The sequence below is a fragment of the Pseudoduganella sp. SL102 genome, assembly GCF_027856995.1.
Taxonomy (GTDB): domain Bacteria; phylum Pseudomonadota; class Gammaproteobacteria; order Burkholderiales; family Burkholderiaceae_D; genus Rugamonas; species Rugamonas albidiflava.
In genome coordinates, this window is record NZ_CP115554.1 from 5,853,767 (window position 1) to 5,911,437 (window position 57,671).

The window sequence follows — 57,671 nt, forward strand, 5'->3', positions numbered from 1 at the left end:
TGTGCGAAGGTATTGGCGACGGCCTGTCGTTCCAGACGCTGCTGGGCGTGACGGGTTCCGGCAAGACTTACACGATGGCCAACGTGATCGCCCGCATGGGCCGTCCAGCGATCGTGTTCGCGCCGAACAAGACGCTGGCGGCCCAGCTCTACAGCGAGTTCCGCGAGTTCTTCCCGCAGAATGCCGTCGAGTACTTCGTGTCGTACTACGATTACTACCAGCCGGAAGCCTACGTGCCGCAGCGCGACCTGTTCATCGAGAAGGATTCGTCGATCAACGAGCACATCGAGCAGATGCGGCTGTCGTGCACCAAGTCGCTGATGGAGCGGCGCGACGTGGTCATCGTGGCCACCGTGTCGGCCATCTACGGTATCGGTAATCCGAACGAATACCACCAGATGATCCTGACCCTGCGCGCCAAGGACAAGGTCAGCCAGCGCGACATCATCGCCCGCCTGATCCAGATGCAGTACACGCGCAATGAAGTGGACTTCGGCCGCGGCACGTTCCGCGTGCGCGGCGATACGATCGACATCTTCCCCGCCGAACACGCCGAACTGGCGGTGCGCCTGGAAATGTGGGACGACGAACTGGAGTCCATCCAGCTGTTCGACCCGCTTACGGGCCGCGTGCGCCAGAAGATCCCCCGCTTCACCGTCTACCCCGGCTCGCACTACGTGACGCCCCGTTCGACGGTGCTGCGGGCGATCGAAAGCATCAAGGCCGAATTGCGCGACCGGCTGGAATTCTTCCGCAAGGAAGGCAAGCTGATCGAAGAGCAGCGGCTGGAGCAGCGCACCCGCTTCGACCTGGAAATGATGGCCGAGATCGGCTTCACGAAAGGCATCGAGAACTATTCGCGGCACCTGTCCGGCGCGATGCCGGGCCAGCCGCCGCCAACCCTGATCGATTACCTGCCGCAGGACGCGCTGATGTTCATGGACGAGTCGCACGTGCTGGTCGGCCAGCTCTCGGCCATGTACAACGGCGACCGTTCGCGCAAGACAAACCTGGTCGACTATGGCTTCCGCCTGCCGTCCGCGCTGGACAACCGGCCGCTGAAGTTCGAGGAATTCGAGGGCAAGATGCGGCAGACGATCTTCGTTTCCGCCACGCCGGCCGAGTACGAGCAGAAGCATGCCGACCAGGTGGTGGAACAGGTGGTGCGCCCCACCGGCCTGGTCGACCCGCAGGTAATCGTGCGGCCGGCGCGCACGCAGGTGGACGACCTGCTCTCCGAGATCAACGACCGCATCGTAAAGAACGAACGGGTGCTGGTGACCACGCTGACCAAGCGGATGTCCGAGCAGTTGACGGAATACCTGTCCGACCACGGCATCAAGGTGCGCTACCTGCACAGCGATATCGAAACGGTCGAGCGCGTGGAAATCCTGCGCGACCTGCGTATCGGCACGTTCGACGTGGTGGTCGGCATCAACCTGCTGCGCGAAGGCCTGGACTTGCCGGAAGTGTCGCTGGTGGCGATCCTGGATGCCGACAAGGAAGGCTTCCTGCGCTCCGAACGTTCGCTGATCCAGACCATCGGCCGCGCCGCCCGCAACCTGAACGGGGTGGCGCTGCTGTACGCGGACCAGATGACCGAGTCGATGAAGCGCGCGATCGACGAGACCGAGCGCCGCCGCGCCAAGCAGCTGGCCCACAACGAGAAGCACGGCATCATCGCGCGCGGCGTGAACAAGGTCATCAAGGACATGATCGACGGCGTGTACGACCCGAACAAGGAGTCCACCAACCTGAAGGCGGCGCAGGAGACGGCGAAGTACGAAACGATGAGCGAGAAGCAGGTCTCGAAAGAGATCAAGCGCCTGGAAAAGCTCATGATCGAGCATGCCAAGAACCTGGAGTTCGAGAAGGCCGCGCAGGTGCGCGACCAGCTGCACCTGCTGAAGGAGCAGATGTTCGGCGCGCCGGGGGCCGACGTGATTTCGATCACGGGCAAGTAGGCCGGAAAATACGCTGCCGAACAAGCCAACCCTGCATGAAAAACGCCGCGTTCACGCGGCAATGCCGTTAAGTTAAGCATCATCCGGCACATTGAAAGCACATGCATTCCCCCCAACCGCGAAGAGCTGGGGTCAGACCCGCCGGGTGTATGGTCGGGGGACATAGGTAACACATGTCGGGAGACATGGGTTACACATCATGGACCTATGTTACGACGGATTCTGGAGGTCTATCTCCCGAACTTTATGTTTGCAGAAGAAGACCTCCAGTAGACCGTCGGTGCAAGTTGGACGGATCGCCACAGATTCAGCATGCAGGCCTTCGCCGACGAAGTAGCGGTGATGGCCGTAGGAGAGGTAGCCGTTCTTGTCGACCTTCCTGATCTGGTCATCGGGGAGGTATTCGACAGGTGGCAGGACCGATGGAAAGGACCTGCCGCTACACCGGTACCTGCTAATCGGTGGCTGCTGATTGAGCGATTGGTGAGGTCGTACAGCGTTATAGATCTCGCGCCAAGCATCGAACGCGCTCTGACACTGAGCAAGCGAGCCGTAGCCTCTTCGCCCTATTACCTCAAGTTTCAAGGTTCGATGGAAACGCTCATCCTTACCTTGAGTCTGCGGATGGTTTGGCCTGCTGTGGCCCACAGCAATACCCAGCCGTGCCAGCCATACCTCAAGCTTTGTCAGTCCGATGAGACCTGTGCTGCCCCATGGCGGGCCGTTGTCGGCGGTGAAGCGAGCAGGCATTCCGTAACGCTCAAATGTCGACTGCAATGCCGTGCGCACAGTGGCGTAGCGTTCGTTACCGCAAGCAGCGATACATAGGCTAAATCGCGAGTGGTCATCTAAAATTGTCAGCGGATGACACCGACCCGCAGCTGTGTCTGTCAGTGCAAAGTGTCCTTTGAAGTCCATCTGCCAAAGGTCATTGGGCAACTCATGCTCAAAGCGCTTGAACACGACGCTCTGACTAATCGGCACGCCAAGAACCTGGCACTCATGGCGCTGCAAGATCGCATGAACGGTGCTGTGATGGGGCCGCTTGACCGTATCCGGCAGTAGCGCGCAAAGCTTGCGAGCTCCCCAGTACGGGTACTCAAAATGCAACGCCAGAACTTGCATCTCAAGCTCACCGTCAGCGGTGCAGGGCGAACAATGCGGCTGCCGTGAGCGATCCTGCAGGCCCCCTTCGCCTTCAGCATGATAACGCTCCAACCACTTGTAAGCAGTCTTGCGGCTGATGCCAAATCGGCGGCAAAGCTCAGCGATGTTTGCCGAAGCGCTCAGTACGAGCAGCACGAATTCCAGTCGGGATGACATAGAGGTGGACTCCTTCCAAGGCATTGCACGCTCCCGTTAATGGATGTGCAATGATCATAAAAGGTGTTACCTATGTCTCCCGACAGATGTTACCCATGTGTCCCGACAAAACACCCGCCGGGTCTGACCCCGGAATTTGCGCTTGGGGTGGACTTGATTTATCGGCACTAGCATTCGCGCGGCGTTTTCTTATAGCTGCCCTGCCCGCTCCAGCCGCTTGTACAGCACCAGCGAATACAGTACCGGCAGCAAGGCGCCGATGACGACGAGTCCGATCGCCAGCTCGCCCGATGCGCCGAGCAGCGCCGCCAGCAGCCCCACCACGCCCGCCCCCACCATCAGCTTCGCACCCACGCGGTGGGTCGAATACCACACTCGCTCGCTCGCCAGCGTCCATGGGGTGCGGATACCGATATAGAAATTGCGGCGCACCTTGCTCAACGAGTTCCCGATCAGGGCCAGCACCAGGCAGATCCCGGCCGGCACGGCGCGGCCCACGTCGAACGTTGCGTTGAAGATCGAGGTCAGGAGCAGCACCTGCATCAAGCCCATCAAGCCAACCACCAGGGTCATGATGTAGCCGGCTGTCGAGCCGGACGCACCCACGTCATACCCTTTCGGCGACAGGTAAGGCAGCGCGGCGCCGATCGCCAGGGCGAACGCCATCGTTCCCGGCCCGGTCAGCCAGACGATCCAGCGCGGACCGAAACCATCGGCTTCGCCCTGCGCATTCCAGTGGATGGGGATGGTCTCGGCGAGGCTGGGCCAGCACAGCGCGGTCAGCACCGTGGCGGCCAGGATCAGGGAAACGCTTGCAATCAGGTGCTGACGGTTCATGCCTTCCTCCTTTTGGTCTGTGGTTCGGTCAGGTCCATCATCCATGCCACGACATCCTGCAACACCGTCGTGTTCAATCCGTACCAGATCGTCTGGCCCTCGCGGCGACGGGTGATCAGGTCTGCGTCGGCCAGCACGGCGAAATGGTGCGACATGGTCGGCCGCGTCATGTCGAAATGCTCGGCCAGCTGGCCTGCCGTCATTTCGCCGTCGCGCAGCAGTCGCAGGATCTCGCGGCGCGCCGGATCGGCCATGGCCTTGAAGGCATCGGTGGGGGCTGGCATCGTATTTCGATCAATCGCTAATTAGATGGATATCTAAATATAGATCAAAACAAAGGCCGGGGCAAGCCCGGCCTGCGTCGTCGCGCACGACAGCGGCTACAGCGACTTCACGAATTCGCGGATCCCGCCCAGCATCATCTCGACCGACATCGCCGCCAGGATAAGCCCCATCAGGCGCTCGAACGCCGTCATCACCTGCGTGCCCAGCACCTTCTGCAGGCGCTCGGCGCCCAGGAACACGGCCAGCCACACCACCACCACGGCGGCCAGCGCGGCCACGTGGATCATCACGTCGCCACGCGTCTCGCTGGAGAACAGCAACACCGTGGCCAGCGCCGACGGGCCGGCCAGCGCGGGAATCGCCAGCGGCACGATGAATGGCTCGCCGCCCTCGTTCCGGCCCAGTACACCGTCCGGATGCGGGAACACCATGCGGATGGCGATCATCAGCAGGATCACGCTGCCGGCGATGCGCAGCGAGACTTCGGAAAGGCTCAGCGCGTGCAGGAACGGCCGGCCGAAGAACATGAACACCAGCAGCACGGCGAAGGCGATCAGGCATTCACGCACCACGATCTTCGGCCGCCGGGCCGGCGCCACCGGCTGCAGCGCTGCGGCGAACAGCGGCACGTTGCCGAACGGGTCGGTGACCAGCAGCAGCAGGATGAAGGTCTGGAAGAAGTTTTCTGTCATCGATTTTTCTTTCGTGTTATTTCGATGGTATATCAGGTGAACAGGAATGGACACACCAACGAAAATGGCGGAAAGCTTCGCAGCTTTCCGCCATTTCTCAGCGTCCCGATAACGTCTCGGGACCTCGAGAAACCGTAATGAGCGGTGTCAGATCTGGTTGAGGAGCGGAATCGTACTTTATGTACGATCGGTCCGCCGCAGCGGAGCACCGGAGACCAGCAGCTGGCGCCGCGCAATAAGTTTATCGAGGTTCCCTCAGTTCGAAAAATGGCGGAGGGCCTTCCGGCCCTCCGCCATTGTCGCGCAGGCGCAAATGCTTAAGCGTTCTTTTCGCCTTTTTTCAACCACGAGGCCAGCTGGTGCGGGCGCAGGCCGTCGTAGTCCTCGAACGGCTGGTGGATCCACGGGTTGTGCGGCAATTCCTGCATCTGGTAGTCCGGCTTGAAGGCCGAGCTGCCCTTGGTCCAGATCACGGCCGAACGCACTTCCTCGACATCCTTGTAGTTCGCCTTCAGATGGTCGATGACCTTCATCAGCGTGACACCGGAATCGGCCAGGTCGTCCACCAGCAGGATCTTGCCGGCCAGCGAGCCGCGCGTCACCGTGATGTACTTGGCGATATCGAGGTCGCCCTGCACCGTGCCCTTGTCGGCGCGGTAGGAACTGGTCGACAGGATCGCCAGCGGCACGTCGAAAATGCGCGAGAACACGTCGCCGGGGCGCACGCCGCCGCGCGCCAGGCACAGCACCATGTCGAACTTGAAGTTCGATTCGTAGACCTTCAGCGCCAGGCCTTCGACCAGGCGGTTGTACTCATCCCAGGTCACCCACAGGTGCTTGTCGTCGGATTGAGGGGAGCTCATGTAATTCCTTCCTGCTTGTGGCGTGGTTTGCCTGTTTTTATTCGAACGGGTGACGGAGCACGATGGTTTCTTCGCGGTCCGGACCAGTGGATACCATGTCGACGGGTACGCCGACCAGTTCCTCGATGCGCTTGATGTAGGCGCGGGCGGTGGCCGGCAGCGCAGCCAGCGATTTCGCGCCGACGGTGCTTTCCTTCCAGCCTGGCATTTCTTCGTAGATCGGCTCGCAACGCGCGGCGTCTTCGGCACCGACCGGGAAGATGTCGACGTGGCGGCCGTCCAGCATGTAGCCGGTGCACAGCTTCAGCGTTTCCAGGCCATCCAGCACGTCCAGCTTCGTCAGGCACATGCCGGACACGCCGTTGATCTGCACCGAGCGGCGCAGCAGCGCGGCATCGAACCAGCCGCAGCGGCGGGCGCGGCCCGTCACGGTGCCGAATTCATGGCCGACTTGCGCCAGGTGGTGGCCCACGCCGGCATCGGTCGGCAGCTCGGACGGGAACGGGCCCGAGCCCACGCGGGTGGTGTAGGCCTTGGTGATGCCGAGGATGTAGTGCAGCATGTTCGGGCCCACGCCGGCACCGGCGGCGGCATTGCCGGCCACGCAGTTCGACGAAGTCACGAACGGATAGGTGCCGTGGTCGACGTCCAGCAGCGAACCCTGGGCGCCTTCGAACAGCAGGTTGGCGCCGGCCTTGTGCGCGGCATACAGCGCGCTCGACACGTCGGCCACCATCGGGCGCAGGCGCGGCACGTAGGCCAGCGCGTCGTCGAGGGTCTTCTGGTACTCGACCTTCGGTGCCTTCAGGTAGTTTTCCAGCACGAAGTTGTGGTAGTCCAGGTTCTCGGCCAGCTTTTCGGCGAAACGCTTTTCGTTGAGCAGGTCGGCAACGCGGATCGCGCGGCGGGCAACCTTGTCTTCGTAGGCCGGGCCGATGCCCTTGCCGGTGGTGCCGATCTTGGCGGCGCCGCGGGCGGCTTCACGGGCTGCATCGAGCGCGGTGTGGTAAGGCAGGATGACCGGGCAAGCCTCGGAGACCTTCAGGCGCGACGCCACTTCCACGCCCACGGCTTCCAGCTTGTCGATCTCGCGCAGCACGTCCGGCACGGACACCACCACGCCGTTGCCGATGTAGCAGGCCACGCCCGGGCGCATGATGCCCGAAGGGATCAGCTGCAGCGCGGTCTTCACGCCGCCGATCACCAGCGTGTGGCCGGCGTTGTGGCCACCCTGGAAACGCACCACGCCTTGCGCGTGTTCCGTCAGCCAGTCGACGATTTTGCCCTTGCCTTCATCGCCCCACTGGGTACCGATGACGACCACGTTTGTTGCAGTGATTTTTTTTGACATCACACTAACCTAAGTTTTTAAGAATCCAGTTACTACCACTCTCGTCGAGCACCAGCGCGCGGTCGCACTCGAACTCGTCCTGTTCATCGCTGTGACCCGGCAGGGACTGGATCACAACCTCGCCGGACTTGCGCAGCTCGGCGATACGTTCCTTCAGTTCGGGCGAGTTGCCCCACGGTGCCCGGATCGCATGCTTGCGGTCGGCCGTCGGCAGCAGCCGGGCCAGTTCGCGCAAGTCCATTGAATATCCGGTGGCGGGACGGGCGCGCCCGAATGCCTCGCCCACGTGATCGTAGCGGCCGCCGCGTGCCACGGCGTTCGGCAGGCCTGGCACGTACAGCGCGAACGTGGCACCGCTTTCATACTGGTAGCCGCGCAGGTCGGCCAGGTCGATTGCCACTTCGGCACGGCCGATCGCCGATGCCGCCAGCGCCGCCAGTTCGGCCAGCGCCTTGGCAATGCCCGGCAAGTCGGGCAGCGCATGCTTCGCGCTGGCCAGCACATCCACGTCGCCATACAGGTTCGGCAGGGCCAGCAGGGCCTCGCGCGTGGCAGGCGCGTAGCCTGCGGTCAGCTCGCACAGCCCCGGCACATCCTTGGCGCGCAGCAACTGCACGATGGCATCGTGGTCGCGCTGCGCGGCGGCATCCTGTTCGAGGATCGCGCGCAGCACGCCGACGTGGGCCAGGTCCAGGCGCACGCCGGTGAAGCCCGCCATTTCCAGCGAGGCCAGGGCCAGCTCCTGGATCTCGGCATCCGCTTCCAGGCCGGCATGGCCATAGATCTCGGCGCCGATCTGCAGCGGCTCGCGGGTGGCGTGCAGGCCCGAAGGACGGGTATGCAGCACCGGGCCGGCGTAGCACAGGCGGGTGACGGAAGCGCGGTTCAGCAGGTGGGCGTCGATGCGGGCGACCTGGGTGGTCATGTCCGCGCGCAGGCCCAGCATGCGGCCGCTGATCTGGTCGACCAGCTTGAAGGTACGCAGGTCGGTATCCTGGCCGGCGCCGGTCATCAGCGACTCGACGTATTCCAGCAGCGGCGGCATCACGAGTTCGTAGCCGTAGCGGCGGAAGTTATCCAGCATCAGGCGGCGCAGCTCCTCGATCTTGCGCGCCTCGGACGGCAACACGTCCGCGATATGTTCGGGCAAAAGCCAATTCGGCATGGGAAAACCGGTTTGTTGAAAAACGTTCAATCGGCACGATGCGCAAGCGGATGGCGCAGGCCGAACCGCATATTTTACGCGAAAACGTGGCTAAACAGGTAAAACTCTGGCGACGAGGCCATTCCAGTGGCAGTGCATTTGCAAAACAATGAACCCCAAAGGCAAAAAACTGGGGTCAGACCCGGTGGGTCTGACCCCTGCTTGTGCACTTGGGGTTTTGCCTTGACAGCGCAGTGCCGGGCTTATTTACCAGCCGATCCGCTGCCCTTGAAGTACCTGAAGAACTCGGAGTTCGGGTCCACCAGCATCACGTCGGCCTTGGTCCTGAACGACGAACGGTAGGCTTCCAGGCTGCGGTAGAACTTGTAGAACTCGGGATTGCGGCCGAATGCCTCGGCATAGATCGCGCTGGCTTTCGCATCGCCTTCGCCGCGCACCTTCTCGGCCTCGCGATACGCTTCGGCCAGGATCACGGCGCGCTGCTTGTCGGCATCGGCGCGGATCTTTTCCGAATCGGCCGCACCGGTCGAGCGCAGCTCGTTGGCCACGCGCAGGCGCTCGGCCTTCATCCGTTCATACACCGAGTTGTTGATCTGCTCGACATAGTCGACGCGCTTCAGCCGCACGTCCAGGATCTGCACGCCGATCTGCTTCGCTTCATTCTCCACCTTGGCGCGCAAGCCTTCCATCACCTTGCCGCGCTGGCCCGAGATCACTTCGCGCACGGTGCGCTTGGTGATTTCCTCGTTCAGCGCCGCCTTGACGATCTGCGCCATGCGGTTGCCCGCGCGCCCTTCGTCGCCGCCGAAGCGGACGAAGTACAGGCGCGGGTCGACGATGCGCCACTTGACGAACGAATCGACCAGGATGTTCATCTTCTCGGCCGTGATGAAGCGGTCCGCTTCCGGCGAATCGAGCGTCTGGATGCGCTTGTCCAGGTAGATCACGTTCTGGAACGGCGGCGGCAGCTTGAAGTGCAGGCCCGGCTCGCGGATCACCTGCTTGACTTCACCCAGCGCGAACACGATGGCGAACTTGCGCTGGTCCACCACGAACACGGTGGACGACAGCAGCATCAGCGCGATGAACGCGGTGACGACGAGAGTAACGATACGGTTCATTAACGGCCCTCCCGGCTACGGGACGATTCACGCGCGCGGTTCTGGTCGCCGCTATAGGGTTGATCGGGCTGCGGCAGCAGCACGGCGGTCGGCGGCGGCGCCGTCACGTTGGCACGCTGCGCCTCGGTGGCCGCCACTTGCGCGATCAGCTTGTCCAGCGGCAGGTACAGCAGGTTGCTGCCGGCCTTCGCATCGACCATGACCTTGCTGGTATTGGCGAAGATCTGCTGCATCGTATCGAGGTACATGCGGTCGCGCGTCACGCCCGGCGCCTTCTGGTACTCGACCAGCACGGACTTGAAGCGGTCGGCGTTACCCGAAGCGTTTTCCACCACCATCGAGCGGTAGGCTTCCGCCTCCTGCAGCAGGCGGAACGCCGCACCGCGCGCCGTCGGCACGACCTGGTTCGCATAGGCCGCGCCTTCGTTCTTCAGGCGTTCGCGGTCCTGGCCGGCCTTGACGGCGTCGTCGAACGCGGTCTGCACCTGCTCCGGCGGCTGCACGCCCTGCATCGTCACGTTGGTGACCAGCGCACCGGACGCGTAGCGGTCGAGGATATCCTGCATCAGCCGCTGCGTGTCGTAGGCCACCTTCTCGCGGCCTTCGTACAGCACGTAGTCCATCTTGCTGCGGCCGACGATCTCGCGGATCGCCGTTTCAGCCACCTGGCGCACGGTATCTTCCGCGTCGCGGTTGTTGTACAGCCATGCCACCGGATCGCTCAGCTGGTATTGCACGGCGAACTGGATGTCGATGATGTTTTCATCATCGGTCAGCATCAGCGATTCGCGCGCCTGCTTGTTGCGGGTATTGCCGCGATAGCCCACTTCCACCGTGCGCACCTGCGACACGTTGACGGTTTCGTTGGCCTGGAACGGATACGGCCAGCGCCAGTTGAAGCCTGCCGGGGTTTCATGGCTGAAGCGGCCGAAGGTGGTGACGATGCCCTTCTGGCCTTCCTGCACGATGAAGGCGCCACTGGCCAGCCAGACCAGCAGGGCGATCACCGCGACGGCACCGATGGTCACGCCGGCACCTTTCAGTTCGCCGCCGCCACTGCCACCGCCGCCGCCTCCGCCGTTGTTGTTGCGGTTCTTGTTGCCGAACAGGCCATTCAGGCGCTGGTTGAAGTCGCGCCACAGCTGGTCGAGGTCCGGCGGTCCGTCGCCGGGCTTCTTGCCTTCCTGGGCCTGCCTGTTGTTATCCTTGTCCTGGCCCCAGCGGGGGTCGTTCAGGGACAGCTTCAGGCCTAATCTTTTCGCTAGTGAGGAAAGAGGCATGTTTTAGACATCGGTGAATGTGGAAATGGCATCGGGTGGCGTGTCGTCCTTCGGACGCAGGTTCGCTTCCCGTTGTACCTGGGCTGTCTCGGTAATGGCCGCGCGCAGAAGATCGAGACCTTCGCCAGTGCGGGCACTGATGAATACGCGTGAAATCTTATCATGTTCATCACGTTCCACCGCCGGCTCCAGGCCGGCCGCGTCGATCTTGTTCCAGACCAGGATCTGGGGAATATGGTCGGCGCCGATTTCGCGCAGCACGGCATTGACTTCCTCGATCTGCTCCATCCGCACCGGGCTGGCACCATCGACGACATGCAGCAGCACGTCGGCATGGATGGTTTCCTCCAGCGTGGCGCGGAAGGCGGCCACCAGCTGGTGGGGCAGTTCGCGCACGAAGCCGACCGTATCGGAAATCACGACATTGCCGGCATCCTCGCCCATGTACACGCGCCGCGAGGTGGTGTCGAGCGTGGCGAACAGCTGGTCGGCCACGTACACGCCGGCCTTGGTCAGCGCATTGAACAGGGTCGACTTGCCGGCATTGGTATAGCCGACCAGCGACACCGAGAAGGCATTGTTGCGGCCGCGCGAACGGCGCTGCGTTTCATGCTGCTTGCGCAGTTTCGCCAGCCGCGCGCGCAGCATCCGCACCCGCTCGCCGATCAGCCGGCGGTCCGTTTCCAGCTGGGTTTCACCGGGGCCGCGCAGGCCGATACCGCCCTTCTGGCGCTCCAGGTGAGTCCAGCCGCGGATCAGCCGCGTGGACAGGTGCTGCAACTGCGCCAGTTCGACCTGCAGCTTGCCCTCGTGGCTCTGGGCACGCTGGGCGAAGATATCGAGGATCAGGCTGGTGCGGTCCAGCACGCGGACATTCAGGCGCTTTTCCAGGTTGCGCTGCTGCGCGGGCGACAGCGCATGGTTGAAGATGACGATCTCCAGCCCGTGATCCTGCACCGCATGGCCGATCTCGTCGGCCTTGCCGCTGCCGACGAAATAGGCGGCATCGGGGCTGGATCGCTTGCCGGTGACGGTCGTGATGGGCTCCGCTCCCGCGGAACGCGCGAGCAGCATCAATTCGTCGATACTGGCGGCGAAGTCGCCCTGACCGAAATCCACACCGACTAAAGCTGCGCGCATGGGACGGTCAGGGGAAGATGAAGCGGATGGCAAAGCTGCGGCGTTGTCTCAACGATCAACGCGTTACTCCGCCTCGGAATCGATATTGAGGTTGACGGCGCGGGCCGGCACCACGGTCGAGATGGCGTGCTTGTACACCATCTGCGTGACGGTATTGCGCAGCAGGACGACGTACTGGTCGAACGACTCGATATGGCCCTGCAGCTTGATGCCGTTGACCAGGTAGATCGAGACGGGAACGTGCTCCTTGCGCAGCGCGTTCAGGAATGGGTCTTGTAACAATTGCCCTTTATTGCTCATAACAGCTCCAGTTTATGTTGTTGTGTTGGAATTGGAGGCGAAACGCTTGAATTCAAGTGCCGGCTACTCCTTATTGCAGAGGTAAAAACACCCTCCGCCAGACGGAAATGCTTCGAAGCTACTGTAACCGGTTTTTGCGATTTATGCAGGGGTGTCCGAATGAAAACAAGGAAAAAATTGCATTCGGAATGTGAAGTTGGTGTGCCTGCAACCGACCACTCGGCCGGTCATTGCAGGCGTGCGAACACCGGGGTTTGGCGCCATGCCGTGAAGTCAAGCGTTACAAAACATATTGAAAGCGCATGAATTCACCCCAACAGCGAAGGGCTGGGGTCAGACCCGCCGGGTCTGACCCCGGAGTTTGCACTTGGGGTGGGCTTATCCAAGCGGCATCGGTGTCCGACACCGGTTCTTTTATGCCGCGGTATCAGCTCTTCTCGCGCTTGTCGAACGGGTTCTTACCCGTCCGCAATTCGATGCGCAGCGGCGTACCGACCAGCTGGAAGGTGTCCCGGAAGTGCTTTTCCAGGTAGCGCTTGTAGGGATCGCTGATGGCATCGAGCGAGTTGCCGTGGATGACGATCACCGGCGGGTTCATGCCGCCCTGGTGGGCGTAGCGCAGCTTCGGCCGCAAGCCGCCCTTGCGCTTCGGTTCCTGCTTCTCGATCGCTTCCTGCAGGGCGCGCGTGAGCTTCGGCGTCGACAGGTCGGCCGTGGCGGCCGCGTAGGCGGCGTCGACGGACTTCATCAGCGGGCCGATGCCGGTGCCCTTCAGCGCCGAGATGAAGTGCGTCTTGGCGAAGCCGAGGAAGTCCAGCTTGCGGTCCATGTCGTTCTTGACCTGGTCGCGCTGGTGCGTCTGCAGGCCATCCCACTTGTTCACGGCCAGCACCAGGGCGCGGCCCGATTCCAGGATGAAGCCAGCGATGTGGGCATCCTGTTCCGAGATGTCCTGCTGGGCGTCGAGCATCAGGATCACCACGTTCGCTTCCGAGATCGACTGCAGCGTCTTGACGACCGAGAATTTCTCGATCGCCTCGAACACCTTGCCGCGCCGGCGGATACCGGCCGTGTCGATCAGCGTGTAGTGCTTGCCATCGCGTTCGAACGGGATCTCGATCGAATCGCGCGTGGTGCCCGGCATGTCGAAGGCGATCACGCGCTCTTCGCCCAGCAGCGTGTTGATCAGCGTGGACTTGCCCACGTTGGGGCGGCCGACCAGCGCAAGCTTGATGCCGCGTTCGGACGGCAGCAGCTCTTCGGCATCTTCCGGGCGCGAGGCGAAGGCCTTGTCCAGCGCTTCATACACCAGGTCCGTCACGCCGTCGCCGTGCGCGCCGGAGATCGCATACGGATCGCCCAGGCCCAGTTCGTAGAAGTCCGACACGGCCGAGGTGTACTTCATGCCTTCGGCCTTGTTCACCACCAGCAGCACGGGGCGGCCGCTGCGGCGCAGGAAATCGGTGATGGTCTTGTCGTGCGGCGTCATGCCCTGGCGGCCGTCGACGAGGAAGATCACCACGTCCGCTTCGGCCACGGCCTGCTTGGTCTGCAGGGCCATCTGGAACATGATGCCTTCCTTGGCGACCGGTTCGAAACCGCCCGTATCGATGACCAGGAAAGGACGTTCGCCGACGCGGCCCTCGCCATAGTGACGGTCGCGCGTCAGACCAGGCAAGTCCGCCACCAGCGCGTCGCGCGAGCGGGTCAGACGATTGAAAAGGGTCGATTTCCCGACGTTCGGGCGGCCCACGAGTGCGATTACCGGCTTCATTTGTTTTCTGCTCGACCGCGTTGGCGGTCATTAGTACTGCTTGGTTTTTGAAAATACTGAATGACCGCGCTCGCGGTCATTCTCACTGCGCAGCTGCTTGTTCAGTTACGAATTGCTGTATTACTCGACCGCGATCGCGGTCACCGTTCCCGACTGGGTCTGGAAGATCATGTTCGAACCCGCGACCACCGGCATTGACTTGATCGGGCTGCCATCGGTGGCCACGCGGCCCAGCATTGCACCGTCTTCGCGCGACAGCAGGTGGATATAACCCTGGAAATCGCCGACGGCCACCACGCGGCCGTACGACAGCGGCGTGGACAGGGCGCGATTGCCCAGGGAATCGTTCTTCCACGCGCTGGCGCCGCCTTCGCGGCTGAACGCGGACACATGGCCCTTGTCGTCCGCCACGAAGACGAAGCGCTGGTCGGCGCCCACGCCCACGTCGGACGATGCCGGCTTGCTCCACTTGGCCGCGCCGGTCGACAGGTCGAAGCAGCCGACCTTGCCCTGGTACGTCACGGCGCAGATATCGCTGCCGATGACGACCGGCGTGCCGCCGATGTCGGACACGCGTTCCAGTTCGGTGGCACCGCGCGGCTCGGCCACGGAGAACTCGAAGCGCGGCACGCCGTTCGACAGGGCCAGCGACAGCAGCTTGCCGGCCGGCTGCGCGACATACACGTTCGGCTGCGCCACCACCATGCCCGGCGCGTTGCGCAGGGTCAGCGGCGGCGTGGTGCGCTGCAGGAACCACTTGCGATCGCCCGTCTTCGTATCGTAGGCGGTGATCTTGTTGTCCATGCTGCGCACGATGACCAGCTCGTCGGTCACGGCCGGTGCCGACAGCACTTCGGACGATGCCTGCACTTTCCACTGGACCTTGCCGGTGGCCGCGTCGAAGGCCATCACGGTGCCCTTCGCGCCGCCCACCGCCACCAGCTTGCCGTTGGCGCCCACGCCCGCGGTCAGGTCGGTGCCGGCCTTCACTTTCCACTGCGAGCGGCCGGTGGCCGCATCGAGCCGTTCGATATTGCCGTCGGCATCGGCCACGAACAACGCATTGTCGGCCAGCGCCGGCGAGAACACATACAGGCCGGCCTTGCCGACGGAATGCTTCCACACGACCTTGGCGGGAATCGGCGACTTGATATCCACCAGCGCGGCCGGTGGGTTCTTGTCCTTTTCCTTGAACGGATTCAGCGAGCTGAGGGAACTGCACGCGGCCGTCATGGACAGCAGGCTCACGCCGATGAGTTTACCGGTGATACGCATAAATTAAACCTTGCTCCTTACAAGTGGAAGGCGGTGCGGGTGACGCGTGCCCGCGCGGTCAAGCCGGCCGCGGGCGGGATGCGACTGCCGCTCAAGCTGCCGGGAATCAGGCAGCGGCGGGTTTCGGTTCCGGCACCGTGCCGCCGACGGCTTCGAGTTTCAGCTCGATCAGCTGGCGTGCCGGATTTTTCTCGTCGGTGCCCGAGAGCGCGGCCTGGTAGGCGGCACGGGCCTCGGCCAGCTTGTTCTGCGCCGCCAGCACGTCACCCTTGCGGTCGCTCACGGCGGCCTTGAACTGCGCCGGCACATCGCCGTCGAGCGTCTTCAGGGCGTCGGCGTAGGCCTTCTCGTCCAGCAGCAGCCCGGCCAGGCGGATCTTCGCCACCGCCTTGTATTCGTCGTTGCCGTGTTCCACCACCCACTGCAGCTTGGCCTTGGCGGTCTTCAGGTCGTTCGCGTCGAACGCGCTTTTCGCCGCCGTCAGCGCGGCCATCTGCGCATACAGCGTGCGGCCATAGCGGCTCTCGATATCGCCGGCGGCGCGCTGCACCTTGGCGTTGTCCTTGCCGACCGAGGTTTGCAGCTCGTCGTACAGCGCGGACGCCTCGACAGCCTGGGTGCGCTGGTAATACTGCCAGCCCGCCCAGCCGGAGTATGCGGCCAGGCCGGCCACCAGCACCCAGGTGGCGGCGTTGCCGTACTTGGCCCACCATGCCTTCAGGGATGCGAGCTGTTCTTCTTCTTGGTGATCGAATGCCATGGAATCTATCCTTCGGGATCAATGATGGTGGTGGTGGTCTTCGCAGTCGTCGCCGCAGTCGTGGCCGCCGATGATCTGGTCGACCACGTAGCCGACCACTTCCTCGAACGCCACCGTGGCCTGCTGCTGCTCGCCTTCGGCACCGCGCAGCGCCTTCACGCTGGCGGTATTGTTGGCCACTTCGTCTTCGCCGATGATGATGGCGAACGACGCGCCGCTGCCGTCGGCCTTCTTCATCTGGCTCTTGAACGAGCCGGTGCCGGCCGCGGTGGCACAGTGCAGGATCACGTCCAGCCCGGCGTCGCGGATGCGTTCGCCCAGGATGAAGGCCTGCATCTGCGCTTCCTCGCCCTGGTGCACCAGGTACACGTCGCACTGGTTCGGCGCGGCCGTTTCACCGGCCGACTTCATCAGCTCGATCAGACGCTCGATACCCATCGCGAAGCCCACCGCCGGCGTCGGCTTGCCGCCGAACTGTTCGATCAGCGGATCGTAGCGGCCGCCGGCGCACACGGTACCCTGCGCGCCCAGCTGGTCGGTGACCCATTCGAACACGGTGCGGTTGTAGTAGTCGATGCCGCGCACCAGGCGCGTGTTGACGGTGTACTGCACCGCGTTACGGTCGAGGATGTTCTTCACGCCTTCGAAGTGTTTCAGCGATTCCTCGCCCAGGTAATCAAGCAGCTTCGGCGCATTGTTGACGATGTCCTGCAGGGCCGGATTCTTGGTATCGAGGATGCGCAGCGGATTGGTGTGCAGGCGGCGCTTGGCCTCCGCATCCAGCAGCTCTTCGTGCTGTTCCAGGTACTTGATCAGGTCAACGCGGTGGGCGGCCCGTTCGGCGGCGTCGCCGATCGAGTTCAGTTCCAGGCGGATCTCCGGCAGGCCCAGGTCATCCCACAGACGGCGGCACAGCATGATCAGCTCGGCGTCGATGTCCGGGCCCGTGAAGCCCACGGCTTCCGCGCCGAACTGGTGGAACTGGCGGTAGCGGCCGCGCTGCGGGCGCTCGTGGCGGAACATCTGGCCCTTGTACCACAGGCGCTTCGGGCCGTCGTACACCAGGTTATGTTCCAGCACGGCGCGCACCACGCCGGCCGTGCCTTCCGGACGCAGCGTCAGCTGGTCGCCGTTCATCGAATCCTCGAACGAATACATTTCCTTTTCGACGATGTCGGTCACGGCGCCGATCGCGCGCGCGAACAGGCGGGTTTCCTCGACGATCGGGGTGCGGATGTTCTGGTAGCCGTAGCTTTGCAGGATGGACTGCGCGGTGTTCTCGAAGATTTCCCACAGGTGGGCATCGGCCGGCAGGATGTCGGGCATCCCTTTGACCGAGGTGATCTTCTCTGCTTTTTTATTGTCGGACATGGTTTTATACCGATACTGATGTGTAGTTTTTCTGTACGTAATCCAGCACGATCTGCTGGAACTCCTGCACGATCGTGTCGCCGCGCAGCGTGGCCACTTTCTGGCCGTCGACGAAGACCGGCGCGGCCGGCGATTCGCCGGTGCCCGGCAGGCTGATGCCGATGTTGGCGTGCTTCGATTCGCCGGGGCCGTTGACGATGCAACCCATCACGGCCACGTTCATCGCTTCCACGCCCGGGTGGCTCTTCTTCCATTCCGGCATCTGTTCGCGCAGGAAGGTCTGGATATCGTCCGCCAGTTCCTGGAACGTGGTCGACGTGGTGCGCCCGCAGCCCGGGCAGGCGATCACCATCGGCATGAACTTGCGCAGGCCCATCGTCTGCAGGATTTCCTGGCCGACGATGACTTCCTTCGTGCGGTCGCCGCCCGGCTCCGGCGTCAGCGAGATGCGGATCGTGTCGCCGATGCCTTCCTGCAGCAGCACGGACAAGGCCGCCGTCGAGGCGACGATGCCCTTGCTGCCCATGCCCGCTTCGGTCAGTCCCAGGTGCAGCGCGTAATCGCAGCGCTTGGCCAGCTCGCGGTACACGGCGATCAGGTCCTGCACGCCGGAGACCTTGCACGACAGCACGATCTTGTCGCGGCCCAGGCCGATTTCCTCGGCGCGCTGGGCATTCTCGATGGCGGACGTGATCAGTGCTTCGTACATCACGGCCTGCGCGCTCCACGGAGTGGCGCGGGCCGCGTTCTCATCCATGATGCGCGCCAGCAGCGCCTGGTCCAGCGAACCCCAGTTGACGCCGATGCGCACCGGTTTCTGGTGGCGGATCGCCACTTCGATCATCTGGGCGAATTGCGTGTCGCGCTTGGCGCCCTTGCCCACGTTGCCGGGGTTGATGCGGTACTTCGACAGCGCGGCGGCGCAATCCGGATACTCGGTCAGCAGCGTGTGGCCGTTGTAGTGGAAGTCGCCGACCAGCGGCACGTCGACGCCCATCTTGTCGAGCTGCTCGCGGATGTAGGGCACGGCTTGCGCGGCCTCGGGCCGGTCCACCGTCAGGCGCACCAGCTCGGAACCGGCGCGGGCCAGCTCCTTGATCTGGATCGCGGTGCCGACCGCATCCGCGGTATCGGTATTGGTCATCGACTGCACGACGACGGGGTGGTCGCCGCCGACCCACACCTTGCGGTCGCCGTGCGCCACCAGCACGCCCTTGCTGGCGCGGCGCGCCAGGGGGCCGGAAGGGATCGCGTTGGAAGGTATGGCGGTAATAAGTTCAGACATGCTGGTTACTTGATCTGGACACGTGAAATGGTGCCGTTCGCTACTTTCGGCAACGGCAGCGGCTGGCCGCGCAACGTGGCGCGCACGCCTTCCGGCGCGCCAACGGTCAGCTGCGACTGGCGGTCGATCTCGAAGCTTTCGGTACTGCCGGCCTTGACGAGACGGGAAATCAGCGGCGATGCGCCGGGCCGCTTGATCTCGACCCACGAATCGGCCGTGAAGACCAGCGTCAGCGTGTTGGCGCCCTGCGGTGCCGGCGTGGCCGCGGCCGGAGCCGGCGTGGTGGCGGCTGGCGCAGTGGCGGCGGGTAGCGGCGCAGCCGGAGTCGTTGCAGCCGGTGTCGTTGCAGCCGAATTCGCCGCCGGCGCGCCCGCGATCGCGGTGTTCGGCGGGGTCGTCACCAGCGGCGCGGTATTCTCCGGCGTGGCCGGCCCCTGGGACGGCGTCGATACCAGCGGTACGTTAGGCGACAGCAGCGGCGGCGTGGTGGCGGTGGTGCCGGCGGTACCTGGCGCGGCCGGCGCGGTAGCCGCTGGCGCGGCAACGGTGGCCGGTTTGCCGAGTGCCGCCGGCGAGATCAGGCCGGCCTGCCATGCGCCGGCAGCGGCGATGACGGCCAGCGCCACCACGCCGCCGATGATCCAGACCTTCGGCTTCGACTGGCGCGAGGCCAGCGTGGGAAAGCGCGACTGGGAAAACGTGGTGGGAATCTTTTCGCGCCTGATCGGCGCATGATCGCTCGACGTGGTAACCGATGGCGTGACTTCGATCTGCGCGACCAGCGGTGCCGGATCGAGCCGCACCACTTTCGCATAGGCGCGAATGAACCCCCGCGTGACGGCCATGTTCGGCAGCGAAGCGAAGTCGCCCTGCTCGAGCGCGACGACCTGGCGCGGCGCCAGCTTCAGCTGATCGGCGATCTGTTCCACGGTCAGGCCCATCGCTTCGCGCTGCGCGGCCAGTGTTGCGCCCGGCGCGGCGGCACGCTGCCGCTCCTGTGCGTGCCCCTGCCCGTGAGGCTGACCCTGCGGCTGCTTTTGCCCTTCTGAATCCATTATTACCCCTGTCTCACTCATCAAACGCCCCGCGCTGATACGCAGCATACTCGGGCGAGGCGGCATGGTGGCGCCGCAGCTGTGTCGCCCAAGCTTCTTCCGCCCCCTTGTCGCCGAGCCGGTGCTGGACCCGGACCGCGAGCCACAGCACATCGGCCGGCAAGCTGTCGGGCCGGGCAACCTTGCCAAGCCGGGTAAGGAAGAAGTTGGCGCGCGCGTAGTCGCGACGCTCGTAATAGACCCGCGCCAGGTTGGCGCTGGTCGACGGCTGATCCGGTGCCAGCTGCAATGCTTGCAGCAAATATTGCTCGGCCCGCTCGTAATCCTTGCTCTTCAGCGCGCAACTGCCGGCATTGTTCATCGCCTTCACGGGCGAAGAATACTGGCGGCTGGCCAGTGCCGCGTCGAACCAGCGGAACGACTCGGCCACGCGACCGTTCTGGCACAGGTACGAGCCATAGTTGTTCGCGATATCCGGGTTGTTCGGCGCCAGCTGCAGCGCGCGCTTGAAATTATCGTCCGCCAGCGTCGCCTCGCCCATGCCCATGTAGATCAGCGCGCGCACGCCATAGGCGTCCGCATAGCCGGGATCGGCGGCGATCGCCTTCTTGATCTCATCGAGCGCGACGGGCAACTGGCCCTGCTCATAGTAGCCGACCGCCAGCTGCATGCGGATCTGGGCGCGCTTTTGCGCAGCCGTGGCATCCGACAGCGTGGGCAGCTCGGCCCTGCCGCTGGTATCGCCGGCACCCGTGCCCGCGGGGCCGCCCGTACAGGCGGCCAGCAGCAGCATGGGCAACAACGCGCCCAGCAGCCCGGCGGAACCGAGCCTGGCGCTGCGCGCGCGGCACTGGGCGGCTGCGGTCATCAGGACCGGATCTCCACGATCTTGCCGAAATCGGCACCGAACTTGGTTTTATATTCGGCCATCTTTTCCATGCGCTCGGCCACGCGGGTACGGTCCTTGACCTCGCCGGCGAGCTGGCCGCAGGCGGCGTCGATGTCGTCGCCACGGGTCTTGCGGATCGTCGTCACGATGCCGGCGTTCATCAGGATTTCCGAGAAGGCCTTGATGCGGGGATTCTTCGAGCGCGTCAGGCCCGATTCCGGGAAGGGGTTGAACGGAATCAGGTTGAACTTGCAATTGATGCCATATTGCGGATGGTTCACCAGCGCGATCAGTTCGCGCGCATGCTCGTCGGAATCATTGAAACCGTCCAGCATGCAGTACTCGAACGTGATGAAGTCGCGCGGGGCGAATTCCAGGTACCGCTTGCAGGCCGCCAGCAGGTCGGCCAGCGGGTACTTCTTGTTCAGCGGCACGAGGCCGTTGCGCAGCTCGTCGTTGGAAGCATGCAGCGACACGGCGAGCGCTACCGGCACGTCCTGCGCCAGCTTGTCGATCATCGGCACCACGCCGGAAGTCGACAGCGTGACGCGGCGGCGCGACAGGCCATAGGCGTTATCGTCCAGCATCAGCTTCAGCGCGGTGGCGGTCGGCTCGTAGTTCAGCAGCGGCTCGCCCATGCCCATCATCACCACATTGGTGATCTGGCGCTCGCCTTTCGGCCCCGGCTCGATGCCCTTGGTCTTGCGCAGCTCGAACTCGGCCATCCACAGCTGGCCGATGATCTCGGCGACCGTCAGGTTGCGGTTGAAGCCCTGCTTGCCGGTCGAGCAGAAGCGGCAATTGACGGCGCAGCCGGCCTGGGTGGAAATGCACAGCGTGCCGCGGTTTTCTTCCGGAATGAACACGGTTTCCACGGCATTGCCGTTGCCGACATCCACCAGCCACTTGCGCGTGCCGTCGGTCGAGGTATGGTCGCTGATGACGGCCGGCGCCGTGATATGGGCGCGCGTCTTCAGCTTCTCGCGCAGGGACTTGGCGAGGTCGGTCATGCTGTCGAAGTCCGACGCGCCGAACTGGTGGATCCAGCGTTGCAGCTGCTTGGCGCGGAACGGCTTCTCACCCAACTGCGCACAGTAGTCGATCAGTTGCGCGGGATCGAGGTCCAGCAGGTTGGTGAGGGTCGTTTCCATAACTAGTTTCAATCTTTTTTTCAAAACACCTCCGCCCCGGACATGCCGGGGCGTCAGGCGATACTACCGATGTAGTGCTATCGCACCGTTAACCTTGGCGATTAACGGGAGTACACGTTCAGTGCTGGGAAGAAGTAAGCGATTTCCGTGGCGGCGGTTTCGGCGGCGTCCGAACCGTGAACGGCGTTGGCATCGATGGAGTCGGCGAAATCGGCGCGGATCGTGCCTTTTTCAGCTTTCTTCGGATCGGTTGCGCCCATCAGGTCGCGATTCTTGGCAATGGCGCCTTCGCCTTCCAGAACCGTGATCATCACCGGGCCGGAAACCATGAAGTCCACCAGGTCCTTGAAGAAAGGACGGGCAGCGTGCACGGCGTAGAAGCCTTCGGCTTCGGCGCGCGACAGTTGGGTCATGCGGGCAGCCACGACTTTCAGGCCAGCACCTTCGAAACGGCTGTAGATCTGGCCGATCACGTTCTTGGCCACTGCGTCCGGTTTGATGATGGACAGGGTGCGTTCGATTGCCATTATTAAAAACTCCAGTAAAAAGAAAGGGTTAAAACGTAATTGATTTCTCGATCAACCTTTGATTTTAGCATACAACACCCCATATACTATGCGTGTTGGGGCGGAAGATGGCGTAACAAGCGGCGGAAAGCCGTATCGAAACCCCGGAATGCGCACCGAAGCGGACGGTATTGGCTGGGAAGCCCAGCCGTTCGCAGGCAGTTGGGCGGATTCCGGAGGATTTCAAGAGCCGGATCAATGGATCGATCCGGCATCACAGACCATCCCGGCGGGCTTCAGCCCTTTTCGGCACCACGCGTGCTAAGCTTTGGCAAGGGTACACCGTACCGACAAAAGGAGTGCAAACTATGGCGAACTTGGAAAAAACTTATCAATATGCGGGCGGGCAGGCAGTCACCCAGAACCGCGTGCTTCGCAACACCTACTGGCTGCTGTCGCTGTCGATGGTCCCGACCGTGCTGGGCGCGGCCGCCGGCATGACATTCGGCATCCCGATGCCGGGCGGCTTCCTCGGCGCGCTGCTGTTCCTGGGCATCGCGTTCGGCTTCATGTGGGCGATCGAGAAGAACAAGCACAGCGGCGCGGGCGTGGCCCTGCTGCTGGGCTTCACGTTCTTCATGGGCCTGATGCTGACGCCATTGCTGATGCGCACGCTGTCATTCGCGAATGGCGGCACGCTCGTCATGCTGGCCGCCGGCGGTACCGGCGCGATCTTTGCCGTGCTGGCAAGTATCGCCACCGTGTCGAAGCGCGATTTCTCGGGCGTCGCGAAGTTCGCGTTCATCGGCCTGGTGCTGATCATCCTGGCATCGCTGGCGAACATCTTCTTCCAGATCCCGGCCCTGTCGCTGACGATCTCGGTGCTGGCCATCGGCATCTTCTCCGCCTTCATCCTGTATGACGTGCAACGCATCGTCAACGGCGGCGAAACCAACTACATCAGCGCCACGCTGGCGTTGTACCTGGACGTGTACAACATCTTCACCAGCCTGCTGTCGATCCTGGGCTTCACCAGCGGCGACCGCGACTAAGCACTGCATGCAGCATCCCGAAGCCGGCCTCGCGCCGGCTTTTTTATTGCGCCTTCTTTATTGCGCCTTTACTGCCGAGCTGGTATCAAAACAACACCGGGGCGGTACGGCGCTCCGGCAGTCCCCGAATTTTTGCAACACAATCGTTGAAGTGGCGCGACGGCGCAGGTTGTTGCCGATGCGCTGCCCCGCCCCTATTCGGCGCCTCGCACGGTGAACGTGGTGCGATCGACTTCCCTGCCTGTTCCGTCCAGCAGCACCAGTTCATGCCTGCCGGGCGCGGGAGACCAGCCTGCCTGCTGGCCGGTGGAGCCTGCTTCCGCGCCGTCGAGCCGCCAGCGCAGGTCGCGCGGACCGTGTGCCAGGAAGAACACGCGCTGCCGGCCTGGCGGGATGTCGGGGTCGACCGCCAGGATCGCCCCATCGGCGGGATAGACGATCTCGGGGAGCCGCTGTTCGGCCGGCAACAGCGCCACGCGCGATGTCTCGGTGCCTTTCAGGAACCATTCGGGCCGCGCCGCTTCCAGCGCAGGCTGCCACGTCACGGTACGGCGCACCACACCGGCCGGCGCTTGCGGCGCACGGCCGGGAAGATCGCGGTTCAGGTAATCCATCACGTCGCGCCAGACCGGCGCGGCGCCGCTGACGCCGGACACGTCCCACATCGCGCTGCCGTCGAAATTGCCGACCCACACGCCGACGGTATGGCGCCCGGTAAAGCCGATGCACCAGTTATCCCGCATGTCCTTGCTGGTTCCCGTCTTGACGGCCGCCCAGTACGGCGCCGCCAGCTCGTTCTTCAGGCCGAACGTGGCCGCCCGCGCCGCGCGGTCGGCCAGGATGTCGCCGACGATGAACGCGGCGCCCCCATCGACGACGCGACGCCCGGGTACCGGCCGCGCGCGAGCCTGCAAGGTGGCGCCGCCGGCCACGCCGCCGTTGGCCAGCGCCCGGTAGGCATTGGTCAACTCGAGCAGGGTGACGTCGGCAGACCCCAGGGCCAGCGACGGACCGTAGAAATCGGCTTCTTCGCCGAGGCTGGAAAACCCCAGTGCGCGCAGCTGCGCGGCGAAGCGTTCCAGCCCGACCAGCATCAGCGTGCGCACGGCTGGAACGTTCAGCGAACCGGCCAGGCTGGCGCGCGCCGTGACGATGCCCTTGAAGTCGTGCTCGTAGTTCTGCGGCGCATACAGGCCGGACGGCGTGGTCACTTCCAGCGGCGTATCGTCCAGCGGCGACGCCGCCGTCAGCAGCCGCCGCTCCAGCGCCAGCGCATACAGGAATGGTTTCAGCGTCGATCCGGCCTGCCGCGGCGCGGTCACGCCATCGACTTCGCTGCCGCCGGCATTGCCCACCCAGGCCAGGATCTCGCCGGTGGCGTTATCCAGGACCAGCACGGCGCCATCGGCCACGTGCCGCTCGCGCAGCGCCATCAGCTGCTGCCGCAGCACCGCCTGCACGTGGCGCTGCAGCGTGCCATCGAGCGTGCTGCGCACGTTCTCCCCGGCCCCCTTCAGCAATTGCGCAGCCGCCTCGCGTGCCGGCGGCAATGGCGCCATGGATGCCTGCCGCGAGAACGCCCGCTGGACGAGGGCATCGATCGCGGTGCACGGCGTGGCCGCTTTCAGGTCCCTGGCCAGTGCGCAGGCCCGCCGCGCCACGACAGCCCGGGAGGCGGACGGTGCCCGCAACAGGCTGGCGAGGATCACCGACTCGGCCACGTCCAGGCCGGAGGGCGCCTTGCCGAACAGGCCCTGCGCCGCCGCGCCCACGCCCTGCAGTTCGCCGCGGAACGCCACCAGGTTCAGGTACGCTTCGTGGATCTGCGCCTTGCTCCATGCGGCATCGAGCGCGCGGGCCGCCACAGCCTGGTCCCATTTCTGGCCCAGCGTGCGGCCGCCCGGCCCCGCCTTCAATGCCGGATCCAGCAACCCGGCGAGCTGCATCGTGATGGTCGACGCGCCGCGCGGCCGCTCGCGGAACAGGTTGTCCCACGCCGCCTGTCCCATGGCCCGCAAGTCGACGCCGCCATGTTCCATGAAACGCGTGTCCTCCGCCTGCAGCACGGCCAACGGCAGTGCCGGCGAGATGTCCGCCAGCGCGACCCATTGGGCGCGGCGTGCCTGCCGGTCGACGCGTAATGCCTGCACGGGTGCGCCATGGCGGTCCAGCATGACCGCGTCCGATGCGCGCCACTGCGCCCTGACCTGCTCATGCGCCGGCACGGCGGGCGCCGATGCCGCGGGCGCCGCGGATGCCGCCAGCAGCACGGCGATGGCAAGGGAACGTACCGGCAGGATACGCATCGGCAGGATACGCATCGGCAGGATACGCATCGGCAGGATAGGTAGCGCCAGGGAGCGCATTGGAAAACAGCGCATCACTTCACCTCGACCGCCGGATTCGGCGACTCGCCGAACATCTCCGGGCTGTACATGGCCTCCACCCGCGTGGGCGGCAGGCCGAAGCGGCCGGCATTGTTCAGCCGCACCGTGTACTCGACCGTCCACTTCCCCTTCGGCACGAAGGCGTAATAGGAACGGAACGCGGCGAACGTGCGCTCCTGGAACGCCGGCCACGCCCAGCCGGAAGCCTTCTCGCCGCGCGCGCCGATGCGTGAATCGTTGCCGAGACCGGAGCCGAGCACGGTGGCGCCGGCGGGGATCGGGTCGTCGACCACCACCCACGTCATGTCGCTCTGCGCTTCCAGTTCCAGCCTGACGCGATAGGTATCGCCACGGGCCCACGCGCCCGCCGCCGCCTGTTCCAGCGGCGTGACCGTCTTCCTGATCGCGTAGCCGGAGGACAGCGGCGCCGCCAGCGGGAGCGCCCCCAGGCTTTGCACGGTCACCCACGGCTTGCCGCCGCCCTCATGGCGCATGTCCAGCGACGCGGCGCCGCGCGGCCATGGCAGCGTGACGGCCGCGGCATGCGCATCGCCCTGCGCGGTCGCCGTCGCACCGTCCTGCAACGCGACGCTGCGCCGCTCGCCGCCAAGCGCCACGACGGCGCTGCCCGTCACGGCTTCCGCCTCGAAGGCCCGCGAGAACTTGCGCAGCGCGAGGGCGCCCCAGGCATTGGCAACGGTGGTGCTCCAGCGCCCGTGCTTCTGCCTGCCCAGCGCACCGCGCGCCAATCTGCCCATGTCGGCTTTCCAGGCCGGGTCGTCCAGCACCGCCAGCAGCAGGCGGTTCGCGTTGACGTCGGCGGACACCATCAGCCACCACCAGGCGTCGGTGCGCTCGGTCGAGAAGGTCATGGTCGTGCCTTGCAGGTTCAGGCGGGACTTGATGATCTGCCCGGCCTCGCGCAGGCGCGCATCCCGCTGCGGCAGCTCCGGCGTGCGCGCCAGCACCAGGTACCAGTCGATGACGGCCGAGGTGGGCCACAGGTTCGGCTGCAGCGTGAACGATTCCGTCATGCCTGGCTTGACGCGCCCTTCGCGCGACAGCGCTTCCAGCGCGGCAAGCTTGCGCACCGCCAGGTCGGCCGTCGGCAGCGGCGAGCCGCGCACGATGCGGCCTTCGACGAAGGCTTCCAGCCCGTCCAGCATGCGCGACCTGTGCATGGCGGGCAGTTCGTAGCCCGCTTCATGGCTTACCGAGAGCAGGTAGGCCGTCAGCGTATCGCTGCCCTGCTCCATCGGCGCGAAGTACTTCGCCAGCCCGTCGCCATCGAGGTAGGCAGGCAGCCCATCCGCCACGCGGCTCCACATGGCCGCGTCGCCCAGCGCCACCGCGCGCGAGGCCTGCTGTTCCAGGCAGGTGTACGGGTAAGCCGCCATCCAGTCGCGCACGCCGGGCAGGTCGCCGCCCAGGCGCGCCGTGAACGATGTGCGCACGCCGCCGCGGCCGGGTACCGCGCCGGCGGGCAGCTGCACCGTCATGGCCTGCGGCTTGTCCAGCTGCAGCAGCGTGGCCTGCATGGTGCGCACCGGCACAACGGGCTGCACCTGCTGGCGGACGCGCAGCCGGTCCGTGGTGCCGCCGGCGCTGGCGGCGACTTGCCAGGCCAGTTCCGTCACGCCGGCAGGCACCGTGACGTCCCACGCCACCTCCTGTGCCTGCCCCGCCGCGAGGCTCACCTTCCTGGCCGGCAGCGCCTTGCCGGCCAGCGTCGCCCCCAGGTCGGCCTGCAGCGCCGCGCCGGTGGCGTTGCGCACCGTGAACGCTGCCCGCACCCGGTCTCCCTCACGGACCAGCGGCGGCAGACCGGACAGCAGCATCAGGTCTTGCGACGTGCGCACGTCGGCCTGGCCGGTGCCGAACAGGTCGGCATTGCCGTGCGCGATGGCGACGATGCGGAAGGACGTCAGCGAATCGTTCAGCGGCACCTGCACCCGCGCCTCGCCATTGCCATCGACCTTGACGCTGGCCTGCCAGAACAGCAGCGTGTCGAACAGCTCGCGGCCCGCGCCCTTGCCGCCGCCACCGCCGCTGGGCACCGCCTTGCGGCCGAAGTGCCGCTTGCCGACCACCTGCATCTGCGCGGTGGACGTCGCCACCTGCAGCCCGCGCTGCCGCATCATCGATTCCAGCAGCTGCCAGCTGTCGTTCGGCATCAGCTCGAGCAGGCCGACATCGACCGCGGCCAGCGCCACTTCGGTGCCGGCGGGCGGCCGCGTGCCATCGGATCGCGCCACGCGCACCGTTACCGCGGCTTTCTCGCGCACCTTGTAGACCGGCTTGTCCGCCGCCACGCGCACCTTCAGTTCGTTGGCCGCCCAGCCGACATTCAGCGCGGCGATGCCCAGCTTGTAGGCCGGCTTGCCCAGGTCGACCAGGGCGGTCGGCGCGATGCCGCCAACCCGGCCGCGCACCACCATGGCCGACACGAACACGTTCGGCGCATACGCCGGCTTCATCGGGATCGTGATCACGGGGGCATCGCCGGACAGCTCGCGCACATAGGTATCGAGGATGCCCTCGCGCTCGACCGTCACCAGCGCGGTGGCCTGCCGGAACGGCATGCGCACCTGCAGCGTGGCCTGCTCGCCCGGCTCGTAGCGCTTGCGCTCGGGCAGCATGTCGATGCGGTCGTTGTCGGTGACCTTGTACCACCAGTCTTCGCCATCGGCTACCCAGGTTTCGCGGCTGGTCACGGCGTGGTTGCCCCGGCCGTCGGTGGTGGTGGCGCGCAGCAGCAGGTTGCCGCCCTGCGGGGCCGCGCCTTCGCAGACCAGCAAGCCCTTCGCATCGGTGCGGCCGGCGCACGCCTGTCCGAGCGCCTTGATCTCGCTGCTGTTCTCGTACGAGTAGAAGCCGCCGATCAGCCGGCGCCGGTGCGTGTAGGTGTCGCGCTTGAAGTAATCGACCCGCACCGGCGCATCGGCGACCGGCCGGCCTTGCGTATCGAGCACCGCCACGGTGAATTTCAACGCTTTCCTGCTCATCACCCAGCCGTCCGGCGCGATGCCGATCACGTACGCCGATGGCCACAGCGCGATGCGCGCGGAGCCGGTCAGCGTTTCGCCATTCGGGTCCTGCCACGTCATCTCGGCCAGCAGCTCGGCCGGCTGGGCCGGCTGCGGCAAGCCATCGAGCATGACGCGCGCGCCGCCGGCGCGGTCCAGCGTCACGTTGCGCGTGCGGACCGCGGCGCCGCTGCCGTCCTCTTCCTCCTCGAACGTGCCCTCGTCATCGTCGAACGCGGCGCTTTCGCGCTCCACGCCTTCGCGGATGTCCGGCCCGGCGAACGCGTATTCCTGATAGTCGGGAAACTGTACCGGCTTCGGCTCCACCAGCGTGGCGACCTTGACCTGCGCGCCGCCGGCGCCGCCGCCGGACAGGTAGGACAGTTGCACGTCGAGCGGCACCTGGGTGACGCGCACCGCCGGGTCCTTCGGCCCCTGCAGGACCGCCTTCATCGTCGGAACGCGGAACTGCTCGACGCGGAAACGTCCCGATTCCTGGCCGTTCAGCATCACCTGGTACCAGCCCTGCTTCGCATCGGCCGGAATCTTCCAGTCCACCGCCGCGCTGCCGTTGCGCCATGCCAGCGGCAGCTCGTAGCGCTGGTCGCTGCCTTCATGCAGCAAGAATACCTTGCCCGGCATCGCGGCATCCTCGACCTTTTTCGTCGTGCCGCTTTCCGGGTCGTAGACATCGCGCGACACGCGCTCGCCGGCGCCGGCGAATTCGATGCCGGCCGTGGTATGCCGGCGCATGAAGTGCTTCATGTGCACCGTTTCGCCCGAGCGCAGCAGCGTGCGGTCGAACACGGTGGCAGCGATCAGGTTATGCGCCGCGTGGTCCTCGGTGTTCACGTTGAAGCGCCACGGCTCGATGCCCTCGTTCCAGTCCGACAGCGTGAACGTGAAATCGCCGCCGCTGCGCGCGCTGACGAAATAGCGGTCCTGGTAGCCGCCACAGCGTGCCGGCGGCAGTTCGATGCCGATGCGGGCCAGGCCCTGCGCATCGGTGGCGCCCTGCCACAGCAGCGCACCCGAGCAGGCGCGCACGGCCACCTTCGCCCCGGTTACGGGGCTGCCCTTGTCCAGCGACGTGACCCAGACCAGCGACGAGGTCTTGCCGTGCTTGAAGTGGGCCGCCATGTTCGTCACCAGCGCGGCCGTGCTGACGTACGCCGTGCCGGGCTTCTTCAGCAGCGCGGCACCCAGTTTGGGGCTGGCGAGTTCGACGATGTGGAAACCCCGGGCCAGCGGGATGCCGATCACTTCGAAAGCCTTGCGGCCGCCGGGCTTGGGCAGCGCGAAACGCTTGCCCGCCCCGCGCAGCAGGGAAGCGGCCATGGTGTCGGCATATTGTTCGTCCGGTTTCCAGCCGTGCGGGTTGGCCAGCTTGCTCAGCCAGGCGATGACCTGCTCGTCGGCGTTGTCCGCCACCCGCAGCGCGTTGCCCTGCAAGGCCGCGGACTTGCCTGCCAGCCGTGCCTCGACGTTGCGCACGGTGACCGGCAGCAGTCGGTCGCCTTTCGACTCGATGATGCCGAAGCGGGCCGGGAACTTGACGAGCGGCGGCGCGGCGCCGGTACGCACCACCAGCGGGAAGCGCGCCGCGTTGACGAGCGGCCGGCCGGCATCGTCCTTCAGGCCGGCCGGCAGATGCAGGCGGTATGTGGTATTCGCCGCCAGCGGTGCGGCGAAGGTCACGCTGTCGAGCGTCATGCCGCTTTTCACTTCGCCGTCGAACGACGGGGCCGTGCGCTTGCCGTCCGGCCCGACCAGGGCGATCTCCTGCAACTGGGCGACCGGCAGCGGCGCCGTGAATGTCAGGCGCGCCGGCAGAACGGGAATGCACGGACCGTTGCGGCGGGCGCGGTCGCAGCTGAATTTCGCGCTGAAATCGGGCTGGCTGCGGTAGGCAAGCGGCTGGTCCTCGGTGGTGGCGATACCGCTCGCGCTGGCGATCCCGGCACCCCAGACCAGCGTTACCTGGGCATCGGCCGGCAAGGTGCGGGCGCATCGCAGCACCTGCACCGGCAGCGCGGCGTTGCGGTCGCCGGTGACCCGCACGTTCGCCTTCCGCGTGACGCCGCGTGCTTCGTGGAAGACGGCCAGGTGGCGCTGCACGAAATGCTTGCGCGCGGCCAGGATCTGTTCGCGCTCGCTGCCGGTCACGGCGCGCACGGGAATCCTTTCGCTGATCCCTTCGGCGCGGCACCAGGCGTTGGCGATCACGGTTTCCTCGCGCGGCAGCGCATCGAGCCCCAGCACGAAGACCTGTCGTTCGTCGATGCGGTCGCCTTCTTCCGGCAAGGCGGCGATCACGGCCGGGCCGCCGGTATCGAAGGCGTACGTGCGTTCGCCTTGCAGCGGCTGCCCCGCCAGGTCGTTCAGGCCGGCTTTCAGCGTGAAACGGCAGGCCACGCCGGCCGGCAGGTCGCGCTCGAAATCGTAGCTCCAGTTGCTGCCATCGATCCAGCGGCCCTTGCCGGGCTGCGGGCAATCGATGTCGAAGGGATCGGCCAGGCGCAAGTCGCCGAATGCCACCATCTGGCCGGAAAAGCGCGCCTGCACCTGGCGCACGCCTTTCACGGTACCTTGCGGCGTGAACGATTCAATGGTGGTTTGCGCCCGCGCCGCGCCGGCCATGCAGCACAGCCAGAAAAAGAACAAGGACAGCAGCGGGAGCGGCGGTGGCGACGGGGAGCGAAAGGCGCGCATGGGTTCTCCGGAGGTGGGAACCCAGTCTTGCAAGAAGTGCAACCGGTGTCAATATGCCGGCACCTTCAGGTGCCGGGCAGTTGCGCCGCGACGTCAGACCGCATGCGAAGCACGCGGGACTTGCGTCCGGCGGCCGGGCGCAAGCGTGGATGGCATCCGCTCAGGCGAGATCGAATACCGCCATCGATTCCACGTGGGAGGTATGCGGGAACATATTCATCACTCCCGCCTGCGACAGCACGTACCCGGCACGGTGCACCAGCACGCCGGCATCGCGCGCCAGCGTCGACGGGCTGCACGACACGTAGACGATCCGCTTCGGCAGCAGTTCCGGATGGCTTTCCTTCAGCTCGGCCAGCGCCAGCGACAGGGCCATGGCGCCGTCGCGCGGCGGGTCGACGAGGATGCGGTCGAACTTGCCCAGCGCGATCAGGTCGTCCTTCGTTACTTCGAACAGGTTGCGGCAATAGAACGTGGTCTTGTCGCCGACACCGTTGACGACGGCGTTCTGCTGCGCCCGTTCCGTCAGCGCGGTACTGCCTTCGATGCCGACCACTTCGCGCGCCTGCGTCGCCAGCGGCAGCGTGAAGTTGCCGATGCCGCAGAACAGGTCGGCCACGCGTTCGCCCGGCTGCACGTCCAGGTGGCGCAGCGCCTTGTGCACCAGCACGCGGTTGATCTGGTGGTTGACCTGCGTGAAGTCGACCGGCTTGAACGGCATGCGGATGCCGAATTCCGGCAGCAGGTAGTGCAGCTCCTTGTCCAGCGGGTAGAACGGATACGCGGTATCCGGGCCTTTCGGCTGCAGCCACCACTGGATGTCGTACTCGTCGGCGAAGGCTTTCAGCTTGGCTTCGTCGTCGGCCGTCAGCGGCACCATGTTGCGCATCACGAGCACCGTCAGGTCTTCGCCGATCGCCAGTTCGATCTGCGGCACCTTGTCGAAGATCGACAGCGATCCGATCAGCGCGCGCAGCGGCATCATCATGTCCGACACGTGCTTCGGCAGGATCTGGCAGCTCTGGATATCGGCCACGAACACGGACTTCTTTTCATGGAAGCCGACCAGCACGGTGCCCTTCTTCGCCACGTAGCGCGACGACAGGCGCGCTCGGTAGCGGTAGCCCCAGGTCGGGCCATGCAGGGGCCGCATCATCACGTCCGCCTTCACCTTCGACAGGTGCCACAGGTTGTCCTCCAGGACGCGCTGCTTGATCGCCACCTGCGCCGACGCTTCCAGGTGCTGCATCGAGCAACCGCCGCAATAGTCGAAGTGCACGCATTTCGGCTGCACGCGCATGGCCGATTCACGGTGGATCTGCGTGACCCTCCCCGACTCCCAGTTCTTTTTCTTGCGCAGCATCTCGAAGCTGACACGCTCGCCCGGCAGCGCGCCTTCCACGAACACCACCTTGCCCGGCGTGCCGTCTTCGTTATCCTGCATGTGGCCGACGCCACGCGCGTCCATGTCGAGCGATTTGATTTCGATGCTGTTGTCTTGCATGAGTGTCTATCGGTAGGCCGGCGAGGCGGCGATTTGGGAGGCCGGTATGATAGCAGAAGCCGATGGCGCAAGAATGGTTTGAAGCACCGCGGAAGGGCGCGAGGAAACAGCGTTTGACACAATCGAATACAGGAAAACAGTGTCAGGCACCAATGCCGCTACGTTAACCGCGTTATCCGACACATTGGAAGCGCATGCATTTACCCCAACAGCGAAGGGCTGGGGTCAGGAAGGAATGCTGGCCGGTATGCCAGCACCGTTCCGCAGGCGCGAAGCATGCTTCGCGAAACCCCTGCTTCACCCCGCCGGGGCGTAGCCGGGGTTTCAAGGAGCATCGCTCCTTGCCGGCGTAGCGGTACTGGCCTGCCAGCCAGTACTCCACCCTGACCCCCGAATTTGCACTTGGGGTGGGCTTGAGCGCAATAGTGTCAGGCACCGGTTTCCCACAGCGGGCCCCCGCTCTTCACAACAGCGAATCGCGCACCACGCCGCGCGCGGCCATGGCCCGCTTCAGCTTGACGAGCGCTTCCTGCTGGATCTGCCGCACGCGCTCGCGGGTCACGCCCATTTCCTCGGCAAGCGTTTCCAGCGTGGCGGGATCGTCGTTGTCCAGGCCGAAGCGTCGCATGACGACGATGCGCTGCTTGTCCGGCAGCCGCGACAGCCAGTCGCGCACCAGGTGCGTCATTTCCTGGTGCTCGGCGCGTGCATCCGGGCTGTCGTCCGCGTCGCCGGGCAACATGTCCATCAGCGAGGACTGCGGATCGTTGTCGAGCGGCGCATCGAGCGACGTGGCATGCTCGGACAACGCGAGGATGTCCTGCACTTCTTCCACCGGCCTGCCGACCAGGTGGGCGATATCCTCCGCGCTGGCATCCTTGCCGTTGTGGTGTTGCGCCTCGAGGTGGTATTTGCCGCGCAGGATCTGGTTCAGCTCGCGCACCATGTGCACCGGCAGCCGCACCGTGCGCGCCTGGTTCATGATGGCGCGTTCGATGCTCTGGCGAATCCACCAGGTCGCATAGGTGGAAAAGCGGAAGCCCCGCTCGGGTTCGAACTTGTCGATCGCCCGCATCAGGCCGATATTGCCTTCCTCGATCAGGTCGAGCAGCACGACGCCGCGGTTGATGTAGTGCTTGGCGATCGAGACGACGAGCCGCAGGTTGTGCTCGATCATGGTTTGCCGGGCGGCGAAATCGCCCGCCTTGGCCAGCGTGGCGAAATGGACTTCCTGGGGCGCCGTCAGCAGGGGCCGGGTGCCGATCTGGTTCAGGTAATGCTGCGTGGTGTCGGTGGAGAGCTCGGCGGCCAGCACCTTCTTCAGCTCGTCCACGCTGGCCAGCGCGGCACCGCGGCCAGCGACCGGGACGCTGCCACTGTCGCCGCCGCCGCTGTCATCGTCGCCATCTTCGGCAAGGCGCTCGTCGGCCAGGTTGTCGCCCACGAAATTCTCGTCCGCCAAGTCGTCCGGGAGGGAGTCGTCATCCAGAGGATCGTTCGGCGAGCTTGACATGGGCGTTACCTCATGGGCGGAACCTGGCGCTGATCCTGCGCGGAATGGTACAAAAGTGACGAGTTACCTGATGCAAATGCCTGATGCAAATGCTTGATGCAAAATGCCTGATGCAAAATGCCTGATGCCATGCATGGTGCGGAAACCGGGGACAACTCCACAGTGCCCGGCACGGAGCCGGGCGCCATGCCTTACCGGTTCGGCAAGAACTTGGAAGGATCCACCGGCTTGCCCTGCTGCCTGATCTCGAAGTGCAGCTTGACGCTGTCGGAATCGGAATCCCCCATCTCCGCGATCGCCTGGCCCTTGCCCACCGTCTGGCCTTCCTTGACGAGAATGGACCGGTTGTGGGCATATGCGGATAGCAAGCCGTTACTGTGTTTTACGATGACAAGATTACCATAACCGCGGATGCCGCTACCGGCATACATCACCTTTCCTGCACCTGCGGCAAGCACCTGCTGCCCAGGCCGCCCGGCGATGTCGATGCCCTTGTTCTTGCCTTCGTCGAACTGGCCGACCACCCTGCCCTCGGCCGGCCACATCCAGCTGACTTCGCGGTCTTCGGCCGACAGCGCGGGCGCCGGCGCCGCGGCCGGCACCGACGGTTTCACGCTGGCCAGCTGCACCGGCTTGTCGGCCGGTTTCGGGGCCGGGTCCGGCTTGCCGTCGCCATCCTTGTCGTTTTTCAGGTCCGCTTCGGCGTACGGCTTCTTGTCGCCCTTCGGTTCCGTTTTCTTCGGCACCGGCGGCACGACCTTCGTCGTATCGGGCGGCATCACCACTGCGGCCGTGCGCACGCCGGGCGCATCTTCCGGCGGCGCCACGCGCAACACCTGGTCCACCTTGATGTCGTTCGGATTGGCGAGGTTATTCCACGTCACGAGGTCGCGGTAATTCTGGCCGTGATCGAGGGCGATGCGGATCAGCGTATCACCCTTCCTGACCGTGTAATAGCCCTCCCGGTTTTCCTGGACGGGCGCCGGTGCGGGCGCCGGCGGCGGCGGGCGGCGGCTGATGGGGCGCTCCACCACGGGCGCCTGCTGCGGGGTGGAAGTACAGGCGGTCAACACCGCCAGCGGCAACAACAGGTACAGGGAACTTTTTTTTGTCATGCTCATCTGAATTGATATCTCTCGGCTACACCCTGCAGGCGGCACGCGGCGTCCCGGCCATCGGAATCGTCAGGATCACGGGCGTCACGAGAAGCGTGAGCGCCGCAGGCATCGTCAGAGTCCTCAGGACCGGTCATCAGGTGCGGCCAGGCGGGTTGTTACTTATTCTTCGCAGCTTCCTGCACCGTGCGTTGCACGCAATGCGCAGGAAACGGCATTCTTCACACCGTACCGGGCCGCAGCGGTACGAAATGGCAATCTTCGAGCATCTGGCGTTGCCATTCGCTCTTTGCCACACGCGTCACCAGCTCCAGGTGCTGGCTGCGCTCACCCACCGGCGCAACCAGTCTCCCGCCGATGGCCAACTGCTCCAACAGCGCCCGCGGTACTTCCAGACCCGCGGCGGCGAGGATGATGCCGTCGAATGGCGCTGCCTGTGGCAGCCCAAGCATACCATCTCCGTAGTGCAACCGCAGGTTCGGTACCCGCAGCGGCCGCAGGTTGGCTTTCGCCAGCTCATGTAACGGTTTGATGCGCTCAATGGAATACACGTCTTGTGCAATACATGCAAGAACAGCTGCCTGGTAGCCGCAACCGGTGCCGATTTCCAGTACCCGCTGCAATTGCGCCCCCTGCCGCATCACCTCGATCATGCGCGCCACGATGTAGGGCTGCGAGATCGTCTGGTGGTGGCCGATCGGCAGCGACGCATCGATGTACGCCTGCGGCGCCAGCCCTTCCTCGACGAACAGGTGCCGCGGCACGGTTTCCAGCGCGCTCAACACGGCCCGGTCGCGCACGCCCTGTTGCGCCACCCGCGCCACCATGGCCCGCCGCACGGCGCCGGACACCAGCGCATCCTGCCGGGGAGCGGCGGGCAATGCGCGCTCGACCGGCACGCCCGGCCGCGCGGGCCGTGCATTGGCGCCAAGCGGGACGGGCACGGCGTGCGCCGGCTTGTTCGGCGGCACAGGGGCCGCGCCATGCAGCGCGTTATAGGCGGCATTGCGGGTCGCCGTCTGCGGCGTTGCCACCGGGCCGAACACGGTTTGCTTCTTTTGCCCCTTGTCCGTCACCGACGACAGGGGCAGCGGAAAGTTTCGGGGCTTGTCGGTCATCCGAGGGCCTTTGCCAGGAGGTCGAGTTGCGTTCTGTGGGTCAGGTCGATCTGCAGCGGCGTCATGGAAATGTGGCCTTGCTGCACGGCATGGAAGTCGGTGCCTTCGCCGGCATCCTTGCAGGCGCCCGGCGGGCCGATCCAGAAAATTTCCCGGCCGCGCGGGTCGTGCGACTTGATGACCGGTTCGGCCTGGTGACGGCGCCCCAGCCGCGTGGCCACCGGCCGGCCCAGCGTGTCATAGGGGCGGTTCGGGATGTTCACATTCAGCAGGTAGGGCTTGTCCAGCGCTTCAGCATAGCGCAGCACGATGTCGCGCGCGGCCCTGGCCGCATCGTCGACATGGGCCCAGCCCCATTCGCCCTGCGAGAACGCGATGGCCGGGATGCCGAACAGGTAGCCTTCGGTGGCTGCCGCCACCGTGCCGGAATACAGCGTGTCGTCACCCATGTTGGGCCCGTTGTTGATACCGGAAACCACCAGGTCCGGGCGCTCGACCAGCATGCCCGTCAAGGCCACGTGCACGCAATCGGTCGGCGTGCCGTTGACAAAATAGAAACCGTTGGCCGCTTGCTGCACCGACAGCGGCCGGTCCAGCGACAATGAATTCGATGCCCCGGAGCGGTTGCTGTCCGGTGCGACCACCACGATCTCGGCGATCGCGGCCAGCGCATCGGCCAGCGCGTTGATGCCGGGTGCCAGGTAGCCGTCGTCGTTACTGATAAGGATCCTCATGCGAGAATTTTACCTGAAGCAACGCGCCGCCAGCGCATGCGGATGCGCGACCATGCTGAAAATTGTGGCGCTTTCAGCGCAGGCGCGACGGCGACACGTCGCCATCCACCGCCAGCTCGTCCGGGCTGCGCCGGCGGCCCCGGCTTGCCGGGTACGCGGCATGCGGCTGCTCGGCGGCGGCACCGTTGCCGTCGCGCGCCCGCTCGTGCGCTGTCTCCGTGCCCCATCCGGTTCCCCGCTCCTGCCCGCCATCGTGGGCATGAATGTCCCGCCCGGCCGGCGTTTCGGGGTGTTTTGACCGGGTGCGCGTGTGGGCCAGCACCTTGCGGGTGCGCACCGTGTCCGCATGCTCGGGTCCCAGCAGCCGGCTGCGCAGCGCCAGCACCTGTTCGAGCAATTCCACGGCGCCGGCGAGTTGTTCGCCATGGCACAGGATATCGGCACGGACCGCCAGGCTTTCGACGGTGGCCAGGTGCTCGTGGCCCAGCTGGCGCTGATGGGCGTCGATTACCGCATCCTGCAACGCCAGCGCATCGGGAATCTGGTTCAGCTGCGCCAGCGTAGCCGCCAGCGCGGACGCCGCCTCCAGCGTCACCGGCGCGCCGGCACCGAACAGTTTTTCACGCACCTCCAGCACGGCTTCCTGCAGGAATTGCGCTTCGCCGTATTTCCCCTGCTCGAACAGCAGGTCGGCCAGTGCCGCCTTGCTGGCCAGCGTGTCGACATGGTCGTCGCCGAGGATCAGCACGTGCAGCGACAGGCTCTCTTCCAGGCAGGCGCCAGCCGGTTCCAGCCGGCCTTCACGGCGGTACAGCTCGCCCAGGCGGGCCAGGTCGCGCGCCAGCGGCAGCGAAACACCGCGCCCGCCGCCGCGCTCCATCGCCGCCCGGCCCTGCGCCACCGCGGCCAGCAGCGGAATCTCGTCGCGCGATTGCCACGGCCGATAGCCGCCGAGGAACCAGCCGAGGAATGCCTGGAATGTGCGCGTGACGGAGAAACGGTCGTCTTCCTCGTCGGCATATACCGGCAACGGCTCGCCGCACGCCAGGCTGCGCGCCTGCTGCAGTTGCACCTCGTCGAAATAGCTTTCCAGCGACATGCGCGACATGCCGTATGCCTCGGCGAACGCGCGTTCGAACAGCGGCTGGTAGCCGGCGATCCCCCGTTCGGGATCGCCGCGCCGCCACAGCGCGCGGTGGGCCGCATCGTCCATCGCGATGCGCGAAGGCAGCGGGTAGATCAGCATCTGGCGCTGCTCCTCCTCGTGGCTGCGGCGCCAGGTGGTGGCGCGCTGCACCAGCGCTTCGATGCCTTCCAGGTGCTGGCGGTTCGGCGCGAATACCAGCACAAGCCTGGTCGGCAGCAGGGTCGTGCAGATGCCCGCCGTGCCGCTGCGCTCCGAGCCCGAGTCGACCAGCACGTGGCGGAAACGGCGCGCCAGGTTGTCGGCGAACACGCGGAACAGCGCCGGGCAAGCGTCGAACAGCGCTTCCCAGTCCAGCCGCGCGAGCCGTTCCGCGTAACTCGCATCCTGCCGGCCGGCGCGCATCATGTACAGCGGGCGGCCATTGTCCGCCCGGGTCACGTACTGCTCCCAGCCGGCCGCGTCCAGCACGGCCTGCGCCAGCGCCGCGTCATCGTGCCCGGCGGCCAGCCGCGTGCGGCGCAGCAGCTGGTCGCGGCAGGCCTCGAACAGTTCCAGCACGCCCGGCCCGTCCCCGACCGGCCTGAAGTAGTGGTGCAGGCCCGGCGCCTCCAGGTCCCAGTCGATGACCAGGGTGGGCACGGTCGCGTTGTCGCGGCGTGCCAGCATCACGGCAAGGTTGGCCAGCGCCATGGTCCGGCCCGCGCCTCCCTTGTGCGAATAGAAGGTGGCGACTTCGCCGGGTTCGTCCAGCGGCGGTAGAGACAGTCGGTGCGTTTCCATGGCGAGCCCTTATATGGTTGACCCTGCAAGAGAGGGAAAAAACAGACACTGGAGACGTGGAGATGCACGCGTGGCGACGCCGGGCGACAGCGCTCGCAGCCGGTTGCCAGGCTTCAGCGGGGAAAGTGCGGCGGCGGCACCGGGCGCCACTCGGGCGGCGCCGGCGGCAAGGCGAACCGGTCGCAGTCGTGCCCGGGCGGAATGCAGTACTTCAGGTAGTGATAATGGGCGACGATGCGCTGCACGATCCTGTCGATGTCCGGCAAGAAATCGGGATTGGTCTTCAGGTCACCCGTGGCCAGCGTGTAGCGCGAAAAGTCCACGTAAAAACCCGGTTCGCTGATCTGCGGCGGCAGGCCGATCGGATGCCGGGTCATCACCACGGGGATGATCAGGTGGCTGGGCAGCGGATACCAGGTGCGGCGCTCGGCCTCGATCATCTGCATGGCGGCGAATTCACGCCGGGTATAGGCATGGGCCTCGTACTTGGGCGTGTAGATCATGATCATGCAGACGCTTTCACACATGGCGCGCGCGATGCGCGCATCGGGATCGTCGCCGCCACCGAGCTGTTCGCTGTCGACGAACAGTTCGGCTTCCGTATCGAGGTGTGGTTCGAGATAGCAGCGCAGCGCGTCCACGAGGGCGTTGCGGAACTCCCTCATATATGCGTGCTGGCCGTGGGCATAGCTGAAGAAACAGCCATAGCGGATCGTCATGTCGTCCTCTCCTGTTTCTCCCCTGATCATGGAGTTTTTTTATGTAACTGCTGCGGCCCACTGTAACAAGCTGGTCAACGGTTACTTTGCGCTCGCGCAAACCTTATTTGCAATTTGAATGCGCAGTCAAACGGCTGCGCGAGCGGGAAAATCAGGGGGCTTCGGGCGGCTGGAAGAAGGCGATCACGTCGGCCTGCTCGCGCGTGCGCTTGAACGGCGGCAGGCTTTGCCAGATGCGGCGGCCATAGGGCTTGGTGATCACGCGCGGGTCGCACAGCATCAGCACGCCGCGATCGCCTTCGTCGCGGATCAGGCGGCCGGCGCCCTGCTTCAGGTTGATGATCGCCTCGGGCAGCGTGTGGTGGACGAAACCATTCATGCCCTTCTTTTCCATCACTTCGATGCGCGCGGCCAGCACCGGATCGTCCGGCGGGGCGAACGGCAGCTTGTCGATGATCACCAGCGACAGCGCCTCGCCCCGCACGTCCACGCCTTCCCAGAAGCTCTGGCTGCCGATCAGCACGCCGTTGCCGGCCTTGCGGAACTGGTCGAGCAACTCGGTGCGGCCCCGGTCGCCCTGCACGAACAGCGGAAACTTCAGGCCGCGCCGCTCGAATTCGTCGCGCAGGCGTTCCGCCGCCCGCTTCACCGCGCGCAGCGTGGTGCACAGCAGGAAGGTGCGCCCGCCGGCCGCCTCGATGACGGGCAGCGCGCAATCGAGCACCGCGTCCGTGTAGCCCAGCGAATTCGGATCGGGCAAGCCCTGCGGCACATACAGGATGCCCTGCTCCGCGTAGTTGAACGGGCTCGGCCACGACATGGCCGGTTCGTCGTACAGCCCCAGCTGGTGGGAAAAATGCTTGAAGTCGTTTTTCACGGCCAGCGTGGCCGACGTGAAGATCCAGCTGCGCGGCGTGCCTTCGCGCTGGTTGCTGAAGATCTGCGCGATCGACAGCGGCGTCTTGTGCAGCTGCAGCGAGCTGGCGAACGCCTCCACCCAGTACACCGCTTCCTGCCCCGGCGGCACCTTCACCTTCGGGTCGTAGGTCCAGTCCTTGTACTTCTGCGCCAGTTCTAGGCCGCGCGTGCGGCAATGCTCGATGGTTTCGGCGCGTTGCGCCTGCCCTTCCAGCACTTCGAGCATGCCGTCCAGTTCTTCCTTGAGCTTTTCCAGCGCCGGGAAAAAGTCCGACGACGGCGCGATCTGCGGCAGCGACAGCCGCACCACGTCCTGCGGGAAGGTCAGCCGCAGGTCGCGCGCCGCCTTTTCCACCACGGAGACCACGCTGGCCCAGTTGGCGCCGTCGCGGGCATGGGCCAGGCCTTCGGCCAGCACGTCGCGGCACAGTTCCAGCACCTGGCTGGTCGACACCGTCTCGCCGAAGAACAGCGTGGCGGTATCGGGCAACTGGTGCGCCTCGTCGAAGATGATGGTGTTCGCCGACGGCAGCAGTTCGGCCACGCCGGTATCTTTCAGCGCCACGTCGGCGAAGAACAGGTGGTGGTTGACGACCACCACGTCGGCCTGCTGCGCCTCGCGCCGCGCCTTCAGCACGAAGCAATCCTGGTTGTACTGGCACTCCTGGCCTAGGCAGTTCTCGCGCGTCGACGTGACCAGGTTCCACACCGGCGCGTTTTCCGGCACGCGCGCCAGTTCGGCCTTGTCGCCGGTCTGCGTCATCTTCAGGAAACGCGAGATTTCGCGCAGGTAGCCGACATCCTCGCGCGACGTCATCCGGCCATTGGCCAGCGTGCGCTCCAGGTGGTAGTGGCACAGGTAGTTGCCGCGCCCCTTCAGCAGCGCCACCGACACGGGCGCCTTCAGCGCCGCGCGCACGGTGGGAATATCGCGCTGGAACAGCTGGTCCTGCAGGTTCTTGGTCCCGGTCGAGACGATCGTCTTGCCGCCCCACATCAGCGCCGGCACCAGGTAGGCGAACGTCTTGCCCGTGCCGGTACCCGCCTCGGCGATCAGGGTCTGCTGTTCGGAAATGGCTTGCGCGATGGCCTTGGCCATTTCGGTTTGCGATTTGCGGGGACGAAAACCGCCGACCGCCGGGCCCAGCGGGCCGCCGACGCCGAACAGCCGCTCCACCTCGGCATCGTATTTGCCGGGAGCGTCCGCGGAAACGGCGGCGGAAGTGGATGCGTCGCCATTGCCGTCGGGGACGGCTGGCGTCTGGTCGTGGTCAGTCACTGTGCTTGTTGTCCGGCTATTGCGTGGAATCTGGGAAATCAGGCGGGTACGTCGGGCACCAGCTGCATCTTCAACAGCGTGATGTAATCTTTCAGTTGCAGCTTGCGCTTCTTCAAACGACGCAGCTGCAGCTGGTCGTGATGGCCGTCGCGCGTCAGCATTTCGATCACCGCATCCAGGTCGCGATGTTCGACGTCCAGCTCGACGATGCGGCGCTGAATCTCTTCTTCGTTCTTCATGGGGAATTCGCTACCAGTGTGGGGCCGGGGCTTACGACGTCACCTGCCAATATTGCAACAATCCGTGTGGCAACAATTGCTTGCCATCAAATTGCTTACCGGTGCATAGTTTAACCCACATAAGCACTGGAAAGAAGCAGGGAGCATTATTCCCGCCATCATGAGCACCTACAAACTCGAAGCCGGCACCTCCCAGCACCTGGGCCACCGCCCTTACCAGCACGACCGCGCCGCCCTGTTCACCGCCGCCCAGGCACCCGGCTATGTCATGGCCGTGGTCGGCGACGGCGGTGCCGCGAATGGCGCCGGCGCCGAGCAACTGCTGCATACGAGCAAACAGCTGTTCGACGAGTTTCGCGGCGACACGTCCGGCATCGACCGGATCGGCCAGCTGTTGCGCGCCATCGCCCAGGAAACGCACGAGGTATTGCTGATGAATCCCTTGCCGGAGGCCGCCGATGCCCAGTCGACGATGGCGCTGCTGGTCCTGACACCGGACCGCCAGGCGGTCTGGGCCACGGTAGGAGACACCCGGCTGTATCGTTTCGCCAACGGCGCACCCGCCGAAAAAACGGGCGACGCCGCCTACATCGACCACCTGGTCGCCAATGATGGCCTGTCCGAAGCGGCCGCGCGCCGGCATCGCGGCTCGCGCCTGCTGAACAATGTGCTGGGCAACCGTTTCAAGGCGCCGTTCGTGTCGCTGGGTTCGCGCCGGGACCTGCAAGCCGGCGACGGCTTCCTGCTGTGCACGGACGGCCTGTGGCCCTGGTTCGCCGATGGCGAACTGGCCGCCGCCGTATCGCGCCGCACGCCGCGCCAGGCCGCCGAGCTGCTGGTCGGCAAGGCCGTCGAGCGCGCCGGCGGCAACGGCGACAACTGCACGATGGCGATCCTGAAACTGGTGGCGTGACCTTCCCCTGCGCTCCCCAGCGTCTAGAATGAGGGAAGCGCAACGGAGCGGGCCGCGACAGCGCCTTGCCGTAGCGCGGGAGACACATCATGTTCCTCCGCACCGCCGAGTCGGCCAGACGCCATGCACCGGCTGGCATGCACGCCATGCCGGCCGCCGCTTCACACGGCACGCATGCCCCGCCCCGCTCGGCCGATGCCTGCGCTTGCGGCGGCAACTGTCCCCGCTGTGCCGGGATCCCGCTGCAGCGCAAGGCCAGCGTCAGCTCGGCTGGCGATGCCAGCGAACACGAAGCGGACCGCATGGCGGACCGCGTGATGCGCTCGCCCGGCGGCGCCAGCCCCGGCGCCATCGGCGCGGCGGGCACGGCCGGCAGTGCCGGGATCGAACGGGAAGCCGCCACCGTCGCGGAAGCGGAAGCAAACAGCGGCGGCGCACCGCTGCCGCGCGAACTGCGCGCTTTCTACGAACCCCGCTTCGGGCAGGACTTCAGCGGTGTCCGCCTGCATACCGGCTCGGCCGCCGCGCACGCGGTGCAGGCCCGCGCCTACACCTTCGGCAGCCATATCGTGTTCGCGCCCGGCGAATACGGCCCCGCCAGCAGCCGCGGCGCGCACCTGCTGGCGCACGAACTGGCCCACGTGGTGCAGCAGGGCCACGGCCACGCGGGTGCCGCATCCACGCAGGCGCGCCGCATCGACCGGCAGGAAATGTCCCCGGCCGAGGTGTGCAGGATGCGCGAGCCCCTGTATGGCTGGGACAATATCCGCAACCGGTCCCGCGAGCAGCTGCGTGCCGCCGGATTCGTGTTTTGCGGTCCCGATCACTTCATGGGTGCGCGCCACTGGGAAAGGTGGGTGCACCCAACGCGCGGCGTGCTGCACTTCCAGGTCAGCTGGCCGGACAGCCCGGAGCCGGAGCCTCGTCCGCCCGAACCCGCGCCCGACGACCGGCAGCGGCGCTGTGCCGACCCGTGCATGGCGGAATCCGACGACGAGGAATCCTGCCACGAATGCTGTGACGACACGATCGACGAGGCTGACGGACCCTGCCGGCGCACTTGCCACGTCGCCTGCGGGCTCAAGCTGTAAGGGCATCCACGCCGGTTGCCAGCCGCAAGCACCTTCAGGCCGGGCCGGGATCGCTCAACAAGACCAGCGCAAGCAGCCCGCCTCCTTCGCGGTTCCGCAACACGATCTCGGCGCCCAGCGTGGTTGCCAGCTGCCGCACGATCGACAAGCCGAGTCCGGTGCCGCCGGTATCGCGGTTGCGCGACGTTTCCAGACGCACGAAGGGCTCGAACACCGCCGCCAGTTCTTCCTCCGGAATGCCGGGGCCGCGGTCCAGCACGCCGATCGCCACCCGGCCGCCGTCGACGCGGGCCACTTCCACCTCGGCCGCGCCGCCGAATTTCAACGCGTTGTCGACCAGGTTGCCCAGGATGCGCTTCAACGCTTGCGGCTTCGTGACGAGCGGCGTGCCGATCGTGCCGCGCAGCGTGACATTCTGGCCCGCGTCCACGTAATCGCACACCAGGCTGTCGATCAGCGCATCCGGGTCGATCCGGCATGCTTCTTCCTGCGCGCCGTGCAGTGTCTTCGCATAGGCGATGCCCTCCTTGACCAGCGTTTCCAGTTCGCGCAGGTCCTGCCGCAATTTGGCCTGGTCGGCGCTGTCGTCCATCATGTCCACCCGCATCCGCATCCGCGTGATCGGCGTCTGCAGGTCATGCGAGATCGCCGCGAGGATGCGGATCCGTTCGGCCACGTACAGGGCGATGCGCTCCTGCATCGCATTGAACGCGCGCGCCGCGCGCGCCACCTCGGACGGCCCGTCTTCCGGCAGCCGGGTGGCCTGCAGCTCCGGCCCCAGCCCGTCGGCGGCCTGCGCCAGCTGGTGCAAGGGGCGCGTCGCCAGGCGCACCGCGAACCAGCAGCACAAGCCCAGCAGGATCAGCTGCATCGCCAGCAGCGCGGGCAGCCAGCCGGACAGCGGCGCGCCGGCCATCGGCCGCATGTCGATCGTCAGCGGCATGCCGTCCGACAGCGCCAGGTGCACCTGGAAACGTTCCGCATCGCCCGGCACCGCATTCACGGTGAGCGCATAGCGCCTGCCGATGCCGTCCGTGATCGCGGTTGCGAAGCGTTGCGACAGTTCCGCATCCGGCGTCACCCCGGTAATGCCGGGCCCGAGGATGAAGCGGTAGCTGCGCCGCGCCAGCTGCGGCAGCCAGCGTTCCCGCTCTGCGGCCGGCAGGTGGTCGAGCAGCGCCACCGACGTCACCACTTCCCGCTCCACATAGCCGGTCATGATGTCCAGGGTGGCGCGGTCACGCTCCATCATCGTCAGCCAGCTCGACAGCCCCTGCGCCGCGGCCAGGCCCAGGCACAGGATCAGCGTGATGCGTGCGAACAGGCTGCGCGGGACCGGGAAGCTCACGGCGGGTCCGCCAGCAGCGTCACCGCCGACGAGAACACATAGCCCTCGTTACGCAGCGTCTTGATATAGCGCGGTTCGCGCGCACCGTCGCCCAGGCGCTGGCGCAGGCGGCTCACCAGCAGGTCGATCGAGCGGTCGTAGATGTCCGCGTTCTTGCCCTGCGTGAGGTTCATCAGCTGGTCGCGCGTCAGCACGCGCTGCGGATGGTCGAGGAACACCCGCAGCAACCGGTACTCGGCGCCGGACAGCGCCACCATCGTGCCCTGCTCGTCGAGCAGGTGCCGGTGCGTGGTGTCGAGCTTCCACTCGCCGAAGCCGAGCATCTGCGCGCTTTCCGTCACCTGGATGTTGGGCGGCAGCATGCGCGTGCGGCGCAGCACCGCTCGGATGCGGGCCAGCAGCTCGCGCACGCCGAACGGCTTGGCGAGATAGTCGTCGGCGCCCATCTCCAGGCCGATGATGCGGTCCACCTCGTCGCCGCGCGCGGTCAGCATCAGCACGGGCACGTTGCGGTGCTTGCCGGCGCGCAGCTCGCGGCACAGCGCCAGGCCATCCTCGCCGGGCAGCATCAGGTCCAGCACGATCAGGTCCGGTGTGGCCGCTTCCAGCGCGGCGCGCATCTGGCGGCCGTTCGCCGCCGCCGTCGTTCGCATGCCTTCCTTTTCCAGGTAGGTGGCGAGCAGTTCGCGGATACCGCGGTCGTCATCGACGATCAATACATGGTCGGAATCGTTCATCGCATCATCTTAGCAAACGGCGTTTCACTTGTACTGTCACCAAAGGACAGGGTCCCGGGTGATGCAGCTCGCCGGCGATGCCCGCGCCGGCAAACAGCAGGGCCGCCAACAGGCGCCTGAACCGTGCGATCGGCCCCGCGGCCGGCTTCATTCGTTTCGTCATGTGCAGCCTCCATGGCTGCTTTATAGCCGACCGGGAAGCGGCCTTTGTATGCCAATGTATCCGGTCCGCTTGCGGACATGTGGCGTTTCACTTCTCCCCGTGGCGCGACACATCGCGGATACGTGGCGGCGGTCCAATGGACCCATCGCCACTCACTGGAAATCCGCCATGAACCACCTCGAAGCACCGCTGGCCCTGGCCGCCGGCGTATTCACCGTCGCCTCGCCCTGCATCCTGCCCGTGCTGCCGATCCTGTTCGGCAGCGCCGCCGGCGCATCGGGGCGCAGCCGGCCCTTCATGACGATGGCCGGCTTCATCGTCACCTTCACCGCGTTCGGCCTGCTGCTGGGCGCCGCGTCGAGCGCCGTGCACGTGGCGCAGGAAACGCTGCGCAACGCTTCCCTGCTGCTGCTCGGCGGCTTCGGCCTGCTGCGCATCTGGAGCAGGCCATACGACTGGCTGATGGCGAAGCTGCCCGCGTTCCCCCTGCCGTCATTCCGGGACTCGGCCAGCGGCGGCTTCCTGCTGGGCGCCTCGCTGGGCGCGGTGTGGACACCGTGCGCCGGACCCGTGCTGGCCTCGATCCTGGTGCTGGTGGCTGGCGCGCAGGATATCGCGCGCTCGGCCTGGCTGCTGTTCCTGTACGCGGCCGGCGCCGCCGTGCCGATGCTGGCGATCCTGCTGGGCGGCCAGGCCGTTACCGGGCGGGTGCGCCTGCTGGCCCGCCACAGCGCCCGGCTGCAGCAGGTGTTCGGCGTGCTGATCGTCGCCACCGCGCTGGCCATGTACCTGCAATACGACGTGCTGATCTATGCCAAGGCCGCCGACTACTTCCCCGATTTCTTCTGAGCTGAAAGGACCCTGAACATGCGTACCATCGTCAACTTCGTCAACGCCGGCGTCGCCGCGGCCCTCGCCGCCACCCTCGCCATCGCCCTGCCCGGCACCAGCGTGGCCGCCGCGCCCCTTGCCGCCTCGGCCCCTGCGAAGGCGCCCGACTTCGCCGGCATCGAGCAATGGCACAACAGCGCGCCGCTGACAATGCAGCAGCTGCGCGGCAAGGTGGTGCTGGTGGATTTCTGGACCTACACCTGCATCAACTGCATCCGCACGCTGCCGCACGTCACGGAATGGCACCGCAAGTACAAGGACCAGGGGCTGGTCGTGGTCGGCGTGCACACGCCCGAGTTCCCGTTCGAGCGCAGCGCCAGCAACGTGAAGAAAGCCATCGGCCGCTTCGACATCACCTACCCGGTGGCGCAGGACAACCGCTATGCCACCTGGAATGCCTACAGCAACCAGTACTGGCCGGCCGTCTACCTGATCGACAAGAAGGGGCAGGTGGTCTACACCCACTTCGGCGAAGGCGCCTACGCCAAGACCGAAGCCACCATCCGCGCGTTGCTGACCGAGAAGCCCTGACGGTTCGCAGGGTAGCCGCGATACCGGCCGCGCTACCCATCCTCTCACGCCGGACAACGAAAGAAAGACACCATGAGCCAGATCGACAAAATCCTGTACACCGGCCGCACCACCACTACCGGGGGACGGAACGGCGCCGCCCGCAGCGACGACGGCCGCCTCGACATCCTCCTCGCGCCGCCCGGCGCCGCCGGCAACGGCACCAACCCCGAGCAGTTGTTCGCCGCCGGCTGGTCCGCCTGCTTCATCGGCGCCATGGGGCTTGCCGCGGCCGAACTGAAAGTGGCGCTGCCGAAGGACACGGGCGTACACGCCGAGGTGGACCTCGGCACAGGCACCGGCGGCTACTTGCTGCGGGCGCGGCTGTCCATCAGCCTGCCCGGCCTGCCGCGCGACACCGCCCAGGCCATCGTCGACAGCGCCCACGCGAATTGCCCGTACTCGAAAGCCACGCGCGGCAACATCGGCGTCACGCTGACTTTGCTGTGAGTAAAAGTGCCGGCAAAAAAAAGCCGGCATCGCTGCCGGCTCCCTGGTGTGCGACAGGGGCTTACTTGCCCTGCGCGTTCTGCTTTGCCCGTTCCGCTTCGGCCGCCTTCTTCGCGGCTTCGTCGGCTTCGCGCTTGGCGCGCTTGGCGGCGCGTTCGGCCTGCTTTTCGGCGACGCGCTTCTGGCGCTCGGCGGCGTCGGCCTGCTTTTGCTCGTATGCCTCGACCTTGCTGGCGCGCTGGCCCGCTTCGGCCGCCGCTTCCGTGGCACGCTGCTTTTCGCGGGCGGCGTGCTCGGCCTGCCGCTGGGCGGGCAGCTTGCCGGCCGGTTGCGGACGGGGCTTGTCGGCGGGGTCGACATGCGGGGCCGGCGGGTTGGCGGCGCGTGAAGCTTCCTCGGCGGCGTCGCGCTCGTTGCGGTCGTGCAGTTCGCGGTCGCGCAGCTCGACGGCGCTCTTGCGCTTGAAATAGTTCGCGTCGATCTCGCGCGTGCGCAGGCCGGCCAGCCGCTCGCGGCGCTGTTCCTTGGCCTTGTCCAGGCAGTTATTGACGAAGAACTTGGTGTAGCACACCTGCTCGCTTTCGGCGTAGCTTGCCTCCGCCGCGGCGCGCTCCCTGGCCACCTCCGCCAGGATCGCATCGGCCTGCTCGACCGACCGTACCTGTGCCGGCGCATCCGCCTGCGCCAGCGCGCCACCGGCCAGCAACAGGCCGCCCATCCACATCCAAGCTTTCAAGTGCATTGCCATCATTTCGATCCGTAGATTCCCGCTGCAGGTCAGGTCAGAGCCGCGGCACCGCCACGCTGCGCCTTTTCCATGTACTCGCGCGACTGCATCTCGACGATGCGCGACACGGTGCGGTGGAATTCGTTGGCCAGCATGCCCGAGGTGTACAGCTCTTCCGGCTCCACCTCGGCGGACATGATCAGCTTCACGCCCTGGTCATAGAACACGTCGATCAGCCAGGTGAAGCGGCGCGCTTCGGACGACTGGCCGGCCGACATCATCGGCACACCGGACAATATCACGGTATGGAACCGGCTGGCGATCTCCAGGTAGTCGTTCTGCGAGCGGGGGCCGCCGCACAGCGTCTGGAAATCGAACCAGATCACGGTACCGGCGCGGCGCAGCGCATGCAGTTCGCGCCCCTCGACCGACACGTGCGGATCTTCCTCCTGCGTATCGGCCAGCCTGGTGAACGCCTCGCGCAGCTTGGCATCGGTGGCCGCGTTCAGCGGCATGTAGTACGCCTGCACCTGTTCCAGCGCGCGCCCGCGGTAGTCCACGCCGGCATCCACGTTCATCACGTCCATGCGCTCCTTCAGCAGCGCGATGGTGGGCAGGATGCGGTCGCGGTGCAGGCCGTCCGGGTACAGGGTCGACGGCTCGTAGTTCGAGGTCATGATGAACGACACGCCGTTGTCGTACAGCGCCTTCATCAGGTTGTACAGGATCATCGCATCGGCCACGTCGGAGACGTGGAATTCGTCGAAGCAGATCAGCCGGTACTTCTTGGCGATGCGCTTGGCGACCTCGTCGAGCGGGTCGGCGATGCCCATCAGCTCGTCGAGCTGGATGTGCACGGCGCGCATGAATTCATGGAAGTGCAGGCGCGTCTTGCGCACCACCGGCACCACCGAATAGAACGAATCCATCAGGAACGATTTGCCGCGCCCCACGCCGCCCCACATGTACACGCCGCGCGGCACGTCGGGACGGTTGATCAGGCGCTTGAAGCTGTTCGAGCGCTGCGCCTTGTATTCCACCCATTCGTCGTAGCATTGCTGCAGCCGTTCCACGGCGCGGCGCTGGGCTTCATCGGGCTTGAAGTTGCGCTGTTCCAGCGCGTGCTGGTAAAACTCGAGGACGTTCATGACAGATTCGGTTCGTACAAAAACACCGGGCCGACAGTGGTGGGTCGATCAACGACCCAGCACGGCCGGCCCGGAGGATATCTAAGACAGGCTTAGAAGTTCAGCGTGCGCTTGTCGACGGCCAGTGCCGCTTCCTTGGTGGCTTCCGACAGCGACGGGTGCGCGTGGCAGATACGGGCGATGTCCTCGGCCGAAGCCTTGAACTCCATCGCCACGACGGCTTCGGAAATCAGCTCGGAAGCCATCGGGCCCACGATGTGCACGCCCAGGATCTCGTCGGTGGTCGCATCGGCCAGGAACTTCACCATGCCCGAAGTATCGCCCAGCGCGCGCGCGCGGCCGTTGGCCAGGAACGGGAAGGTACCGGCCTTGTACGCGGTGCCGGCCGCCTTCAGCTGCTGCTCGGTCTTGCCGACCCAGGCGATTTCAGGCGACGTGTAGATCACCCATGGAATCGTGTCGAAGTTGGTGTGGCCATGCTGGCCGGCGATACGCTCGGCCACGGCAACGCCCTCTTCTTCCGCCTTGTGCGCCAGCATCGGGCCACGCACCACGTCGCCGATCGCCCACACGTTAGGCAGGTTGGTCTTGCACTCGTCGTCCACGGCGATGAAGCCGCGTTCGTCCAGCGCCAGGCCGGCCTTGTCGGCAGCCAGGCCATTCGTGTTCGGGGTACGGCCGATCGAAACGATCAGCTTGTCGAACACGGCTTCCTGGGCGGCGCCCGACGCGTCCGCGTACTTCACGGTCACGTTGTTCTCGCCGGCGGTCACCGAATCCACCTTCACGCCCAGGCTGATCTTCAAGCCCTGCTTGGTGAACATCTTGTGCGCTTCCTTGGCGATCTGCTCGTCGACAGCGCCCAGGAAAGTCGGCAGGCCTTCCAGCACGGTCACGTCGGAACCCAGGCGGCGCCACACGGAACCCATTTCCAGGCCGATCACGCCGGCGCCGATGACGCCCAGCTTGCCCGGCACTTCCTCGATCGCCAGCGCGCCCGTGTTCGACAGGATCAGCTTTTCATCGAACGGTGCGCCCGGCAGTGCGCGCGCGTTGGAACCGGTCGCCACGATCACCTGCTTGCCGGTGATGGTTTCGGTGGTCGGGCCGGAAATCTCGATCGGATAGCCTTCCGCACCGGCTGCGCCGCCGAACGCGCCGCGGCCGTGGAAGAAGGTCACCTTGTTTTTCTTGAACAGGTACAGGATGCCGTCGTTGTTCTGCTTCACGACGCCGTTCTTGCGCTTGAGCATCTGGCCCAGGTTCAGCGCCAGGCCGGACACTTCGATGCCGTGCTCCTTGAACGCGTGGCCGGCATGCTCGAAGTGCTCGGACGATTGCAGCAGCGCCTTGGACGGAATGCAGCCGACGTTGGTGCAGGTGCCGCCCGGTGCCGGGCCGCCTTTTTCATTGGCCCATTCATCGATACATGCCACCGAAAAGCCCAACTGCGCCGCGCGGATTGCCGCGATATAGCCGCCTGGGCCGGCACCGATCACCACTACGTCGAATTGTTTAGTACTCATGTCATTTTCCAATTATGTCGCCGCCGGGAAGAGGTTCTTCTTCCGGGACGAATATCCACAACAGAATGTAAATCACCAGCCCGAAGCCGAACGAGATCGTGAACAGCACGAACACGAGGCGCCAGATCCATGCATCGACACCGGAAGCGCGTCCCAGCCCGCCGCACACGCCGCCCAGCCAGCGGTTGGCGCGCGAGCGCCGCAGCCTGGAAAACTCGCTGGCCAGGTCGCCGTCGCCGGCCGGCTGGCCGGGCGCGCCGTCCAGCAGCCGTTCCTTGGCACGCGCGAATTCCGCGTCGGTCAGCGCACCGGCCTGGTGGAGTTCGTGCAGGCGGCGGATTTCGTCGGAGATGGTCATGAAAAGCTCCTGGGACGCTGTCACCCGGTGCGGGCCGAGGTCAGCTTTCAACCCAGAGGCATGAAGCAGGGGTCAGGGTGTTGGCCTGCAGGCCAACACCGCTTTGCCGGCGGAGAGCATGCTCTCCGAAACCCCGGCAAAGCCCCGTCGGGTCTGACTCCAGCTCGTGCACCTGGGACGAAAACTGGGATTTACCTACTCAAGCCAATTACAGGTCCAGCAGCAGGCGCGACGGATCTTCCAGCGCTTCCTTCATCGCCACCAGGCCCAGCACGGCTTCGCGGCCGTCGATGATGCGGTGGTCGTACGACATCGCCAGGTAGTTCATCGGGCGGATCACGATCTGGCCATCTTCCACCACGGCGCGGTCCTTGGTCGCGTGCACGCCCAGGATCGCCGACTGCGGCGGGTTGATGATCGGGGTCGACAGCATGGAGCCGAAGGTGCCGCCGTTCGAGATCGAGAACGTGCCGCCGGTCAGGTCGTCCAGCGTCAGCTTGCCGTCCTTGGCCTTGGCGCCGAATTCGCCGATCTTCTTCTCGATCTCGGCGATCGACATCTGGTCGGCGTTGCGCAGGATCGGCACCACCAGGCCGCGCGGCGAGCCGACGGCGATACCGATGTCGAAGTAACCGTGGTAGACGATGTCGTTACCGTCGACCGATGCGTTGATGATCGGGTACTTCTTCAGGGCGGCCACGGCGGCCTTGACGAAGAACGACATGAAGCCCAGCTTGACGCCGTGCTCTTTCTCGAACTTGTCCTTGTACTTGTTGCGCAGGTCCATCACCGGCTTCATGTTCACCTCGTTGAAGGTGGTCAGGATGGCGTTGGTGGATTGCGATTCGACCAGGCGCTCGGCGATACGGGCGCGCAGGCGGCTCATCGGCACGCGCTCTTCCGGACGGTCGCCCAGGTTCAGGCTGACCGGTGCGGCGATCTTCTGCAGCGCGGGCTTGGCGGCTGCCGGCGCGGCGGCCGGTGCCGGTGCGGCGGCAGGCTTGGCGGAAGCGGCCAGGGCGTCGCCCTTGGTCACGCGGCCATCCTTGCCGGAGCCGGACACGTCGGTCGCGGACAGGCCTTTTTCGGACAGGATCTTGGCGGCGGCCGGCATGGCCACGTCGCCTTTCGCGCCACCGGTAGCTGCGGCGGCAGCCGGTGCCGGGGTCGGCGCGGCTTCGGCGGCGACCGGTGCGGCGGTGACAGGAATCGGCGATACCTTGGCAGTGGCTTCGGTGTCGATGATGGCGATCACCTGGTCGGCCACCACGGTGGCGCCGTCGTTCTGAATGATCTGCACGATCACGCCGGCGCTTGGCGCCGGCAGTTCCAGGACCACTTTGTCGGTTTCGATGTCGATCAGGTTTTCATCGCGTGCAACGGTGTCGCCGACGCGCTTGTGCCAGGCCAGCAGGGTCGCTTCGGCGACGGATTCCGACAGCTGAGGAACTTTGACTTCGATTTGTGCCATGTTGTTGTTACTCCGTGAATTCGATAGATGCGTTGCTGCCGCGCGGGCCGTCGAAGGGCCGCGCGGCGTACTGTGCTTACTTGGTCAGGATGAAGCCCTTCAGCTTCGAGAACGCCGTTTCCAGCAGCTCTTTCTGCTGGGCGTAGTGCTTGTCGTAGTAGCCGACAGCCGGCGACGCGGAGGCTGGGCGGCCGGCATACGCCAGGCGCTGGCCCGCATCCATGGACTCGAAGATGTTGTGCTGGATCTGGAACCATGGACCCTGGTTCTGCGGCTCGTCCTGCGCCCACACCACTTCGGTCAGTGCCGGGAACTTCTTCAGTTCGGCGGCGAACGCCTTGTGCGGGAACGGGTACAGCTGTTCGACACGGATGATGGCCGTATCGGTCTGGCCGCGGGTCTTGCGGGCATTGGCCAGGTCGTAATACACCTTGCCGGAGCAGGCGATCACGCGCTTGACCTTCTTCGCATCGATCTTGTCGTCGGTCTCGCCGATCACGGTCTGGAACGCACCCTTGGCCAGGTCGGACAGCGGCGAACCGGCATCCTTGTTGCGCAGCAGCGATTTCGGGGTCATCACGACCAGCGGCTTGCGGAACTGGCGCACCATCTGGCGGCGCAGCAGGTGGAAGATCTGCGCGGCCGTGGTCGGCTGCACCACTTGCATGTTGTTCTCTGCGCACAGCTGCAGGAAGCGCTCAGGGCGGGCGGACGAGTGTTCCGGACCCTGGCCTTCGTAACCGTGCGGCAGCAGCATCACCAGGCCGGAGGCGCGGCCCCACTTCACTTCGCCGGAGCTGATGAACTGGTCGATCACCACCTGGGCACCGTTGACGAAGTCGCCGAACTGGGCTTCCCAGATCGTCAGCGTGTTCGGCTCGGCGGTCGAGTAGCCGTATTCGAAGCCCAGCACCGCTTCTTCCGACAGCACGGAGTCGATGACGGTGAACGGTGCCTGGTTGTCGGAGATGTTCTGCAGCGGCACGTAGGTGCCGGCATCCCAGCGCTCGCGGTTCTGGTCGTGCAGCACGGCGTGGCGGTGCGTGAACGTGCCGCGGCCGGCATCCTGGCCGGTCAGGCGCACGGCGTAGCCGGACGATACCAGCGACGCGTAGGCCAGGTGTTCGCCCATGCCCCAGTCCAGGTTCAGTTCACCTTTGCCCATGTTGGCGCGGTCGGCCAGCACTTTTTCCACCAGAGAGTGCACCTTGAAGCCTTCCGGCACCGTGGTGATGCGGCCGGCCAGGCGCTTCAGTTCCGTCAGCGGCACGGCGGTGTCGGCCGCGTCGGTCCACTTGCGGTTCAGGAACGGCAGCCAGTCGACGGCGAACTTGTTCTTGAAGTTCGAGATGACCGGATCGACGGTGTGCTTGCCGGCGTCCATCGCATTGCGGTACGCGGCCACCATCTGGTCGCCGCCGTCGGCCGGGATCACGCCCTGGGCCGCCAGCTTGTCGGCGTACAGGCGGCGGGTGCCCGGGTGTTGCGCGATCTTCTTGTACATCAGCGGCTGCGTCAGCGCCGGGGTATCCTGCTCGTTGTGACCCAGCTTGCGGTAGCAGATGATGTCGACGACGATGTCCTTCTGGAACTGCGCGCGGTAGTCCAGCGCGATCTGCGAAGCCAGCACGACCGCTTCAGGATCGTCCGCGTTCACGTGCAGCACCGGTGCCTCGATCATCTTCACGACGTCGGAGCAATAGATCGTCGAACGCGCGTCGCGCGGGTCGGACGTCGTGAAGCCGATCTGGTTGTTGATCACGATGTGCACCGTGCCGCCCGTGCCGTAGCCGCGGGTCTGCGCCAGGTTCAGCGTTTCCATCACCACGCCCTGGCCGGCGAACGCCGCGTCGCCGTGCACCAGGATCGGCAGCACTTGCGCGCCTTGCGTATCGCCGCGGCGGTCCATGCGCGCCTTGACGGAACCTTCGACCACCGGGTTGACGATTTCCAGGTGCGACGGGTTGAATGCCAGCGACAGGTGGACCGGGCCACCGGCGGTGGAGATGTCGGACGAGAAGCCCTGGTGGTATTTCACGTCGCCGGCCGGCAGGTCGTCGCCATGCTTGCCTTCGAATTCCTCGAACAGGTCCTTCGGTGCCTTGCCCAGGGTGTTGACCAGCACGTTCAGGCGGCCGCGGTGGGCCATGCCGATGACGATTTCCTGCACGCCCTTTTCGCCGGCGCGCTGGATGATCTCATCCATCGAGGCGATGAACGTTTCGCCGCCTTCCAGCGAGAAGCGTTTCTGGCCCACGTACTTGGTGTGCAGGTAGCGCTCGAGGCCTTCGGCGGCCGTCAGGCGTTCCAGGATGTGCTTTTTCTTTTCAGCCGTGAAGTTCGGCGTCGAGCGGATCGACTCCAGGCGCTCCTGCAGCCAGCGCTTCTCTGCCGGGTCGGAAATGTACATGAACTCCGCGCCGATCGAACGGGTGTACGTTTCGCGCAGGTAGTTCAGCAGGTCGCGCAGCGATGCGGTTTCCGGACCGAAGTAGGTATTGCTGATGTTGAACACGGTGTCCATGTCCGCGTCGGTGAAACCGTACGAGGTCGGATCCAGTTCCGGAATCGCCGGGCGCTCCTGGCGCTGCAGCGGATCGAGGTTGGCCCAGCGAGAGCCCAGGTAGCGGTAGGCTGCGATCAGCTGGGTGGCGGCCACGCGCTTGCGGCCCATCTCGGCGTCCGCCGTCGCGGTCACGGTGCGGATCGGACCGGCTTTCGCACGCTCGGCGAACGAAGCGATCACGGAGGAGTGGTTGACGTCGGGTTTGTTCGAGCCGTCGACGGCAGGCACGTGCTGCATCGCGTCGAAATAAGCGCGCCAATTGTCGGGCACGGAGCCCGGGTTTTCCAGGTACGCTTCGTAGAGTTCCTCTACGTACGGCGCATTCCCACCAAACAGGTAGGAGTTGGACGTCTGTTGCTGCATCATTCTTGCTCACCTTTCTTCGCGCTTCGCGAGTATGGGGCGGGTTATACAAACCTTCCGCGACACGGCCTGACCGGTTAGCGGATCGCACATCAAGTTGTGGGGGAAGGACCTCTTTGGTTGCCCGAAAGACAATTTACTTCCAAGCTTCCAGAAATAGCCACTTAGGATAGCACGCTGCCTTGAGATGCAACAACCACCATTGAGTTAATTGGACACTTCTTTCCGGCGGAATCCCGCGGCTTCGGGCCGGCTCCGGTAGACATCCCTTTCTAGATCATTTATTCTACTTCCGGATCCCCCAGGAAGACCGCCATGAGCACGCCCCCCACCAAGCACCCCCGCCCCACCCCCGCCGAACTGGAGATGCTGCGCCTGCTGTATGCGCTGGGCCCGGCCACGGCAAAGCAGGTGCACGCGGCCGCCCTCGATGGCCGTCCCGAGCTGACCTATGCCAACGTGCTGCGGCTGCTCCAGGTCATGCACGGCAAGGGCCTCGTCACACGCGACGAGAGTGCGCGTGCCCATGTGTACGCGCCCGCCGAGGAACAGGATCGCCTGCAGACCCACCTGCTGAAGGACCTGATCCAGAAAGCGTTTGCCGGCTCCGGCAAGGCGCTGGTACTGGCGGCGCTGCGCGGCGGCCACGTCTCGGCCCGCGAGCGCGCCGAGATTTCCGCGCTGCTGGACGAAGAGCGGCTTCCGGACTGAAACTCTTG

At 65.5% G+C, this 57,671-nt stretch carries 47 protein-coding genes (1 of these 47 cut by a window edge); 8 read left to right on the plus strand and 39 right to left on the minus strand.

Translation table 11 applies throughout. The annotated features are described in order from the left end of the window. Positions 1-1,964, plus strand: the 3' portion of a protein-coding gene (gene uvrB / locus OU994_RS24725) for an excinuclease ABC subunit UvrB (protein WP_281608086.1). 121 nt of this gene lie to the left of the window's left edge; the window shows 1,964 of its 2,085 coding nt (coding positions 122-2,085); its start codon lies off the left edge, out of view; it ends in the stop codon at positions 1,962-1,964. Between the two features lie 210 nt (positions 1,965-2,174). On the opposite strand, the gene OU994_RS24730 is transcribed toward uvrB, so the two are convergent. The 20 genes from OU994_RS24730 to ndk form a co-directional block, all read right to left on the minus strand. After that, entirely contained in the window at positions 2,175-3,311 is a 1,137-nt protein-coding gene (locus OU994_RS24730; RefSeq protein ID WP_281608087.1) for an IS481 family transposase, read from the minus strand. 165 nt (positions 3,312-3,476) lie between these two features. Then, positions 3,477-4,124: an SdpI family protein gene (locus OU994_RS24735; RefSeq protein ID WP_281608088.1), complete on the minus strand. Its 648-nt coding sequence runs from the start codon at positions 4,122-4,124 to the stop codon at positions 3,477-3,479. After that, the gene (locus tag OU994_RS24740; protein WP_131144626.1) at positions 4,121-4,408 is read right to left on the minus strand and encodes an autorepressor SdpR family transcription factor; all 288 of its coding nucleotides are present in this window, start codon (positions 4,406-4,408) and stop codon (positions 4,121-4,123) included. The genes OU994_RS24735 and OU994_RS24740 overlap by 4 nt, the downstream gene beginning before the upstream one ends. A gap of 96 nt (positions 4,409-4,504) precedes the next feature. Continuing rightward, the gene (locus OU994_RS24745) at positions 4,505-5,101 is read right to left on the minus strand and encodes a MarC family protein (protein ID WP_281608089.1); all 597 of its coding nucleotides are present in this window, start codon (positions 5,099-5,101) and stop codon (positions 4,505-4,507) included. Between the two features lie 317 nt (positions 5,102-5,418). Continuing rightward, positions 5,419-5,964, minus strand: a complete 546-nt coding sequence (locus tag OU994_RS24750) for a phosphoribosyltransferase (protein WP_281608090.1) — start codon at positions 5,962-5,964, stop codon at positions 5,419-5,421. A gap of 37 nt (positions 5,965-6,001) precedes the next feature. Further along, positions 6,002-7,315: an adenylosuccinate synthase gene (locus tag OU994_RS24755; RefSeq protein ID WP_131144623.1), complete on the minus strand. Its 1,314-nt coding sequence runs from the start codon at positions 7,313-7,315 to the stop codon at positions 6,002-6,004. Positions 7,316-7,319: 4 nt separating this feature from the next. Beyond that, positions 7,320-8,480 carry an ATP phosphoribosyltransferase regulatory subunit gene (locus tag OU994_RS24760; RefSeq protein ID WP_281608091.1) on the minus strand — a complete coding sequence of 387 codons (1,161 nt, stop codon included), beginning with the start codon at positions 8,478-8,480 and terminating at the stop codon, positions 7,320-7,322. A gap of 242 nt (positions 8,481-8,722) precedes the next feature. Further along, on the minus strand, positions 8,723-9,601 hold the full coding sequence (gene hflC, locus OU994_RS24765) for a protease modulator HflC (RefSeq protein WP_281608092.1): 879 nt from the start codon (positions 9,599-9,601) through the stop codon (positions 8,723-8,725). After that, positions 9,601-10,881, minus strand: a complete 1,281-nt coding sequence (gene hflK / locus OU994_RS24770; protein WP_281608093.1) for an FtsH protease activity modulator HflK — start codon at positions 10,879-10,881, stop codon at positions 9,601-9,603. Before hflK ends, hflC begins: the two co-directional genes overlap by 1 nt. Before the next feature lie 3 nt (positions 10,882-10,884). After that, the gene (gene hflX / locus OU994_RS24775; RefSeq protein WP_131144619.1) at positions 10,885-12,021 is read right to left on the minus strand and encodes a GTPase HflX; all 1,137 of its coding nucleotides are present in this window, start codon (positions 12,019-12,021) and stop codon (positions 10,885-10,887) included. 63 nt (positions 12,022-12,084) lie between these two features. Continuing rightward, positions 12,085-12,321, minus strand: coding sequence for an RNA chaperone Hfq (gene hfq, locus OU994_RS24780; protein WP_093558029.1), 237 nt, complete (start codon positions 12,319-12,321; stop codon positions 12,085-12,087). Between the two features lie 427 nt (positions 12,322-12,748). Then, complete coding sequence (gene der / locus OU994_RS24785; RefSeq protein WP_281608094.1) at positions 12,749-14,095, minus strand: ribosome biogenesis GTPase Der; 1,347 nt, start codon at positions 14,093-14,095, stop codon at positions 12,749-12,751. Between the two features lie 120 nt (positions 14,096-14,215). Further along, positions 14,216-15,370, minus strand: coding sequence for an outer membrane protein assembly factor BamB (bamB, locus tag OU994_RS24790; RefSeq protein ID WP_281608095.1), 1,155 nt, complete (start codon positions 15,368-15,370; stop codon positions 14,216-14,218). A 106-nt stretch (positions 15,371-15,476) separates the two neighbouring features. Further along, positions 15,477-16,130 carry a tetratricopeptide repeat protein gene (locus OU994_RS24795; protein ID WP_131144616.1) on the minus strand — a complete coding sequence of 218 codons (654 nt, stop codon included), beginning with the start codon at positions 16,128-16,130 and terminating at the stop codon, positions 15,477-15,479. Positions 16,131-16,148: 18 nt separating this feature from the next. Beyond that, complete coding sequence (gene hisS, locus OU994_RS24800) at positions 16,149-17,501, minus strand: histidine--tRNA ligase (RefSeq protein WP_281608096.1); 1,353 nt, start codon at positions 17,499-17,501, stop codon at positions 16,149-16,151. Between the two features lie 4 nt (positions 17,502-17,505). Continuing rightward, positions 17,506-18,786, minus strand: coding sequence for a flavodoxin-dependent (E)-4-hydroxy-3-methylbut-2-enyl-diphosphate synthase (ispG, locus tag OU994_RS24805; protein WP_281608097.1), 1,281 nt, complete (start codon positions 18,784-18,786; stop codon positions 17,506-17,508). 5 nt (positions 18,787-18,791) lie between these two features. Beyond that, a complete protein-coding gene (locus OU994_RS24810; RefSeq protein WP_281608098.1) occupies positions 18,792-19,841 on the minus strand; it encodes a helix-turn-helix domain-containing protein in 1,050 nt (349 codons plus the stop codon). 13 nt (positions 19,842-19,854) lie between these two features. Further along, positions 19,855-20,709 (minus strand): type IV pilus biogenesis/stability protein PilW, encoded by an 855-nt coding sequence (gene pilW, locus OU994_RS24815; RefSeq protein WP_281608099.1) that lies wholly within the window; start codon positions 20,707-20,709, stop codon positions 19,855-19,857. Beyond that, positions 20,709-21,881 carry a 23S rRNA (adenine(2503)-C(2))-methyltransferase RlmN gene (gene rlmN / locus OU994_RS24820; protein WP_281608100.1) on the minus strand — a complete coding sequence of 391 codons (1,173 nt, stop codon included), beginning with the start codon at positions 21,879-21,881 and terminating at the stop codon, positions 20,709-20,711. The genes pilW and rlmN overlap by 1 nt, the downstream gene beginning before the upstream one ends. Before the next feature lie 101 nt (positions 21,882-21,982). Then, positions 21,983-22,408 (minus strand): nucleoside-diphosphate kinase, encoded by a 426-nt coding sequence (ndk, locus tag OU994_RS24825; RefSeq protein WP_131144610.1) that lies wholly within the window; start codon positions 22,406-22,408, stop codon positions 21,983-21,985. Positions 22,409-22,755: 347 nt separating this feature from the next. Between ndk and OU994_RS24830 the strand changes: the two genes are divergently transcribed. Next, positions 22,756-23,439: a Bax inhibitor-1/YccA family protein gene (locus tag OU994_RS24830; protein WP_281608101.1), complete on the plus strand. Its 684-nt coding sequence runs from the start codon at positions 22,756-22,758 to the stop codon at positions 23,437-23,439. Between the two features lie 194 nt (positions 23,440-23,633). Here OU994_RS24830 and pbpC read toward each other — a convergent pair whose 3' ends face one another. From pbpC to OU994_RS24885, 11 genes are all read right to left on the minus strand, one after another. Continuing rightward, a complete protein-coding gene (gene pbpC, locus OU994_RS24835; RefSeq protein ID WP_373922629.1) occupies positions 23,634-25,760 on the minus strand; it encodes a penicillin-binding protein 1C in 2,127 nt (708 codons plus the stop codon). A gap of 59 nt (positions 25,761-25,819) precedes the next feature. Beyond that, a complete protein-coding gene (locus tag OU994_RS24840; protein WP_281608102.1) occupies positions 25,820-31,564 on the minus strand; it encodes an alpha-2-macroglobulin in 5,745 nt (1,914 codons plus the stop codon). A 160-nt stretch (positions 31,565-31,724) separates the two neighbouring features. Then, entirely contained in the window at positions 31,725-33,068 is a 1,344-nt protein-coding gene (gene rlmD / locus OU994_RS24845; protein WP_131144607.1) for a 23S rRNA (uracil(1939)-C(5))-methyltransferase RlmD, read from the minus strand. Positions 33,069-33,531: 463 nt separating this feature from the next. After that, entirely contained in the window at positions 33,532-34,581 is a 1,050-nt protein-coding gene (rpoS, locus tag OU994_RS24850; RefSeq protein ID WP_281608103.1) for an RNA polymerase sigma factor RpoS, read from the minus strand. A 191-nt stretch (positions 34,582-34,772) separates the two neighbouring features. Continuing rightward, positions 34,773-35,696, minus strand: a complete 924-nt coding sequence (locus OU994_RS24855; RefSeq protein WP_281608104.1) for a peptidoglycan DD-metalloendopeptidase family protein — start codon at positions 35,694-35,696, stop codon at positions 34,773-34,775. Between the two features lie 221 nt (positions 35,697-35,917). Then, entirely contained in the window at positions 35,918-36,814 is an 897-nt protein-coding gene (locus OU994_RS24860) for a protein-L-isoaspartate(D-aspartate) O-methyltransferase (protein ID WP_281608105.1), read from the minus strand. Further along, positions 36,811-37,548: a 5'/3'-nucleotidase SurE gene (gene surE, locus OU994_RS24865; protein WP_281608106.1), complete on the minus strand. Its 738-nt coding sequence runs from the start codon at positions 37,546-37,548 to the stop codon at positions 36,811-36,813. The genes OU994_RS24860 and surE overlap by 4 nt, the downstream gene beginning before the upstream one ends. A gap of 73 nt (positions 37,549-37,621) precedes the next feature. After that, entirely contained in the window at positions 37,622-39,475 is a 1,854-nt protein-coding gene (locus OU994_RS24870) for a KGGVGR-motif variant AAA ATPase (protein ID WP_281608107.1), read from the minus strand. A gap of 113 nt (positions 39,476-39,588) precedes the next feature. Further along, positions 39,589-40,194: a toll/interleukin-1 receptor domain-containing protein gene (locus OU994_RS24875; RefSeq protein ID WP_281608108.1), complete on the minus strand. Its 606-nt coding sequence runs from the start codon at positions 40,192-40,194 to the stop codon at positions 39,589-39,591. A gap of 151 nt (positions 40,195-40,345) precedes the next feature. Next, positions 40,346-42,391: an ATP-dependent DNA helicase gene (locus OU994_RS24880; protein WP_373922486.1), complete on the minus strand. Its 2,046-nt coding sequence runs from the start codon at positions 42,389-42,391 to the stop codon at positions 40,346-40,348. Between the two features lie 38 nt (positions 42,392-42,429). Next, the gene (locus OU994_RS24885) at positions 42,430-42,630 is read right to left on the minus strand and encodes a YdcH family protein (RefSeq protein ID WP_131144599.1); all 201 of its coding nucleotides are present in this window, start codon (positions 42,628-42,630) and stop codon (positions 42,430-42,432) included. A 160-nt stretch (positions 42,631-42,790) separates the two neighbouring features. Between OU994_RS24885 and OU994_RS24890 the strand changes: the two genes are divergently transcribed. Together OU994_RS24890 and OU994_RS24895 are read left to right on the plus strand one after the other, a co-directional pair. Further along, positions 42,791-43,543 (plus strand): PP2C family serine/threonine-protein phosphatase, encoded by a 753-nt coding sequence (locus OU994_RS24890; protein WP_281608109.1) that lies wholly within the window; start codon positions 42,791-42,793, stop codon positions 43,541-43,543. Between the two features lie 89 nt (positions 43,544-43,632). Further along, the gene (locus OU994_RS24895) at positions 43,633-44,634 is read left to right on the plus strand and encodes a DUF4157 domain-containing protein (RefSeq protein ID WP_281608110.1); all 1,002 of its coding nucleotides are present in this window, start codon (positions 43,633-43,635) and stop codon (positions 44,632-44,634) included. A 34-nt stretch (positions 44,635-44,668) separates the two neighbouring features. Here the strand turns inward: OU994_RS24895 and OU994_RS24900 are convergent, their stop codons facing one another. Together OU994_RS24900 and OU994_RS24905 are read right to left on the minus strand one after the other, a co-directional pair. Next, positions 44,669-45,982: an ATP-binding protein gene (locus OU994_RS24900; RefSeq protein WP_281608111.1), complete on the minus strand. Its 1,314-nt coding sequence runs from the start codon at positions 45,980-45,982 to the stop codon at positions 44,669-44,671. Continuing rightward, positions 45,979-46,719: a response regulator gene (locus OU994_RS24905; RefSeq protein WP_281608112.1), complete on the minus strand. Its 741-nt coding sequence runs from the start codon at positions 46,717-46,719 to the stop codon at positions 45,979-45,981. Before OU994_RS24905 ends, OU994_RS24900 begins: the two co-directional genes overlap by 4 nt. Positions 46,720-47,050: 331 nt before the next feature. On the opposite strand from OU994_RS24905, the gene OU994_RS24910 reads away from it, so the two are divergent. From OU994_RS24910 to OU994_RS24920, 3 genes are all read left to right on the plus strand, one after another. After that, positions 47,051-47,731 carry a cytochrome c biogenesis CcdA family protein gene (locus OU994_RS24910; RefSeq protein WP_281608113.1) on the plus strand — a complete coding sequence of 227 codons (681 nt, stop codon included), beginning with the start codon at positions 47,051-47,053 and terminating at the stop codon, positions 47,729-47,731. Positions 47,732-47,749: 18 nt separating this feature from the next. Next, complete coding sequence (locus OU994_RS24915; RefSeq protein ID WP_281608114.1) at positions 47,750-48,304, plus strand: thioredoxin family protein; 555 nt, start codon at positions 47,750-47,752, stop codon at positions 48,302-48,304. A gap of 72 nt (positions 48,305-48,376) precedes the next feature. Continuing rightward, a complete protein-coding gene (locus tag OU994_RS24920) occupies positions 48,377-48,793 on the plus strand; it encodes an organic hydroperoxide resistance protein (protein ID WP_281608115.1) in 417 nt (138 codons plus the stop codon). Between the two features lie 61 nt (positions 48,794-48,854). Here OU994_RS24920 and OU994_RS24925 read toward each other — a convergent pair whose 3' ends face one another. The 6 genes from OU994_RS24925 to OU994_RS24950 form a co-directional block, all read right to left on the minus strand. Then, complete coding sequence (locus tag OU994_RS24925; RefSeq protein WP_281608116.1) at positions 48,855-49,535, minus strand: hypothetical protein; 681 nt, start codon at positions 49,533-49,535, stop codon at positions 48,855-48,857. A gap of 35 nt (positions 49,536-49,570) precedes the next feature. Further along, positions 49,571-50,668, minus strand: coding sequence for a cell division protein ZapE (zapE, locus tag OU994_RS24930; RefSeq protein WP_281608117.1), 1,098 nt, complete (start codon positions 50,666-50,668; stop codon positions 49,571-49,573). 92 nt (positions 50,669-50,760) lie between these two features. Then, positions 50,761-52,194 carry a dihydrolipoyl dehydrogenase gene (gene lpdA / locus OU994_RS24935; protein WP_281608118.1) on the minus strand — a complete coding sequence of 478 codons (1,434 nt, stop codon included), beginning with the start codon at positions 52,192-52,194 and terminating at the stop codon, positions 50,761-50,763. 1 nt (position 52,195) lies between these two features. After that, positions 52,196-52,552, minus strand: coding sequence for a PspC domain-containing protein (locus OU994_RS24940; protein WP_281608119.1), 357 nt, complete (start codon positions 52,550-52,552; stop codon positions 52,196-52,198). A 208-nt stretch (positions 52,553-52,760) separates the two neighbouring features. Further along, positions 52,761-54,023: a 2-oxoglutarate dehydrogenase complex dihydrolipoyllysine-residue succinyltransferase gene (odhB, locus tag OU994_RS24945; protein WP_281608120.1), complete on the minus strand. Its 1,263-nt coding sequence runs from the start codon at positions 54,021-54,023 to the stop codon at positions 52,761-52,763. 76 nt (positions 54,024-54,099) lie between these two features. Continuing rightward, the gene (locus OU994_RS24950) at positions 54,100-56,955 is read right to left on the minus strand and encodes a 2-oxoglutarate dehydrogenase E1 component (RefSeq protein ID WP_281608121.1); all 2,856 of its coding nucleotides are present in this window, start codon (positions 56,953-56,955) and stop codon (positions 54,100-54,102) included. A 312-nt stretch (positions 56,956-57,267) separates the two neighbouring features. On the opposite strand from OU994_RS24950, the gene OU994_RS24955 reads away from it, so the two are divergent. Then, positions 57,268-57,663: a BlaI/MecI/CopY family transcriptional regulator gene (locus OU994_RS24955; protein WP_281608122.1), complete on the plus strand. Its 396-nt coding sequence runs from the start codon at positions 57,268-57,270 to the stop codon at positions 57,661-57,663. Positions 57,664-57,671: the final 8 nt, after the last annotated feature.

What these genes read in the sequence shown, in the direction of transcription:
- hfq (WP_093558029.1), bottom strand. Translation starts at nt 12,321, where the DNA reads ATGAGCAATAAAGGGCAATTGTTACAAGACCCATTCCTGAACGCGCTG.
- OU994_RS24905 (WP_281608112.1), bottom strand. Translation starts at nt 46,719, where the DNA reads ATGAACGATTCCGACCATGTATTGATCGTCGATGACGACCGCGGTATC.
- OU994_RS24895 (WP_281608110.1), top strand. Translation starts at nt 43,633, where the DNA reads ATGTTCCTCCGCACCGCCGAGTCGGCCAGACGCCATGCACCGGCTGGC.
- OU994_RS24830 (WP_281608101.1), top strand. Translation starts at nt 22,756, where the DNA reads ATGGCGAACTTGGAAAAAACTTATCAATATGCGGGCGGGCAGGCAGTC.
- hflC (WP_281608092.1), bottom strand. Translation starts at nt 9,601, where the DNA reads ATGAACCGTATCGTTACTCTCGTCGTCACCGCGTTCATCGCGCTGATG.
- OU994_RS24795 (WP_131144616.1), bottom strand. Translation starts at nt 16,130, where the DNA reads ATGGCATTCGATCACCAAGAAGAAGAACAGCTCGCATCCCTGAAGGCA.
- lpdA (WP_281608118.1), bottom strand. Translation starts at nt 52,194, where the DNA reads ATGAGTACTAAACAATTCGACGTAGTGGTGATCGGTGCCGGCCCAGGC.
- OU994_RS24855 (WP_281608104.1), bottom strand. Translation starts at nt 35,696, where the DNA reads ATGACAAAAAAAAGTTCCCTGTACCTGTTGTTGCCGCTGGCGGTGTTG.
- pbpC (WP_373922629.1), bottom strand. Translation starts at nt 25,760, where the DNA reads ATGCGTATCCTGCCGATGCGTATCCTGCCGGTACGTTCCCTTGCCATC.
- OU994_RS24915 (WP_281608114.1), top strand. Translation starts at nt 47,750, where the DNA reads ATGCGTACCATCGTCAACTTCGTCAACGCCGGCGTCGCCGCGGCCCTC.
- der (WP_281608094.1), bottom strand. Translation starts at nt 14,095, where the DNA reads ATGAAGCCGGTAATCGCACTCGTGGGCCGCCCGAACGTCGGGAAATCG.
- OU994_RS24730 (WP_281608087.1), bottom strand. Translation starts at nt 3,311, where the DNA reads ATGCCTTGGAAGGAGTCCACCTCTATGTCATCCCGACTGGAATTCGTG.
- hflK (WP_281608093.1), bottom strand. Translation starts at nt 10,881, where the DNA reads ATGCCTCTTTCCTCACTAGCGAAAAGATTAGGCCTGAAGCTGTCCCTG.
- hflX (WP_131144619.1), bottom strand. Translation starts at nt 12,021, where the DNA reads ATGCGCGCAGCTTTAGTCGGTGTGGATTTCGGTCAGGGCGACTTCGCC.
- OU994_RS24840 (WP_281608102.1), bottom strand. Translation starts at nt 31,564, where the DNA reads ATGCGCGCCTTTCGCTCCCCGTCGCCACCGCCGCTCCCGCTGCTGTCC.
- rpoS (WP_281608103.1), bottom strand. Translation starts at nt 34,581, where the DNA reads ATGTCAAGCTCGCCGAACGATCCTCTGGATGACGACTCCCTCCCGGAC.
- OU994_RS24950 (WP_281608121.1), bottom strand. Translation starts at nt 56,955, where the DNA reads ATGATGCAGCAACAGACGTCCAACTCCTACCTGTTTGGTGGGAATGCG.
- OU994_RS24810 (WP_281608098.1), bottom strand. Translation starts at nt 19,841, where the DNA reads ATGGATTCAGAAGGGCAAAAGCAGCCGCAGGGTCAGCCTCACGGGCAG.
- ndk (WP_131144610.1), bottom strand. Translation starts at nt 22,408, where the DNA reads ATGGCAATCGAACGCACCCTGTCCATCATCAAACCGGACGCAGTGGCC.
- OU994_RS24760 (WP_281608091.1), bottom strand. Translation starts at nt 8,480, where the DNA reads ATGCCGAATTGGCTTTTGCCCGAACATATCGCGGACGTGTTGCCGTCC.
- OU994_RS24925 (WP_281608116.1), bottom strand. Translation starts at nt 49,535, where the DNA reads ATGCACTTGAAAGCTTGGATGTGGATGGGCGGCCTGTTGCTGGCCGGT.
- rlmN (WP_281608100.1), bottom strand. Translation starts at nt 21,881, where the DNA reads ATGGAAACGACCCTCACCAACCTGCTGGACCTCGATCCCGCGCAACTG.
- OU994_RS24740 (WP_131144626.1), bottom strand. Translation starts at nt 4,408, where the DNA reads ATGCCAGCCCCCACCGATGCCTTCAAGGCCATGGCCGATCCGGCGCGC.
- zapE (WP_281608117.1), bottom strand. Translation starts at nt 50,668, where the DNA reads ATGAACGTCCTCGAGTTTTACCAGCACGCGCTGGAACAGCGCAACTTC.
- odhB (WP_281608120.1), bottom strand. Translation starts at nt 54,023, where the DNA reads ATGGCACAAATCGAAGTCAAAGTTCCTCAGCTGTCGGAATCCGTCGCC.
- surE (WP_281608106.1), bottom strand. Translation starts at nt 37,548, where the DNA reads ATGAGGATCCTTATCAGTAACGACGACGGCTACCTGGCACCCGGCATC.
- OU994_RS24870 (WP_281608107.1), bottom strand. Translation starts at nt 39,475, where the DNA reads ATGGAAACGCACCGACTGTCTCTACCGCCGCTGGACGAACCCGGCGAA.
- OU994_RS24890 (WP_281608109.1), top strand. Translation starts at nt 42,791, where the DNA reads ATGAGCACCTACAAACTCGAAGCCGGCACCTCCCAGCACCTGGGCCAC.
- OU994_RS24860 (WP_281608105.1), bottom strand. Translation starts at nt 36,814, where the DNA reads ATGACCGACAAGCCCCGAAACTTTCCGCTGCCCCTGTCGTCGGTGACG.
- OU994_RS24910 (WP_281608113.1), top strand. Translation starts at nt 47,051, where the DNA reads ATGAACCACCTCGAAGCACCGCTGGCCCTGGCCGCCGGCGTATTCACC.
- ispG (WP_281608097.1), bottom strand. Translation starts at nt 18,786, where the DNA reads ATGTCTGAACTTATTACCGCCATACCTTCCAACGCGATCCCTTCCGGC.
- OU994_RS24755 (WP_131144623.1), bottom strand. Translation starts at nt 7,315, where the DNA reads ATGTCAAAAAAAATCACTGCAACAAACGTGGTCGTCATCGGTACCCAG.
- bamB (WP_281608095.1), bottom strand. Translation starts at nt 15,370, where the DNA reads ATGCGTATCACCGGTAAACTCATCGGCGTGAGCCTGCTGTCCATGACG.
- OU994_RS24940 (WP_281608119.1), bottom strand. Translation starts at nt 52,552, where the DNA reads ATGACCATCTCCGACGAAATCCGCCGCCTGCACGAACTCCACCAGGCC.
- pilW (WP_281608099.1), bottom strand. Translation starts at nt 20,709, where the DNA reads ATGACCGCAGCCGCCCAGTGCCGCGCGCGCAGCGCCAGGCTCGGTTCC.
- hisS (WP_281608096.1), bottom strand. Translation starts at nt 17,501, where the DNA reads ATGTCCGACAATAAAAAAGCAGAGAAGATCACCTCGGTCAAAGGGATG.
- OU994_RS24885 (WP_131144599.1), bottom strand. Translation starts at nt 42,630, where the DNA reads ATGAAGAACGAAGAAGAGATTCAGCGCCGCATCGTCGAGCTGGACGTC.
- OU994_RS24735 (WP_281608088.1), bottom strand. Translation starts at nt 4,124, where the DNA reads ATGAACCGTCAGCACCTGATTGCAAGCGTTTCCCTGATCCTGGCCGCC.
- OU994_RS24920 (WP_281608115.1), top strand. Translation starts at nt 48,377, where the DNA reads ATGAGCCAGATCGACAAAATCCTGTACACCGGCCGCACCACCACTACC.
- OU994_RS24750 (WP_281608090.1), bottom strand. Translation starts at nt 5,964, where the DNA reads ATGAGCTCCCCTCAATCCGACGACAAGCACCTGTGGGTGACCTGGGAT.
- OU994_RS24955 (WP_281608122.1), top strand. Translation starts at nt 57,268, where the DNA reads ATGAGCACGCCCCCCACCAAGCACCCCCGCCCCACCCCCGCCGAACTG.
- OU994_RS24745 (WP_281608089.1), bottom strand. Translation starts at nt 5,101, where the DNA reads ATGACAGAAAACTTCTTCCAGACCTTCATCCTGCTGCTGCTGGTCACC.
- OU994_RS24875 (WP_281608108.1), bottom strand. Translation starts at nt 40,194, where the DNA reads ATGACGATCCGCTATGGCTGTTTCTTCAGCTATGCCCACGGCCAGCAC.
- rlmD (WP_131144607.1), bottom strand. Translation starts at nt 33,068, where the DNA reads ATGCAAGACAACAGCATCGAAATCAAATCGCTCGACATGGACGCGCGT.